This window comes from Streptomyces sp. NPDC006393 (genome assembly GCF_040628575.1).
Taxonomy (GTDB): Bacteria; Actinomycetota; Actinomycetes; order Streptomycetales; family Streptomycetaceae; genus Streptomyces.
Window position 1 is genome coordinate 75170 of the sequence record NZ_JBEXZD010000001.1, and the last position, 57671, is coordinate 132840.

A 57671-nucleotide genomic window follows, 5' to 3' on the forward strand; every position below is an offset into this window, starting at 1 on the left:
CAGGGGTCGGGCCCCGGGCAGTGGCTCGGTCAGGGGTCGGACGCCGGTCAGGGGTCGGGTGCTGGTCAGGGGTTGGGGTCCCGGTCAGGGGTCGGGCCCCGGGCAGTGGCTCGGTCAGGGGTCGGACGCCGGTCAGGGGTCGGGTGCTGGTCAGGGGTTGGGGTCCCGGTCAGGGGTCGGACGCTGGTCGGGGGTCGGGCTCCGGTCAGGGGGCGGGCGTCGGGGGTTGGGCGGGCGCCGCGGAGGTGGTCGACTTCAACGGTCGGGGGCCCCGCCGAACCGGCGGACATGAGGGAGATCGGCTGCGTGCGGTAGGCAGACCTCAGGCGGGGAAGCGGTGGGCGACCCACTTCCACAGGAGCTCGAGGACGGCCGCCGCCGCCACGGCGGTGCCCACCGCGAGCCAGGGCATCGCCGTCCCCACCAGCCGCAGCGCGAAGAAGTGCTGGAGCGCGGGCACGGCCAGCACGCACACGAACGCCCCGCCCATCGCCGCCACCAGCGCGATCCGCCACCAGGTGTAGGGGCGGGCGATGATCGCCAGCACCCACATCGAGACCAGGAAGAGCGTGAGCGTGGCCGCGCTGGTCTCCGCGTCGAGCGCCTTCGGCCCGGTGTAGTGGTGGCGGGCGATCAGGTACGTCACGAACGTCGCCACGGCCGCCACCAGCCCGCCGGGCACCGCGTAGCGCATGACCCGCCGTACGAAGTGGGGCCGGGCGCGTTCCGTGTTCGGGGCGAGCGCCAGGAAGAAGGCGGGGACGCCGATGGTGAGCGTGGACAGCAGGGTCAGGTGCCGGGGCAGGAACGGGTAGTCCACCTGCGAGCACACCACCAGCACGGCCAGCAGCACCGAGTAGACCGTCTTGACCAGGAACAGGGTCGCCACCCGGGTGATGTTGCCGATCACCCGCCGCCCCTCCGCGACCACCGACGGCAGCACGGCGAAGCTGTTGTCCAGCAGCACGATCTGGGCGACCGCCCGGGTGGCCTCCGAACCCGAGCCCATCGACACGCCTATGTCGGCGTCCTTCAGGGCGAGGACGTCGTTCACGCCGTCACCGGTCATCGCGACCGTGTGGCCGCGCGACTGGAGCGCGCCCACCATGTCCCGCTTCTGCTGCGGGGTGACCCGCCCGAACACGGCCCCCTCGTCGAGCTCCCGCGCCATCGCCTCACGCCCGGCGGACAGCCGGCGGGCGTCGACGGCGGCGCCGGCGAGACCGGCCTTGGCGGCCACCGCGCCCACGGAGACCGCGTTGTCGCCGGAGATGACCTTGGCGCGGACGTTCTGCTCGGCGAAGTAGCGCAGGGTGTCGGCGGCGTCGGGCCGCAGCCGCTGCTCCAGGACGACGAGCGCGGCGGGCACGGCGTCGCGGGCGACCTCGGGGTCGTCCAGCTCGCGGGCGGCGCGGGCGAGCAGCAGGACGCGCAGGCCCCGCTCGTTCAGCTGCCCGGTCTGGGCGAGGGCGGGGGCGCCGGCGGGCAGCAGGACGTCCGGGGCGCCCAGCAGCCACGTACTGGACTCGCCGTTGCCCTCGAAGCTGGCCCCGCTGTACTTGCGGGCGGAGGAGAAGGGCAGCGACTCCACGCACCGCCACTCCTCGCTGTCCGGGCAGGCGTCGATGATCGCCCGAAGGGAGGCGTTCGGGCGCGGGTCGGACTCGCCGAGGGCGCCGAGGACCTGGCGTACGTACGACTCGTCGTGGCCGTTCAGCGTCCTCAGCTCGGTGACGTCCATGCCGCCCTCGGTGAGCGTGCCGGTCTTGTCCAGACAGACGGTGTCGACACGGGCCAGGCCCTCGATGGCGGGCAGCTCCTGGACGAGGCACTGCTTGCGGCCCAGCCGGATCACACCGATGGCGAAGGCGACGGAGGTGAGCAGGACCAGCCCCTCGGGGACCATGGGCACGATGCCGCCGACGGTGCGGGCCAGGGATTCCCTCAGGTCGGTGTCCTTGACCACGAGCTGGCTGATGACGAGGCCGACGGCGGTCGGGACCATCATCCACGTCACGTACTTGAGGATGGTCGAGATGCCGGTGCGCAGCTCGGAGTGGACCAGGGTGAAGCGGGAGGCCTCCTCGGCGAGCCGGGCGGCGTAGGCCTCGCGGCCGACCCGGGTGGCCTGGAAGGCGCCGCCGCCGGCGACGACGAAGCTGCCGGACATGACGTGGTCGCCGGGCCGCTTGGCGACGGGGTCGGCCTCGCCGGTGAGCAGCGACTCGTCGATCTCCAGCCCGTCGGCCTCGACGCAGGCGCCGTCGACGGCGACCTTGTCCCCCGGTCCGACCTCGATCACGTCGTCGAGGACGATCCCGGAGGTGGGGATCGCGACGGCGGTGCCGTCGCGGCGGACCGTCGGGCGGGCCTCGCCGATGACGGCGAGCGAGTCGAGGGTCTGCTTCGCCCGCCACTCCTGGAGGATCCCGATGCCGGTGTTGGCGAGGATCACGAAGCCGAAGAGGCTGTCCTGGATCGGGGCGACGCACAGCATGATCAGCCAGAGGACGCCGATGATCGCGTTGAAGCGGGTGAGGACGTTCGCGCGGACGATGTCGGCGAGCGAGCGGCTGCTGCGCACCGGTACGTCGTTGACCTCGCCGCGGGCGAGACGTTCGGCGACCTCGGCGCGGGTCAGACCCTCCGGCCGCGTCGCCCGCGTCGGTGGGACGGGAAAGGGCACGGGGACGGGGTGCACGGGGTCGAGTTCCGCGCCCGCGTCGGTGTGGGCCATGCAATCGACGGTACGTGCGGACGCGCGCCTTCACTCGTTGACCTTCGCCCGTCCGCCGCCTCTCTCGGCGGGGACCGGGGGTGGCCGTTCGACGGGGACGGGGGCGGCATCCCCGGGCTCCGCCCAGGTCCCGGCGGGGGACTACTCCGCCGACGCCGGGCGCTGCGTGCGCGGGGTCTCGGGCGCGGAGGCCGCTCGCTTGATCGCCGCGTCGCGCTTGCGGACGTACCAGATGCCGATCAGGCCGAGGCCCGCGCCGGCCAGGCAGGTCCAGAGCCACCAGGCGTGGCCGTGGTCGGCGAACCATCCGTAGAAGGGGAGCTGGACCAGGAAGAGGACGAACCAGACGATCGTGCCGCCGGTGATGGTGGCGACCACGGGGCCCTCCAGGGGCTCCGGCGCCTCGTGCTTGGGGGTCCACTTCGCCATGGGCTCAGCTTACGGCCCGCCACCGGCCCGCGAGGCCCGGCCCCGGGCCCTGGCCAAACGTGGTCTACGCGCGGAGATTAGCCTTTTCCGCTTCATATGTTCATACTGAAACGGTCTGAGTCTGGCCGCTTCTCTTCGTATGAAACCCCAACAGAAACGTGGGGGAGACCTGTTGGTGATCGAAGACGGCGAGACTCGATCACGTTTGAACCCGTTCCACCTCCGGTACCCCCCGTACTTCCCGCATCCCTGAGGTCACCTGCATGTCCACCTCGGCCACCGCCAAGGTCCCCGCCCCCGAGAAGCCGGGAACGCCGCCCGCGTACGGCGCCCTCGACCGCTACTTCAAGATCTCCGAGCGAGGCAGCTCCCTGCCCCGTGAGATCCGAGGCGGCTTCGCCACCTTCTTCGCGATGGCCTACATCGTCGTGCTGAACCCGATCATCCTCGGCAGCGCGAAGGACATGTACGGGCACCAGCTCGACAACGGCCAGCTCGTCACCGCCACCGCTCTGACCGCCGCCTTCACCACCCTCCTCATGGGTGTCATCGGCAACGTGCCGATCGCGCTCGCGGCCGGCCTCGGCGTCAACACCGTGGTCGCGTTGCAGCTCGCGCCCCGTATGACCTGGCCCGACGCCATGGGCATGGTCGTCCTGGCCGGCTTCGTCGTGATGCTGCTCGTCGCCTCCGGGCTGCGCGAGCGCGTCATGAACGCCGTGCCGCTCGGCCTGCGCAAGGGCATCTCCATCGGCATCGGCCTGTTCATCATGCTGATCGGCCTCGTCGACTCCGGCTTCGTCTCCCGGATCCCGGACGCCGCCCACACCACCGTCCCGCTCCAGCTGGGCGCCGACGGTCACCTCAACGGCTGGCCGGTCCTCGTCTTCGTCCTGGGCGTGCTGCTCACGCTCGCCCTGATCGTGCGCAAGGTGCCCGGCGCGATCCTGATCTCGATCGTCGCGATGACCGTCGTGGCCGTCGTGATCAACGCCGTCGCCCACATCCCGTCCTGGGGCCTGACCACCCCGAAGTGGCCCGGCAACCCCGTGTCCACCCCCGACTTCGGCCTGATCGGCAAGGTCAGCCTGTTCGGCGGCTTCGACCGGGTCGGCGTGCTGACCGGCGTGCTGTTCGTCTTCACCGTGCTGCTGTCCTGCTTCTTCGACGCCATGGGCACGATCATGGGCGTCGGCGACGAGGCCAAGCTGACCGACGCCCAGGGGCAGATGCCGGGCATCGGCAAGGTCCTCTTCGTCGACGGCATCGCCGTCGCCGCCGGTGGCGCCAGCTCCTCCTCGGCCACCACCTGCTTCGTGGAGTCGACGGCGGGCGTCGGCGAGGGAGCGCGCACCGGCTTCGCCAACGTCGTCACCGGCGCGCTGTTCGCCGTGGCGCTCTTCCTCACCCCGATCGCCACGATGGTCCCGTCCCAGGCGGCCACCCCGGCCCTGGTCGCGGTCGGCTTCCTGATCATGTCCGGCGCGGTCAAGGAGATCGACTGGGCGGACTACACGATCGCCGTCCCGGCCTTCGTGACGATGCTGATGATGCCGTTCACCTACTCGATCACCAACGGCATCGGCATGGGCTTCATCACCTTCGTGGTGCTGCGCCTGTCCGCCGGCCGCGGCCGCGAGGTCCCGGTGGCGATGTACGTGGTGGCGGCGGTGTTCGCCTTCTACTACCTGATGCCGGCCTTCGGCCTGACCTGATCCCGGTGACCGGGGAGGGTCACGGAACCCCGTAGAACCGCTCGGTCTCCTCGACGGCGGCCTGGAACCGCTCGTCGAAGTCATTGCGAATGAGCGTCCGGACGACATAGTCCTGGACGCTCATTCCTCTTTTCGCGGCATGGCACCGGAGCCGTTCGAGCAGCTCGCGGTCCATGCGCAGGCTCAGCACATCGGTTCCCATGCAGTCGAGGGTCGCGGCACACTTCCACGCGGTGTGTCACGTTCCGCGCGTGGATCACCCATATGAGTGACATTTGTGACCGGTAGTGGTCAGAGTCACCGCACACGTGCGTGTCTCCGGTGGTCTTTAGCGAGAGTAATGAGTTACTCTAAAGAACATGCCGGACCTTAGCCATGGCGACGACGCCGCCGCCGTGAACTCCCTGCGATCCGCCGTGATGCGGTTGTCCCGTCGGCTCAAGCACCAGCGCGTCGACGAGTCGCTCAGCCCCACCGAGATGTCGGTGCTGGGCACCCTCTCCAGATGCGGCAGCGCCACGCCGGGCGAGCTCGCCCGCAAGGAGCACGTGCAGCCGCCGTCGATGACCCGCATCGTGGCGCTGCTGGAGGGCAAGGGACTGGTCCGGCTGGAGCCGCACCCCGAGGACCGGCGCCAGAAGGTCGTCACCAGGACCGAGCAGGCCGAGGCCATGCTCGAGGAGAGCCGTCGCAAGCGGAACGCCTTCCTGGCCGGCCTGGTCGAGGGCCTCGACGAGGACGAGTGGGCGAAACTGCGCGCGGCCGCCCCCGTGCTGGAAAAGCTCGCGCATCTGTGAAGCACGTCGGCCGGCGAGTGAGCCGCGGGGGCGATGGACCACGCCCCCGAAGGCGCACAAGCGGCCAGAAGGAGGCGAACCCCTTTGAGTACGGGACCCGGAGCAGCTTCCGCCCCCGCACCTAACACCTACGACTCCTCGCACACCCACGACTCCCCGGGCGCCCCGGACACTCCCCGCGCCCCCCGCAAGACCTCGATGTTCAGCTCGCTGAAGATCAGGAACTACCGCCTGTTCTTCCTGGGCCAGGTCGTCTCCAACACGGGCACCTGGATGCAGCGCATCGCCCAGGACTGGCTGGTGCTCTCCCTCACCGGCTCCTCGGCCGCCGTCGGCATCACCACGGCCCTTCAGTTCCTGCCGATGCTGCTCTTCGGCCTCTACGGCGGCGTCCTCGTCGACCGCCTGCCCAAGCGGCCCGCGCTGCTGGTCACCCAGTCCGCGATGGCCGTCACCGGCCTGGTGCTCGCCGCGCTCACGCTCACCGGCCACGTCCAGGTCTGGCACGTCTACCTCGCCGCCTTCGCCGTCGGCCTCGCCACCGTCGTCGACAACCCGGCCCGCCAGTCCTTCGTCTCGGAGATGGTCGGCCCGAAGCAGTTGCAGAACGCGGTCAGCCTGAACTCGGCGAACTTCCAGTCCGCCCGCCTGGTCGGCCCCGCCGTCGCGGGCCTGATGATCACCGGCGTCGGCACCGGCTGGGCGTTCCTCGCCAACGGCCTGTCCTTCGTCGCCCCGATCGCCGGCCTGTTGCTGATGCGCGCCCGCGAGCTGCACGTGGTCGAGCGCGCTCCGCGCGGCAAGGGCCAGCTCCGTGAGGGCCTGCGCTACGTCGCCGGACGCCCCGACCTGATCTGGCCGATCGTCCTGGTCGGCTTCATCGGCACCTTCGGCTTCAACTTCCCGGTGTGGCTGTCGGCGTACGCCGACGACATCTTCCACGCCGGAGCCGGCGGCTACAGCCTCTTCAACACCCTGATGGCGGTCGGCTCCCTGATCGGCGCCCTGCTCGCGGCCCGCCGCGGCACCGCCCGGATGCGCGTGCTGATCGCGGCGGCCGCCGCCTTCGGCACCCTGGAGGTCGTGGCCGCGCTGGCCCCGTCGTACTGGCTGTTCGCGCTGCTGATGGCCCCCATCGGCGTCTTCGGCCTGACGGTCAACGTCACGGCGAACACCGCGGTCCAGATGGCCACCGACCCCGCCATGCGCGGCCGTGTGATGGCCCTGTTCATGATGGTCTTCGTGGGTGGCACACCGCTGGGCGCCCCCGTGGTCGGCTGGGTCACCGACGCCTACGGCGCCCGGACCGGCTTCGCCCTCGGCGGCGCCATCTCGCTCATCGCCGCGGTCACCATCGGCCTGGCCCTGGCCCGCGTGGGCGGCCTGCGCCTGGCCGTCGGCTGGCACCACGGCCATCCGCGGGTGCGGTTCGTCCCCAGGGAGGAGCTGGCCCCGGCGGCGTGAGGCCGGGGCCGGGAGGTCAGTCGCGGGGGAACTCGTCGTCGAGGGTGAGCCCATCTCCCACGTCGGCCACCGCGCCGCTCCTCCCGCTGCCGCCAGGTCACCTGCGCGACCATGCGGGAGAACGACACCCACGGTGACCAGGACGCGCCCGGGCCTTCCGGGCGCCCGGCGGGGACACTGACCCCATGAGACTCTTCGCCGCCGTACTGCCCCCCGAGGACGTCCTCGGCGCGCTCGCGCAGGAGATCGCCGCCCTGAAGAAGCTGCCCGGTGCCGAGCGGCTGCGCTGGACCGGGCGCCCGGGGTGGCACTTCACGCTCGCGTTCTACGGCGAGGTCGGCGAGGAGCTTCTGCCGGAGCTGTCGGAGCGGCTGGGCAGGGCCGCGCACCGTACGGAGCCCTTCGCGCTCGCGTTGCGCGGCGGCGGCCAGTTCGGCCGCGGGAAGGTGCTGTGGGCCGGCGCCGACGGCGACCTGCGCACCATGGGGTTCCTCGCCGAGCGCGCGGAGGCCGCGGCGCGCAGGGCGGGCGTGGACATGGGGGAGCACCGCCGCTACAAGGCCCACCTGACGGTGGCGCGCGGCCGGGACGTCGTGGACGTACGGCCGCACGTCCAGGTGCTCACGGGATTCACCAGCCGCACCTGGACGGTGGACGAGCTGCTCCTCGTCCGCAGCAACCTGCCGAAGTCGGGCGTGGCGGGCGAGCGGCCCCGCTACGAGCCGGTCGCCCGCTGGGCACTCGGCGGGGCCGGTTAGTCTCGATACGTGGACCCGAAAACCCGAAACCGGATCATGGCCGTCGCGCTTGTGCTGATGTTCGCCGTCGTCGCCCTGGCGGCCGCGCTCGGCAGGTGACGCCGAGCACAGCGCGCACCTCGAGCACGGCCGCCGGGGTCGATCGGAGACCGGCCGGTCTCACCAGGCGAAGGCCTCCGGGGACGGTCCGGGGCCCGGGAAGATCTCGTCCAGCCCGGCCAGCAGCTCCGTGCCCAGCTCCAGCTCGACGGCCCGCAGCGCGGACGCCAGCTGCTCGGCGGTGCGCGGGCCGACGATCGGTCCGGTCACACCCGGCCGGGTGAGCAGCCAGGCCAGCGCGACCTCGCCGGGCTCCAGTCCGTGCTTGTCGAGCAGGTCCTCGTAGGACTGGATCTGCGCGCGGGCGACGGGGTCGGCCAGCGTGGTGGCGGCCCGCCCGGAGGCGCGGCGCCCGCCCTGGACCTCCTTCTTGATGACCCCGCCCAGCAGCCCGCCGTGCAGCGGAGACCAGGGGATGACCCCGAGGCCGTAGTCCTGGGCCGCCGGGATGACCTCCATCTCGGCGCGGCGCTCCGCGAGGTTGTACAGGCACTGCTCGCTGACGAGGCCGATCGTGCCGCCGCGCCGCTCGGCGGTCTCGTTGGCCTGGGCGATCTTGTAGCCGGGGAAGTTGGAGGAGCCGACGTAGAGGATCTTGCCCTGCTGGACCAGGACGTCTACGGCCTGCCAGATCTCCTCGAAGGGCGTGTTCCGGTCGATGTGGTGGAACTGGTAGACGTCGATGTGGTCGGTCCGCAGCCGCTTCAGGCTGGCGTCGACCGCGCGCCGGATGTTGAGGGCCGAGAGCTTGTCGTGGTTGGGCCAGGCCTCGCCGTCGGCACCCATGTTGCCGTAGACCTTGGTGGCGAGGACGACCTTGTCGCGCCGGTCGCCGCCCTTCGCGAACCAGTTGCCGATGATGGACTCGGTACGGCCCTTGTTCTCGCCCCACCCGTACACGTTGGCGGTGTCGAAGAAGTTGATCCCGGCGTCCAGCGCCGCGTCCATGATCGTGTGACTGTCGGCCTCGTCGGTCTGCGGCCCGAAGTTCATCGTCCCGAGGACGAGTCGGCTGACCTTGAGTCCCGTGCGTCCGAGCTGTGTGTACTTCATGGTCTCCAAGCCAACGGCGTGGAGTGCGCTCTAGGCAAGGGGGATCGAGGCTGGTGCGCCGTCAGTCGCGGGGGAAGCGGTCGGTCTTGAGGACCAGGTCGATCACTGTCCCCGTGAGGTCGATGTCGGTGCCGAAGTCCACCTTCCGCGGCTCGGCGTAGTCGCCGTCCTTGGGGTCGGTGTAGACGTGGCACCGGCCCAGGTAGGGGTCGGCGATGAGGTAGACGGGGACCTCGGCCCGCGAGTAGGCGATCCTTTTGGGGCCGTAGTCGTTGGCGGCCGTGCCTTCGGAGATGACCTCGGCGACGAACACGACGTCCTGGTAGCGCCAGTGGCCCGTCTCGTCCTTCTTCGCCGAGTCCTTGAGCAGGGCGACGTCGGGGCAGAAGCCGTTCTGGCGGCCCGGGAAGTCGATCCGGACATCCGAGAGCACCTTGGCTTCCCTCCCCAACCTGTCCTCGAGAGCCCTGAGGACCCCAAAGGTGATCAGCCAATGAGTGTCCCGCTGCGGCGTGATGTAGACGCAGCCCCCGACGATCTCGACCCTGTGTCCCTCGGGGACCGGCATACGCTCAAGACGCTCGAACCACTCGTCCAGGCGCTTGGTGTTCGCGTCGGCGATCTCGGCTCTGTTCGCAAAGGCGGTCACGAGCAGTACAACGATGCGCACAGCGACCCGAGATGCCGGAATCCGGTCAGCCTGTTCCGGCCGCGTACGGCTGTCCGACCCCCCACGCCTCCCACATCGCCCCCGCGAAGGCCCCCGCGATCCGGTGCTCGCCGCTCGCGTTGGGGTGCGTGCCGTCGTAGGTGTCGGTGTGGATGTCGTACGGCTCCGGAGGTGAGGCGAGCAGGAGGGGCGAGCGGGGCTCGTCCAGGTCGGCGGCCACCTTGGCGAGCAGGGCGTTGAAGAGGTCCACCTGGGCGGCGAAGAGCGCGTCCGCCGCCGCCCGGATGTTCGGGATCACCGGCAGCAGCACCATGCGGACGCGCGGGTTGGCCTCCCGCGCGCCCGCGACGAACGCCCGTACGTTCTCCGCCGTCTGCTCGGCGTTGGTGTAGAAGCCGAGGTCTATGAGGCCCAGCGAGACCAGCAGCACATCCGCGCGACACTCCCGCACCGCCCCGCCGATCAGCGGAGCCATGTGCAGCCAGCCCTCGCCCCAGCCGGCCAGATGGGCGCGGGGGAAGCCGGGGTCGGCGTAGGCGTACGAGGTCGGCGCGTCGGCCGCCTTGTCGTACAGCGTCTCGCGCGGCCCGACGAAGGTGAACGGGCCGCCGTACGTCGCGCACAGGTGCTGCCACAGCCGGTGACGCCACGTGTGTTCGCCCGCGCTGCCGATCGTCATGGAGTCGCCGACGGGCATGAACCTGAGCATCCGCTCATGATGGACGATCGGCGCGGCGGGTGCGATGTGAGGCCCGCCACCTCCCGTGAACGGCCCCGTGTGATGGCAGGCTTGGGGGATGCGCCGACCGTTCGCCCTCCTCGCCGGAGCCCTCCTCGTGGGCGCCTTCGCCCTGCCCGCCGCCGTGCCCGCCTCCGCCGCCGACGGGGACGGCGGCTTCACGATCAAGGACCCCCGGATCAAGGAGTCCAGCGGGCTGGCCGCCTCGCGTCTGCACCCGGGCGTCTACTGGACGCACAACGACAGCGAGGACGGCCCCTACCTCTACGCCGTGGACTCCAGGACCGGCAGGACCGTCGCCACCGTCACGCTCAGCGGCATCGGCCGGCCCCGCGACGTCGAGGCCATCTCCATCGGCCCCGGCAACCAGATCTACGTCGGCGACATCGGCGACAACCGCGACGGCACCTGGCCGTACGTGTGGATCTACAAGCTGCCCGAGCCCAAGGTGCTCAAGAACCAGACGATCCGGGCCACGCAGTACGTGGTGAAGTACGCGGACGGCCCCCGCAACGCCGAGTCGCTCGTCGTGCACCCGAAGACCGGGCGGGTGTACATCATCGACAAGAAGGAGGATGGCGGTCACCTGTTCGAGGGTCCGGCCCGCCTGTCGCCCACCGGGACCAACGTCTTCAAGCCCATCGCGCCCGTCGACCTGTGGGCCACCGACGCCGCCTTCTCCCCGGACGGCACCCAGCTGGCCGTACGCGGCTACTTCGGCGGGATCTACTACGACTGGAACGGCGGGAGGATCAAGCGCGAGGGCAGGCTGGAGGTGCCGTTGCAGGGGCAGGGCGAGTCGGTCACGTACAGCACCGACGGCACCAAGCTGATGTACGGCAGCGAGGGCGAGGACAGCCCCGTGCAGGCTGAGCCCGCGCCCGGCGGCGGAGGGGGCGGGGCCTCGAAGCCGTCGTCGGGCGGCGGCGCCTCGGGCGCGCAGGCGTCCGGCGGGAACGGCGGGGGCATCTCCGGCGAGCTCAAGACGGGCGGCGTCGTGGTCCTCGTGGCGGCGGTCGCCGTGTTCGGGCTGGGGCGGATGTTCCGTCGACGGTCTTGACGGGCCTCCGACAATTCGCGTTCCATGGGTGACGCGGGATTTGGGAGCGCTCCCATTCTGTTCCGGGCCCGCGCCTCCGAGAGGACAGCAGCGACATGTTCCGCAGTTTGCGAAGAGCGCTGTGCACGGCCGCCGCGGCGCTCCTGATACCGCTGGGGGTGGGTGCGGGTCTCGCCGCGCCGGCGGCCGCCCACGCCGCCGACGCCACCACCGCGGCGGCGGGCGCCGGCTACTGGCACACCAGCGGACGCCAGATCCTGGACGCGGCCGGGAACCCCGTCCGCATCGCCGGCATCAACTGGTTCGGCTTCGAGACCGGCAACCATGTGGCCCACGGCCTGTGGTCCCGGGACTACAAGAGCATGATCGACCAGATGAAGTCGCTGGGCTACAACACCATCCGGCTGCCCTACAGCGACGACATCTTCAAGGCCGGCACGACCGCCGACAGCATCAACTTCAACGGCATGAACACCGATCTCCAGGGGCTGACCCCCCTTCAGATCATGGACAAGATCGTGGCGTACGCGGGCCACGACGGCCTGAAGGTCATCCTCGACCGCCACCGGCCGGACTCCGGCGGCCAGTCGGCCCTCTGGTACACCTCAGCCGTCCCCGAGTCGACCTGGATCGCCGACCTGAAGGTGCTGGCGACCCGCTACAAGGGCCAGGACACCGTCATCGGCATCGACCTGCACAACGAGCCCCACGACCCGGCCTGCTGGGGCTGCGGCGACCAGTCGAACGACTGGCGCCTGGCCGCCGAGCGCGCCGGGAACGCCGTCCTGTCCGTCAACCCCGACCTGCTGATCTTCGTCGAGGGCATCCAGACCTTCGACGGCGTCTCCGGCTGGTGGGGCGGCAACCTGATGGGCGCCGGGCAGTACCCGGTACGCCTCGACGTCGCCGACCGCCTCGTGTACTCCGCCCACGACTACGCCACCAGCGTCGCCCAGCAGAGCTGGTTCAGCGACCCGTCCTTCCCCGCCAACATGCCCGGCATCTGGGACAAGTACTGGGGATACCTCTTCAAGCAGAACATCGCCCCCGTGTGGGTGGGCGAGTTCGGTACGACGCTTCAGTCGACGGTGGACCAGAAGTGGCTGTCCGCGCTGGTGAGTTACCTGCGCCCGACGTCGACGTACGGAGCCGACAGCTTCCAGTGGACCTTCTGGTCCTGGAACCCCGACTCCGGCGACACCGGCGGCATCCTCAAGGACGACTGGCAGACCGTGGACACCGTCAAGGACGGCTACCTGGCGAGCATCAAGGCGCCCGGGTTCCCGGCGGGCGGCGGTGACGACGGCGGCGGCGGTGACGACGGCGGCGGCAGCGGATCCACCCCCGCCTGCACCGCGGTGTACACCGTCAGCAGCGACTGGGGCAGCGGATTCAACGCGGACGTGACCGTGAAGAACACCGGGACGACCGCCCTGTCGTCCTGGAAGGTGACCTGGACCTGGAGCGGCTCCCAGAAGGTCACCAACATGTGGAACGCCACGTACACGCAGAGCGGCTCGACGGTGACGGTGACGAACGCCGCCCACAACGGGTCGATTCCGGCGGGCGGTTCGGCCGGCTTCGGCTTCGGGGGAGCACCGGGGGGCGGCAGCGCGCCGAGTCTGAGCTGCACGGCTGGATGACGAAGGGGCCCTGAGGGGACCTGACGGCGCGAAGGACGCCCGGCGCGGTTGCTCCGCGCCGGGTTCCGTCCGCCGGAGCATCAAGGCCCGAGGACGTAGGGCCGCACCACGTCGTCGGTGGCTTCCCAGCGAGGTGGCGGTCGTACACCCGTTGGTGAGTGTTGACACACACCGGGAACAACTGGACGCGATCCTCACCGCGATGAAGAGGAAGAACGTCACCGTGCAGGTCCTCCCGCTCAGTGCGGGGGTGCTGGTGGGTTCGATCCCCGCGTTCTCGTCCTTCAGCTTCGACTCCGAACCCGCTGTGGAGGCCGTGGCGATGGAGAACCTGCGGGGTACGTCCGTGCTGGAAGCGCCCGAAGACCTGGCGGCTTACGGCAATGCGTTCGACCTACTACGATCGGCAGCACTGGCCCCGGAGGCGAGCGCGCGGCTCGTCCGGGATGTACTGCGGAGCATGAAGGACGAATGATCGTGACCGAGGTTGTGGGCACCTTTCGCAAGTCGTCGTATTCCGCACAGCAGGGCGACTGCGTAGAGGTGGCTCCGACAACCCGCAACGGCCGAGCCGTCCGCGACAGCAAGCAGCAGGACGGCCCCCTGCTCACCGTCTCCCGCGACAGCTGGCAGGCATTCGTGCAGCAGTTCGCGTAGGCAGCACGCGCAACGGAGGGCGCCCCGGCGGATACCGCCGGGGCGCCCTTCACCGTTCTCGTCGTCGTACCCGAGAGGTCAGAGCCTCTCGATCACGTAGTCGACGCACTTCGTCAGGGCCTCGATGTCCGCCGGGTCGATCGCGGGGAACATCGCGACGCGGAGCTGGTTGCGGCCCAGCTTGCGGTAGGGCTCGGTGTCGACGATGCCGTTGGCGCGCAGGACCTTGGCGACGGCGGCGGCGTCGACCTCGTCGGAGAAGTCGATCGTGCCGATGACCTGGGAGCGCTTGGCCGGGTCGGTCACGAACGGGGTCGCGAACTTCACGTCCTCCGCCCAGCCGTACAGCGTGCGCGCGGACGTGGCCGTGCGGCGGACCGACCAGTCGAGGCCGCCCTGGCCGTTGAGCCACTCCAGCTGCTGGTTCAGCAGGAAGAGGGTGGCGAGCGCCGGGGTGTTGTACGTCTGGTTCTTGCGGGAGTTGTCGATCGCCGTGGGGAGCGAGAAGAACTCCGGGACGTGGCGGCCGGAGGCGTGGATCCGCTCGGCGCGCTCGATGGCGGCCGGGGAGAACACGCCGATCCACAGGCCGCCGTCGGAGGCGAAGGACTTCTGCGGGGCGAAGTAGTAGACGTCGGTCTCGGCGACGTCGACCGGGAGGCCGCCGGCGCCGGAGGTGGCGTCCACCAGCACCAGGGCGCCCTCGTCGGCGCCCTCGACCCGCTTGATGGGCATGGCGACGCCGGTCGAGGTCTCGTTGTGGGTGAAGGCGTAGACGTCCACGCCCGCCTCGGCCTGCGGCTCGGGGTGGGTGCCCGGGTCGGTGGCGACGATCGTGGGCTCGGCCAGCCAGGGGGCGAGCTTGGCCGCCTTGGCGAACTTCGAGGAGAACTCGCCGAAGCTCAGGTGCTGGGACTTGTTATCGATCAGGCCGTGGGTGGCGATGTCCCAGAAGGCGGTGGAGCCGCCGTTGCCGAGGACCACCTCGTAGCCGTCGGGGAGCGAGAAGAGCTGGGCGATGCCCTCGCGCACCTTGCCGACCAGGTTCTTGACGGGGGCCTGGCGGTGGGAGGTGCCCATGAGGGACGTGCCGGTGGCGGCGAGGGCGTCCAGCGCCTCGGTCCGCACCTTGGAGGGGCCAGCGCCGAAGCGTCCGTCGGCGGGCTTGATGTCAGCGGGGATCTGGATGTCGGCCACGAGTCGGAGAGTATCGCGCTGGGCGAAACCGGACGGAACCGTGTCCGTCCGATGAGACGAGTCCACCGGGCTCTCGGCTTTGTGAACTCGTACGACGATATGTGCGTGGCTGTGGAGAACGTGCGGTGACTGTCCGTGAGCGGATGCATCCTGGACGCATGACGGATCTCTCGGGTCTTCAGGCGGAGCTGCGCGGGGTCGTCCGGGGTGAGGTCGCCTTCGACACCACCGCCCGGGCGCTGGTCACCATGGACGCGTCCAACTACCGGCGCGTCCCGCTGGGTGTGGTGGCTCCGCGGGACGCCGACGACGTGGCCGCGGTGCTCGGGGTGTGCCGGGCGCGCGAGGTGCCGGTGGTGGCGCGGGGCGGCGGGACGTCGATCGCGGGGCAGGCGACGGGGACGGGCGTGGTGCTGGACTTCACCCGGTACATGAACCGGGTGCTGGACCTGGACCCCGGGACGCGGACGGCCGTCGTCCAGCCGGGGCTGGTCCTGGACCGGCTCCAGGAGGCCGCCGCGCCGCACGGGCTGCGCTTCGGCCCCGACCCGTCCACGCACAGCCGGTGCACGCTCGGCGGGATGATCGGCAACAACTCCTGCGGCTCGCACTCGGTGGCGTGGGGGACCACCGCGGACAGCGTGCGGGAGCTGTCGGTGATCACCGCGCGGGGCGAGCGGCTGCGGCTCGGCCAGGGGTGGGCCGGGGCGCCGGACGGGCTGCGGGAGCTGGTGGACGGCGGGCTCGCACGGCTGCGCACGGGCTTTCCCGAGCTGCCCCGGCGCATCTCCGGGTACGCGCTGGACGCCCTGCTGCCGGAGAAGGGCGCGGACGTCGCCCGCTCCTTCTGCGGTTCGGAGGGCACGCTCGGTGTGCTGACCGAGGCGGTCGTACGGCTGGTCGAGGCGCCCCGCGCGCGTGCGCTCGCCGTACTGGCGTACGCCGACGAGGGCGCGGCCGCGGAGGCGGCGGCGGGCCTGCTGCCGCACGGGCCGCTGACCGTGGAGGGCATGGCGGCCGACCTCGTGCGGTCGGCGGCCGGGCTGCCGAAGGGCGGCGCCTGGCTGTTCGTGGAGACCGGAGGCGAGACGGCGGAGGAGGCACGCGCGCGTGCGGAGGCGATCGTGCGGGCGGCGGACGTCGTCGACGCCCTGGTCGTGACCGATCCGGCCGGGCAGCGGGCGCTGTGGCGGATCCGGGAGGACGCGAGCGGTACGGCGACGAGGATGCCGGACGGCTCGGAGGCCTGGCCCGGCTGGGAGGACTGCGCGGTGCCGCCCGCCCGGCTCGGCGCGTATCTCCGCGACTTCCGGGGGCTGATGTCGGCCCACGGCCTGCGCGGCACGCCGTACGGGCACTTCGGGGACGGCTGCATCCACGTCCGGATCGACTTCGACCTGCTGACCCCGGCCGGTGTCGGCCGCTTCCGGCGCTTCTCCGAGGAGCTGGCCGAGCTGGTCGTCTCCCACGGCGGCTCGCTGTCGGGGGAGCACGGCGACGGGCAGGCGCGGGCCGAGCTGCTGCCGAAGATGTACGGCGAGGAGATGGTGGCCCTGTTCGAGCGGGCCAAGCGCGTCTGGGACCCGGACGACCTGCTCAACCCCGGGATGCTGGTCCGCCCGGACCCCCTGGACGCGAACCTCCGCTTCTCCGTCCTGCCGCGCGAGCCCGTGGACGTCGCCTTCGGCTACCCGGCCGACGGCGGCGACTTCTCGGCGGCCGTCCGCCGCTGCGTGGGGGTCGCCAAGTGCCGTACGACGCAGACGTCCGGACCGGCGGTGATGTGCCCGTCCTTCCGGGCGACAGGGCAGGAACAGCACTCCACGCGCGGGCGTGCCCGGCTGCTGCACGAGATGCTCGCCGGCGAGCTGGTGACCGACGGCTGGCGGTCCACGGAGGTCCGCGACGCGCTCGATCTGTGCCTGTCGTGCAAGGGCTGCCGCACGGACTGCCCGGTCGGCGTCGACATGGCCACCTACAAGGCGGAGTTCCTGCACCACCACTACGCGGGCCGGCGCCGCCCCGCCGCCCACTACTCCATGGGGTGGCTGCCGGTGTGGCTGCGCTGGGCGGCCCGCACGCGCACGGCACGGGTGGCCAACGCGCTCGTCTCGGTACGCCCTCTGGCGTGGGCGGCGAAACGGCTGGGCGGAATCGCACCCGAACGGAGGATCCCGCGGCTGGCGACGGAGCCGTTCACCCGGTGGTGGGAGCGGCGACGGGGCAGGAGGAGTGCCGCGGGCGGCGGCGATGTGGTCGTCCTGTGGCCGGACACCTTCACCGAGCATCTCTCGCCCTCTGTGGGCCGGGCGGCCGTACGGGTACTTCAGGCTGCGGGCCTGCGGGTGGCGCTGCCGCCGACGGTCCACCTCGAGCGGCCACCGGTCGGCGACGGGCGCACGGTCGCCCTCGACCCCGTCGGCCTGCTGCGTGGCCGGGGCCGGGTCTGCTGCGGGCTGACGTACGTCTCCACGGGCCAGCTCGACCGCGCCCGCACGGTCATGCGCCGCACCCTCGACCTGATGGAACCGGTCCTGGAGACGGCCGCCCCGGTCGTCGTCCTGGAGCCGAGCTGCGCCGCCGCCCTGCGCACCGACCTGCCGGAGCTGCTCCCCGACGACCCGCGCGCCCGCCGGCTGGCCGACCGGGTGCTGACCTTCGCCCAGGCCCTGGAACGACACGCCCCCGGCTGGACGCCGCCCCGCGTCGACCGCCCGGTCACCGGTCAGACCCACTGCCACCAGCACGCGGTCCTCGGTGACGCCGCCGACCGCCGCCTGCGCGAGGCGACCGGGCTCACCGGCGAGCTGACCGGCGGCTGCTGCGGACTCGCGGGCAACTTCGGTTTCGAGGCGGGGCACTTCGAGGTGTCGCGGGCCTGCGCGGAGGACCAGCTGCTGCCCGCGGTGCGCCGGGCCCCGGACGACGCCGTGGTCCTGGCGGACGGGTTCTCCTGCCGGACGCAGCTGGAGCAGCTGGCCGGGGTGCGGGGCAGGCACCTTGCGGAGGTGCTCGCTCAGGCGCTGGCACAGGAGGTGGGGGAGCAGGACGGCTGAGGCGGGCCGAGCGCTGCTCGGCCCGCCTCGCGGGGGCGGGGACCGTCCCCCGCGCCGGTGACCTTCGGGCTTCGTCAGGCCATGTGGCCGTTCGTCAGGCCATGTGGTCGAACGGGTAGGGGTTGCCGACGTCGTCCGGGGACACCGAGGGAAGGCGGGACAAGAACGGAGCCCGCCAGTCGCCAGTGCCGCGGTAGAAGTACGTCGAGTTCGTGCGCTTGTCGTACGCGAAGAGATCGGGGCGGCCGTCGCGGTTGCCGTCACCGATGCCGACCAGATCGCTGTAGGTGTTCCAGCCGCCGCCGATCCGGGTGCGCGGGGCGAAGGTGCCGTTGCCGTAGCCGAGGTAGAGCCACAGCACGCCGCTGCCGTCACGGGTGAGGGTGTCCCTCGTGTCGGATGAAGCCGGGTGACGTCACGGGTCATCAGGGGACATCAGGTGACGTCAGATGTAGAGGTCGTAGGACCGGATCTCGTAGAAGGGCGCGGTGACCGCGACCCGGTCGGCGAACGGCCCCTGCCACAGACCCGTGCTCGGGTAGAAGTACGGGTCCTCGCTGCCGTACCGCACCCCCATCCCGTACAGGTCGGCGCGGCCGTCGAAGTCGGCGTCGCCGAAGCCGAGGAGGTGCTTGTAGGTGTTCCAGCCGCCGCCGATCCGGGTGCGCGGGGCGAAGGTGCCGTTGCCGTAGCCGAGGTAGAGCCAGAGCACGCCGTCGCGGTCGCGGGCGACGAGGTCGCCGGCCCGGGCGCCGGCGATGTCGCCGGTGGCGGTGATCTGGTTGTACGTGCCCCAGCCGCCGGTGCCGATCTTCACCCGGGAGGCGAACGGGGCCTTGTAGTTCCCGGTGCCCTTGTAGAGCCACAGGGCGCCGGCCTTGTCGGTGGCGACGAGGTCGGCGCGGCCGTCGCCGTTCAGGTCGCTGCCGCCAGTGAGCTGGGTGTAGGTGTTCCAGCCGCCGCCGATTCGGACGCGGGTGGCCAGCGGGGACTTGGCGTCGCCCGTGCCCAGGTAGAGCCAGAGCACGCCGTCGCGGTCGCGGGCGACCACGTCGCTCACGGCGGCGCCGCCGAGGTTGCCGGACGCCTCGATCCGGTCGTAGACGTTCCAGCCGGCGCCGACGAGCGTCTCGGGGCTCTGCTGGAAGGTGGCGTCGTAGCGCGCGTCGTACACGTCCTTGAGCCACAGCCGGCCCGAGGTGTCCCGCGCGAGGACGTCCGGGGACCCGTCGGCGTCGTAGTCGTGCAGACCGGGCTTGCGGGCGACCGTGAACGATCCCGAGGCGATCAGGTGCGGGCCGATCCCGTTGAGCGGTGCGGCATCGATCGTCCAGGTGTACGGGCCGCTCGGCGCGGCCGTGTACTGGTCCCGGACACCGTTCCACAGGACTTCGCCGTGCCAGTCGAGGTAGGCGCGGTGCGGGTCGTCGTGGGTGACGGACAGCGGGTAGACGTTCTGCCGCCAGGTCTCCCCGGTGCGGGTGTTGCGCAGGGTGACGGCCATCTCCACGTTGATGCGGGACAGCTGCCATTCCAGCTTGAACCGGCCGCCGTTCTCGTCGAGGTCGACGACGTCGGGGATCTTGTCGCCGAGCAGCGTCACCTTCGTCGGCTCGCCGCTGCTCGCCACCCGGGTGGCGGCCGGCGCCCCGTCGGCCCCGGCAGCGATCCGGTACAGGCCCTCGCCGCCGGCCACGGTGCCGCCGCTCGCGTACAGCGTGCCGTCGGGCGCCGTGGCCGTCCGGGTCGTGGTGTCGAGGACCTTACGGGTGGCGCCGGTGGTGAGGTTGCGTGCCGTCAGGGCGTAGAGCGGGTTCGGCTCGTGCGCCGTCAGGCCGCCCTGCATGCCGTACGTCACCCAGTCGCCCGTCAGGCCGACCGCCACCTGCCCGTCGGTCGCACCGAGGCGTATGGCCTGGACCGCGAAGGTGTCGCGGCGGCTGACGTACACCGAGCTTTCCCCCGGGGCATCCGACTGGACCCAGGCGACGTACTTCCCGGAGACGGCGACGGAGCTGGGCGGGAGCTTGGCGTCGAAGCGATGGACGGCGGTGGCGGCGGACAGGTCGACCAGCGCCCACGACCCCCCGCGCGGTGTCTTGTAGACCAGCACGGCGTAACCGGGAGTGCCCGCCTGGAGGGTGATGTCCGTCGCGTCCGCCGGCAGACGGGTCACCGTGCGCGTCGACACCTCGCCGCCCACCGTGCCGACCAGGTGGACGTCCTGGCCCCCGGTGGTGTTCGAGGTCCGCACGAGGACCGTGTCGCCGACCGCGCCGACGACCTGGCCCGTCGGGTCGATGTCACGCGGTTCGACGGTCATCAGGCGGGTGTGCGTGCTCATGTCGGTGACGTCGACGCCGCCGTCTGCCAGGCGGGTCAGCACCACGTCCGACCCCTTGGAGCCCATGACGGGTCCCCAGGTGTCCGGCAGGGCGGTGGACGAACCGTCGGCGAAGCTGGTCCAAAGGCCCTTGGAGGTGTCGGTCCACGTCAGGAACCCGGTCGCGCCGACGCTCACGAGCTGGGTCCGGCCCGCCGGATACGGCACCGCCGCCCGCACGCCCGCCCCGGTGGCGGCCGTCGCCGCCGCCGGCGCGGTCATGGGGGCCGCCACGGCCACGGTCTGGCCGCCTACCAGCGCCGCCGCGAGAACCACGCCTGTGGCGGCGGTGAGGCGCAGCCGGGAAACACGAGCACGACTACGGTGCAATCCGATCCCTCCCCTGGGAAGACCACGGGCGCGCCGGACGCGCGGCCGGGTCGCGTGCGGAGGCGGCCGGAGCGGGATCCCCCCCAGAACCGGAACGTTGCCTCACGCAATGATCCGCTGGAGGATACACCGCCCAACGGCACAGGTCACCAGGGTTGTGTCGGACCGGTGTTCGAACGTCATCGCGGCCCCCATAAAGTCCATTGCCGTAGACTGGGCAGTGCAGCATGATGAACGAGTCCGCACGCTGAACCCCGAGCCGAGTACCTGGACCGCCCGTGACCGCCCCCGACGCCGCCCCCCTCACCCCCACGAAGGCCACCACCCCCTCGAAGGCCGCTCCTTCGGGCGCCCCCGCGCCGACGCGCGCGCCGCGCCGCTTCGGCTCCTTCGGCCCGGTCGGGCTGGTGCTCGCCGGCGGCGTCTCGGTGCAGTTCGGCGGCGCGCTGGCGGTGACGCTGATGCCCCGGGCGGGCGCGCTCGGCGTGGTGAGCCTGCGGCTGCTGGTGGCCGCGATCGTGCTGCTGCTGGTCTGCCGGCCCCGGCTGCGCGGGCACTCGCGCGCCGACTGGGGCACGGTCGTCGTCTTCGGTGTCGCGATGGCCGCGATGAACGGCCTGTTCTACCAGGCCGTCGACCGCATCCCGCTCGGACCCGCGGTCACCCTCGAGGTCCTCGGCCCGCTCGCCCTGTCGGTCCTCGCCTCCCGCCGTGCGGTCAACGTGGTCTGGGCGGCACTCGCCCTGGCCGGTGTGTTCCTGCTCGGCGGCGGAGACTTCGGCAGCCTCGACCCCGCCGGGGTGGCCTTCGCGCTCGGCGCGGGCGCGATGTGGGCGGCGTACATCGTCTTCAGCGCCCGCACCGGCCGGCGCTTCCCGCAGGCCGACGGCCTGGCCCTGGCGATGACGGTCGGCGCGGTGCTGTTCCTGCCGCTGGGGATCGCCGAGTCGGGTGCGAAGCTGGCCGACCCGACGACGTTCGGGCTGGGCGCGGCGGTGGCGCTGCTCTCCTCCGTCCTGCCCTACACCCTCGAACTGCTGGCCCTGCGCCGCCTGCCCGCCTCCACCTTCGCCGTCCTCATGAGCCTGGAACCGGCCCTCGCCGCCACCGCCGGCTTCCTCGTCCTGGGTCAGTCCCTCACCCCCGCCCAGGGCCTCGCCATCACCCTGGTCATCGCGGCGAGCATGGGTGCGATACGCACCCAGGTGGGACGGGGGAAGGGCACTTCCTGAACCGTCGCCGGGCGGGGCGGCGTCGTGGGGGACCACGTGCGCCTTTGGTCACGACGCCGCTACCGGGGACCGGCTTCGGGGAGGAAGGCGTCGCTGAATCCACTTGCCATGGCTCAGCGTTGGGCGGCGAAAATCATGCAAGCATGCTTGATTGTTTTCAGGGCCGGTGCCATGCTCCCCCTCATGGCCGACCCGACGCCCGTCATCGACGACCTGTGTGCCGAGAGCGACGAACTCGACCGCCTGGTGGCCGAGTTGCGGCCGGAGCGCTGGACGCTCCCGACCCCCGCGCCCCGGTGGACCATCGCTCACCAGATCGCCCACCTCGCGTGGACCGACCGCTCGGCGCTGCTGGCCGTCACCGACGCGGACGCCTTCCAGGTGCTGGTCGACAAGGCCCTCGCCGCCCCCGGCACCTTCGTCGACGAGGGTGCCGAGGAGGGCGTGCGGCTGCCGCCCGCCGAGCTGCTGGCCCGTTGGCGGGAGGGCCGTACGGCGCTCGGCCGGGCGCTGCGCGAGGCCCCGCCCGGCGCCCGCTTCCCCTGGTACGGCCCGCCCATGTCCACGGCCTCCATGGCCACCGCCCGTCTGATGGAGACCTGGGCGCACGGCCTGGACATCGCCGAAGCGCTCGGCAAGGCCCGTCCCCCCACCGACCGCCTCCGGCACATCGCCCGCCTCGGCGTGCGCACCCGCGACTTCGCGTTCGGCGTGCACGGACTGACCCCGCCCGCCGCCGAGTTCCGCGTCGAACTCACCTCGCCCGCAGGTGACACGTGGGCCTACGGCCCGCCCGACGCCCCGCAGCGCGTCACCGGCCCCGCCCTGGACTTCTGCCTGCTGGTCACCCAGCGCGCCCATCGCGCCAACCTCGCCCTGACCGCCGTGGGCCCGGACGCGGACCGCTGGCTGGACATCGCCCAGGCCTTCGCCGGCCCGCCCGGCACAGGACGCCCGCCGACGGGGGAACCGGCATGACCGTTCTGCGCGTCGGCAACTTCTCCGGTTTCTACGGCGACCGCTTCGACGCCCTGCGCGAGATGCTCACCGGCGGCGAACTCGACGTCCTCACCGGCGACTACCTCGCCGAGCTGACCATGCTCATCCTGGGCCGGGACCGGCTCAAGGACCCGGCCGCCGGGTACGCCCGCACCTTCCTGAGACAACTGGAGGAAAGCCTCGGGCTCGCCCACGAGCGCGGCGTGAGGATCGTGACGAACGCCGGCGGGCTCAACCCCGCCGGACTCGCCGCACGTATCCGGGAGCTGGCCGACCGGCTCGGCATCCCCGTCCGGGTCGCCCACGTCGAGGGCGACGACCTCGCCGCCTCCTTCCCCGGCGGTCTCACCGCCCACGCCTACCTCGGCGGCTTCGGGATCGCCGCCTGCCTGCGCGCGGGCGCCGACATCGTCGTCACCGGGCGGGTCACCGACGCGGCCCTGGTCACCGGGCCCGCCGCCGCCCACTTCGGCTGGCAGCCGGGGGAGTACGACCGGCTCGCGGGCGCCGTCGTCGCCGGGCATGTGCTGGAGTGCGGCGCCCAGGCAACCGGCGGCAACTACGCCTTCTTCACCGATCACGGCCTGGAGCGGCTGCGCCGGCCCGGCTTCCCGCTCGCCGAGATCCACGACGACGGCACCTGCGTCATCACCAAGCACCCCGGGACCGGCGGTGTCGTCGACACCGGCACGGTCACCGCCCAGCTGCTGTACGAGACGGGCGGCGCCCGGTACGCCGGGCCGGATGTCACCACGCGGCTGGACACCGTACGGCTGCGCCAGGACGGACCCGACCGGGTGCGCGTCGAGGGCGTGCGCGGCGAGGCCCCGCCGCCGACCCTCAAGGTCGGACGGGGCCGCCTCGGCGGCTTCCGCAACGAGGTCACCTTCGTCCTGACCGGGCTCGACATCGAGCACAAGGCCGAGCTGGTGCGCCGGCAGATGGAGGACGCCGTCGGGGCCGCCAAGTCCCGCCCGGCCGAGGTCCGCTGGGACCTGGTGCGCACCGACCGGGCCGACGCCGACTCCGAGGAGACCGCCAGCGCGCTGCTCCGCCTCGTCGTGCGCGACCGGGATCCGGAAGCCGTGGGACGGGCGTTCAGCGGGGCCGCCGTGGAGCTGGCACTGGCCGGATACCCCGGCTTCCACATGCTCGCACCGCCCGGAAAGGGCGCCCCCTACGGCGTCTTCGAGGCCGCCCACGTCCCCCAGGACGCGGTGGAGCATCTGGCCGTCCTCCACGACGGCCGCCGTATCGCCGTGCCGCCGCCCCAGGACACCCGCGCGCTCCACGACGTACCCGGGCCGCCGCTGCCGGAGCCCCTGCCCGGCGGGCCCGCACGGCGTGCCCCGCTCGGGCTCGTCGCCGGGGCCCGCAGCGGCGACAAGGGCGGGGACGCCAACGTCGGTGTATGGGCGCGGTCGGAGGACGGCTGGCGGTGGCTCGCCCACGAGCTGACCGCCGACCGGTTCCGGCAGCTGATCCCCGAGAGCCGCACGCTGCCCGTCACCCGGCACGTCCTGCCCCGTCTGCGCGCCCTCAACTTCGTCGTCGAGGGGCTCCTCGGCGAGGGCGTCGCCGCCCGGCACCGCTTCGACCCGCAGGCCAAGGCTCTCGGCGAATGGCTGCGCTCCCGCCACCTGGACATCCCGGAGGCCCTGCTGTGACGGTCCTGTCCTCCTCCCTGGACGCCCGCTCTCCCGCGTACCGGGAGAACCGCGAGGCCATGCTCGCCAGGCTCGCCGATCTCGAGGCCGAGCACGCCAAGGCGCTCGCGGGCGGCGGCGCCAAGTACGTCGAACGGCACCGGCGGCGCGGCAAACTGCTCGCCCGGGAACGCATCGAGCTGCTCCTCGACCCCGACACGCCGTTCCTGGAGCTGTCCCCGCTCGCCGCCTGGGGCAGCGACCACACCGTCGGCGCCTCGCTGGTCACCGGGATCGGGGTCGTCGAGGGCGTCGAATGCCTGATCACCGCCAACGACCCCACCGTGCGCGGCGGCGCCAGCAACCCGTGGAGCCTGAAGAAGGCCCTGCGCGCCAACGACATCGCCCTCGCCAACCGGCTGCCCTGCGTCAGCCTGGTGGAGTCGGGCGGCGCGGACCTGCCGTCCCAGAAGGAGATCTTCATCCCCGGCGGCGCCATCTTCCGGGACCTGACCCGGCTGTCGGCGGCCGGCATCCCCACCGTCGCCGTCGTCTTCGGCAACTCCACCGCCGGCGGCGCCTACATCCCCGGCATGTCCGACCACGTGATCATGGTCAAGGAGCGGGCCAAGGTGTTCCTCGGCGGGCCGCCGCTGGTGAAGATGGCCACCGGCGAGGAGAGCGACGACGAGTCGCTGGGCGGCGCCGAGATGCACGCGCGCGTGTCCGGACTCGCCGACCACTTCGCCGTCGACGAGCAGGACGCCCTCGGACAGGCACGCCGCGTCGTCGCCCGCCTCAACCACCGCAAGGCCCACCCCGATCCCCCCTTCGCGGAGCCCCCGAAACACGACGACGAGGAACTCCTCGGCATCGTTCCCGGCGACCTGAAGACCCCCTTCGACCCGCGCGAGGTGATCGCCCGCATCGTCGACGCCTCCGACTTCGACGAGTTCAAACCGCTGTACGGAACCAGCCTGGTCACCGGCTGGGCGAGCCTCCACGGCTACCCCGTCGGCATCCTCGCCAACGCCCAGGGCGTGCTGTTCAGCGAGGAGTCCCAGAAGGCCGCCCAGTTCATCCAGCTCGCCAACCAGCGCGACATCCCGCTGCTCTTCCTGCACAACACCACCGGCTACATGGTCGGCCGCGCCTACGAACAGGGCGGCATCATCAAGCACGGCGCCATGATGATCAACGCCGTCTCCAACTCCCGCGTCCCCCACCTCTCCGTCCTCATGGGCGCCTCCTACGGCGCCGGCCACTACGGCATGTGCGGACGCGCCTACGACCCCCGTTTCCTGTTCGCCTGGCCCAGCGCCAAGTCCGCCGTCATGGGCCCGCAGCAGCTCGCCGGCGTGCTGTCGATCGTCGCCCGGCAGTCCGCGGCGGCCAAGGGACAGCCGTACGACGACGAGGCGGACGCGGCGCTGCGCGCCATGGTCGAGCAGCAGATCGAGTCCGAGTCACTGCCGATGTTCCTCTCCGGCCGGCTGTACGACGACGGCGTCATCGACCCGCGCGACACCCGCACCGTCCTCGGCATCTGTCTCTCGGCCATCCACACCGCCCCCTACGAGGGCGCGCGCGGCGGCTTCGGCGTCTTCCGGATGTGAGGTCCATGATCCAGACACTGCTGGTCGCCAACCGGGGCGAGATCGCCTGCCGGGTCTTCCGCACCTGCCGCGAGGCGGGCATCCGCACCGTCGCCGTCCACTCGGACGCCGACGCGAACGCCCTCCACACGCGCGTGGCCGACGCCGCCGTACGCCTGCCGGGCGCCACGCCCGCCGAGACGTATCTGCGCGGCGACCTGATCGTGAAGGCGGCGCTCGCGGCCGGCGCCGACGCCGTGCACCCCGGCTACGGCTTCCTGTCCGAGAACGCCGGCTTCGCGCGCGCCGTCCTCGACGCCGGCCTCACCTGGATCGGCCCGCCGCCCGACGCCATCGAGGCGATGGCTTCCAAGACCCGCGCCAAGGCCCTGATGGGCCTCGCACCCCTCGACGAGGCCGCCATCACCGCGGCCGACCTGCCGGTGCTCGTGAAGGCCGCCGCCGGCGGCGGAGGGCGCGGGATGCGGATCGTGCGCCGCCTGAAGGAGCTGCCGGCCGCGCTGGAGAGCGCGCGCGCCGAGGCCGCGAGCGCCTTCGGCGACGGCGAGGTGTTCATCGAGCCCTACGTCGAGGGCGGCCGCCATGTCGAGGTGCAGATCCTCGCCGACGCCCACGGCGCCGTCTGGCCGCTCGGCACCCGCGACTGCTCCCTCCAGCGCCGCCACCAGAAGGTCATCGAGGAGGCCCCCGCACCCGGACTCTCCGACCGGCTCACCCAAGAGCTGTACACGCTGGCCGTACGCGCCGCGCGCGCCGTCTCCTACGTCGGCGCCGGCACCGTCGAGTTCCTGGTCGAGGGCGACCGCGCGCACTTCCTGGAGATGAACACCCGCCTCCAGGTCGAACACCCCGTCACCGAGGCCGTGTTCGGCATCGACCTGGTGGCCGAACAGATCCGCGTCGCCGAGGGCCACGCACTCGGCGAGGAACCACCACGCGCGCGCGGCCACGCGATCGAGGCCCGCCTGTACGCCGAGGACCCGGCCCACGACTGGGCCCCGCAGACCGGCACCCTGCACCGCCTCGCCCTGCCGCCCGGCGTCCGCCTCGACACCGGCTACGGCGACGGCGACACCATCGGCGTCCACTACGACCCGATGCTCGCCAAGGCCGTCGCCCACGCCCCCACGCGCGCGGAGGCGATCCGCAGACTCGCGGGCGCGCTCGACACCGCAGTGATCCACGGCCCCGTCACCAACCGCGACCTGCTGGTGCGCTCCCTGCGCCACGAGGAGTTCACCCGGGCCCGCATGGACACCGGCTTCTACGACCGTCACCTCGCCGGCCTCACCGCACCGGCCCCCGACCCGTACGCCCCTCTCGCCGCCGCCCTCGCCGACGCCCACGGCCGCTCCCGCTTCGGCGGCTGGCGCAACGTCCCCTCCCAGCCGCAGACCAGGCGCTACCTGATCGCGGGGGAGGAGCACGAGGTCCACTACCGGCACACCCGCCAGGGACTCGCCGCCGACGGGGTACGGGTCGTACACGCCGACGCGCACCGGGTCGTCCTCGAAGCGGACGGCGTACGGCGCCGCTTCGACATCGCCCGGTACGGCGACCAGGTGTACGTCGACACCACCCGCCTCACCGCCCTGCCCCGCTTCCCCGACCCGACCGCCCAGCTCGCCCCCGGCTCCCTGCTCGCCCCCATGCCGGGCACGGTCGTACGCGTCGCCGAGGGCCTGGCGGAAGGGGCCTCCGTCCGGGCCGGACAGCCCCTGATCTGGCTGGAGGCCATGAAGATGCAGCACCAGATCTCGGCACCGGCCACCGGGACGCTCAGCGCCCTGCACGTCAAGCCCGGCCAGCAGGTGGAACCCGGCACGGTGCTCGCCGTAGTGCGGGAAAGCCCTTCTCGACAAGCCTCTTCCTAGGAGCCCCATGACCGCCGTCATCGAATCCGAAGAGCACAAGGCCCTCCGAGCCGCCGTCGCCGCTCTCGGCAAGCGCTACGGCCGCGACTACCTCACCCGCACCGTCGCGGACGGCAAACCCCCCACCGAACTCTGGAGCGAGGCAGGCAGACTCGGCTACCTCGGCGTCAACCTCCCGGAGGAGCACGGAGGCGGAGGCGGCGGCATCTACGAACTCTCCATAGTCCTCGAAGAGCTGGGCGCCTCGGGCTCCCCCCTCCTCATGCTCATCGTCTCGCCCGCCATCTGCGGCACCGTGATCTCCCGCTTCGGCACCGAGGCCCAGAAGCGGCAGTGGCTCCCCGGACTCGCCGACGGCACCCGCCTCATGGCCTTCGGCATCACCGAACCCGACGCCGGCTCCAACTCCCACCGCATCACCACCACCGCCCGCCGCGACGGCGCCGACTGGCTGCTCACCGGCCGCAAGGTGTTCATCTCCGGCGTGGACATCGCCGACGCCGTACTGATCGTCGGCCGCACCGAGGACGCCCGCACCGGCCGCCTCAAGCCCTGCCTGTTCATCGTCCCGACCGACGCCGACGGCTTTCAGAAGCGGCCCATCGACATGGAACTCAACGCCGCCGAAAAACAGTTCGAACTGACCCTGGACGACGTACGGCTCCCCGCGGACGCGCTCGTCGGTGGGGGCACCTCCCACGCGTTCAGCAGTGGGGGAGAGGACGCCGGCCTCCTCCAGCTGTTCGCCGGGCTCAACCCCGAGCGGATCATGACCGCCGCCTTCGCGATCGGCATGGGCCGCCACGCACTCGCCAAGGCCGTCGAGTACGCCCGCGACCGCACCGTCTGGAAGACCCCCATCGGCGCCCACCAGGCCATCGCCCACCCCCTCGCCCAGGCCCACATCGACCTCGAACTCGCCCGGCTGATGATGCAGAAAGCGGCCCACCTCTACGACACCGGCGACGACATCGGCGCCGGCGAGGCCGCCAACATGGCCAAGTACGCGGCCGGAGAGGCCTGCGTGAAGGCCGTCGACCAGGCCGTGCACACCCTCGGCGGCAACGGGCTCACCCGCGAGTTCGGGCTCGCCTCACTGATAACGGCCGCACGCGTGTCTCGTATCGCCCCGGTGAGCCGGGAGATGATTCTCAACTACGTCTCCCACCAGACCCTCGGTCTGCCCAAGTCGTACTGAGCCGCAGCCGCTTGGAGGAACCGTGTTCCGCAGCGAGTACGCAGACGTCACCCCCGTCGAACTCCCCATCCACGACGCCGTCCTGGGCCGGGCCGCCGAGTTCGGCGACCAGCCCGCTCTGATCGACGGCACCGACGGCACCACCCTCACGTACGAGCAGCTGGACCGGTTCCACCGGCGCCTGGCCGCCGCGCTGGCCGACACCGGCGTCCGCAAGGGCGACGTCCTCGCCCTGCACAGCCCCAACACCATCGCCTTCCCGACCGCCTTCTACGCGGCCACCCGGGCGGGCGCCTCCGTCACCACCGTGCACCCGCTCGCCACCCCCGAGGAGTTCGCGGGGCAACTGCGCGACAGCGCGGCCCGCTGGATCATCACCGTCTCCCCGCTGCTGGACTGCGCCCGCCGCGCCGCCGAACTCGCCGGCGGCGTACGGGAGATCCTCGTCTGCGACAGCGCGCCCGGGCACCGGTCGCTCATCGACATGCTCGGCTCCACCGCACCCGAACCGCACATCGGCCTCGACCCCGCCGAGGACGTCGCCGCCCTGCCGTACTCCTCCGGCACCACCGGCACCCCCAAGGGCGTCATGCTGACCCACCGGCAGATCGCCACCAACCTCGCCCAGCTCGAACCCGCCATCACCACCGGCCCCGGCGACCGCATCCTCGCCGTCCTGCCGTTCTTCCACATCTACGGCCTCACCGCCCTGATGAACGCCCCCCTGCGCAAGGGCGCCACCGTCGTCGTCCTGCCCCGCTTCGACCTGGAGACCTTCCTCGCCGCCATCGAGACCCACCGCATCACCGGCCTCTACGTCGCCCCGCCGATCGTCCTCGCCCTCGCCAAACACCCCGCGGTCGCCCGCTACGACCTGTCCTCCCTCACCTACGTCATCAGCGCCGCCGCCCCGCTCGACGCGGCACTCGCGCGCGCCTGCTCCGAGCGCCTCGGCCTGCCCCCCATCGGCCAGGCCTACGGCATGACCGAACTGTCCCCGGGCACCCACGTCGTCCCCCTCGACCGGCTGCACGACGCCCCCGCCGGCACCGTCGGCAGGCTCATCGCCGGCACCGAGATGCGCATCGTCTCCCTCGACGACCCCGGCAAGGACCTCGGCACCGGCGAGTCCGGCGAGATCCTGATCCGCGGCCCCCAGATCATGAAGGGCTACCTAGGCCGCCCCGACGCCACCGCCCAGCTGATCGACACCGACGGCTGGCTGCACACCGGAGACGTCGGACACGTCGACGAGGACGGCTGGCTCTTCGTCGTCGACCGCGTCAAGGAACTCATCAAGTACAAAGGCTTCCAGGTGGCCCCCGCCGAACTGGAAGCCCAGCTGCTCACCCACCCCGGCATCGCCGACGCCGCCGTCATCGGCGCCCACGACGAGAACGGCAACGAGATCCCTCACGCCTTCGTCGTCCGCCGGCCCGGCGCCGACGGCCGGCCCACCGCCGACGGACGACCCACCGCCGACGGCCTGAACGAGAACGAGATCATGCTGTACGTCGCCGAACGCGTCGCCCCCTACAAACGCATACGCCGGGTCACCTTCATCGACACCGTCCCCCGCGCCGCCTCCGGCAAGATCCTGCGCCGCGAACTCAGGGAGCTGCCGTGACCCGGACACCGCGCCGGAAGACCAGGAGGCAGCCGTGACCCTGATCGGCCGTACGCGCGCGCGTGCCGTCGAAACCCTCAGCCTCGACGCCACCGACACCCGCAACGCCCTCTCCGCCGCCCTGGTCTCCGACCTCGCCGGCGCCCTCACCGACTGCGGCAAGGACCCCGACGTACGCGCCGTCGTCCTCACCCACACCGGTACCACCTTCAGCGCCGGAGCCGACCTGCGCGACCCACCCCACCCCGACGCGCTGGTGGGACTCCTGCGGCAGATCGTCGAACTGCCCAAGCCCGTGATCGCCCGCGTCACCGGACACGTCCGCGCCGGCGGCCTCGGCCTCCTCGCCGCCTGCGACATCGCCGCCGCATCCACCACGGCCACCTTCGCCTTCACCGAAGTACGCATCGGCGTCGCACCGGCCGTGATCTCCCTGCCCGTCCTCCCCCGCACCGACCCCCGCGCCCTGGCCCGCTACTACCTCACCGGCGAACGCTTCGACCCCGCCGAAGCCGTGCGCCTCGGCCTGCTCACCACCACCGCGGACGACGTCGACGAGGCCCTCGCCCCCCTTCTCGACGGCCTGCGCCGCTCCTCCCCCCACGCCCTGACCGAGACGAAACGGCTGCTCACGGCTAGGGTGCTGGAGACGTTCGACCGGGACGCGGCCGACCTGACCGCGCTCTCGGCCCGGCTGTTCACCTCCCCCCAGGCCCGGGAGGGGATGACGGCCTTCCTGGAAAGACGGGATGCGGCATGGGTGGTGTGAGTACGGCGGAACGCGACCGCGTGCCCAAGCAGGACCGCAGCAGGGCCACCCGGCAGCGACTCCTCCAGGCCGCCGTCGCCTGCCTCGCCGAACACGGCTGGGCGGGCTCGACGGTGTCCGCCGTCGCCGAACGCGCGGGCGTCTCCCGCGGCGCCGCACAACACCACTTCCCCACCCGCGAGGACCTCTTCACCGCCGCCGTCGAGTACGTCGCCGAGGAACGCTCCACCGCCACGCGCGCCCTCTTCCCCGAGGGCGCCTTTGGCGACCGGCACGCCGTCGTCCGCGCCCTCGTCGACCTCTACACCGGCCCCCTCTTCCGCGCCGCCCTCCACCTGTGGGTCGCCGCCTCCAACGAGGACCAGCTCCGCGCCCGCGTCACCGAACTGGAAGCCCGCGTCGGCCGCGAGACCCACCGCATCGCCGTGGAGCTGCTCGGCGCCGACGAATCCCGCCCCGGCGCCCGCGAAACCGTCCAGGGCTTCCTCGACATGGCCCGCGGCCTTGGCCTCGCCAACCTCCTCACCGACGACACCGCCCGCCGCGAACGCGTCGTCACCCAGTGGGCGGCACTACTGGAGCAGGCCCTGGCCTGACCAGCGGGGACGCACGCGAGGACGGCGCACCCGAGGACGGTGCACGCGAGGACGGCGCACGGGACGGGCCCGCACGCCGCCGGAGCCTCCGCACGCGGACCCGTCAGCACACGCCCCCGTCAGTGGGCGATCTCGTCGTACCCCGCGATCTCGCGCGGGCTGCGCGGACCCGGACCGATGTAGCGGGCCGAAGGACGCACCAGACGGCCGGTGCGCTTCTGCTCCAGAATGTGCGCCGACCAGCCCGCCGTACGCGCACAGGTGAACATCGACGTGAACATGTGTGCCGGGACCTCGGCGAAGTCCAGCATGATCGCCGCCCAGAACTCCACGTTCGTGGCCAGCACCCGGTCCGGACGACGATTGTGCAGCTCCTCCAGAGCCGCCTTCTCCAGCGCCTCGGCCACCTCGAACCGCGGAGCACCCAGCTCCCGGGCCGTACGACGCAGCACCCGCGCGCGCGGGTCCTCAGCCCGGTACACCCGGTGACCGAAGCCCATCAGCCGCTCACCACGGTCCAGCGCCTGCCGCACATACCCCTCGGCATCCCCCGTCCGCTCGATCTCCTCGATCATGCCGAGCACCCGGGACGGCGCACCACCGTGCAACGGACCGGACATCGCGCCCACCGCACCCGACAGGGCGGCCGCCACGTCCGCACCCGTGGAAGCGATCACCCGGGCGGTGAACGTGGACGCGTTCATGCCGTGCTCGGCGGCGGACGACCAGTACGCGTCCACGGCCGCCACATGCTTGGGGTCCGGCTCACCCCGCCAGCGGATCATGAACCGCTCGGTGATGGTGCTCGCCTTGTCGATCTCCCGCTGCGGCACCATCGGCAGACCCTGCCCGCGCGCCGACTGGGCGACGTACGACAACGCCATCACCGCCGCCCGCGCCAGATCCTCCCGGGCCTGCCCCGCATCGATGTCCAGCAGCGGCTTCAGCCCCCACACCGGGGCGAGCATCGCCAGCGCCGACTGCACGTCCACACGGATGTCACCCGAGTGCACCGGGATCGGGAACGGCTCGGCCGGCGGCAGCCCCGGGTTGAACGCGCCGTCGACCAGCAGCCCCCACACGTTGCCGAAGGAGACATGACCGACGAGATCCTCGATGTCGACGCCCCGGTACCGGAGGGCGCCGCCCTCCTTGTCCGGTTCGGCGATCTCCGTCTCGAACGCGACGACTCCCTCGAGCCCGGGTACGAAGTCGGACATCAGGCGGCTCCTCGTGGTCTGTGCGACAGATGGTGCGACGGGGGAACGACGACCAGGTGTCGGATGTCGGAGATGTCAGCAGCAGGCGATTTTCGGAAGGGGCAGGCTCCTCGGGCATTGCCGCCCGTACGGATCCGCGGTCGTGTCCACCGACTCGCGGTCCGGGACGGTACCCCTGTCATGCCCCGTCCGGTCGCGGCTCACCCAACCGGCACGGCATCAGCACGATAACCCCGGGTGCCACGGATGGGGAGAGTGTCCGGCACTCAGTGCCACGCAGTGACGAAGGACACCCCCGCCGGACGGACGCCACCGATACGGCAAGATGACCGCGTGACCGACCAAGAAGCCGGAGAAACCGCGCCCTTCGACCTCGCCGCGATGCGCATGCACTACCGGGCCGAAGGCCTGTACGAGGCCGACCTGGCCGACACACCGGTGGAACAGTTCGCCCACTGGTTCCAGCAGGCCGCCGCCGAGGCCCACCTGTTCGAACCCAACGCCATGGTCGTCTCCACCGCCGACGCCCAGGGCCGCCCCAGCTCCCGCACGGTCCTGCTGAAGGCCTTCGACGAGCAGGGCTTCGTCTTCTACACCAACTACGGCTCCCGCAAGGCCCGCGACCTCGCCGAGAACCCCCACGTCTCGCTGCTCTTCCCCTGGCACCCCATGGCCCGCCAGGTCATCGTCCAGGGCACCGCCCACCGCACCGGCCGCGACGAGACCGCCGCCTACTTCCGCACCCGCCCCCACGGCTCCCAGCTCGGCGCCTGGGCCAGCGCCCAGTCCACGGTGATCGCCACCCGCGACATCGTCGACACGCAGTACGCCGAACTCGCCGCCCGCTACCCCGAGGGCGAACAGGTCCCCGTCCCACCCCACTGGGGCGGCTTCCGCGTCGTCCCCCACACGGTCGAGTTCTGGCAGGGCCGCGAGAACCGCCTCCACGACCGCCTCCGCTACACCACCCGACCGGACGGCACCTGGCACGTGGAACGCCTGAGCCCCTGAGGGGGTCTCCGAGAGGCCCGCAAACGCAGACGACCCGCGAGCTGGGTCCCCCCGCCTGACGGCGGGGAAGCCGGCCGGACGTACCGGCAGCTCGCGGGTCGGGTGACTGCTTGGGATTGGGCCGGCTGCACGCGTCTCTCACGCGCTGGTCCGGCACCGCACTGGGTGGGGTGACGGACCGCTAGCCCGCAGCCACCTCACGCGTCCGGTATTCATACATCTGCCGAACCACCTCCCTTCTCGTGTACCTCACACCTTAGGAAGCGATCGGGGGCCGATCAACCTGTTTTTTCGTGATGTCGCTCGGTGCTCATCCGGTCAGGACCGCGTCCAGGAACGGCGTGATCGCCGCGCGCCAGGCGTCCGGCTGGTCGTAGTGGACGAGGTGGCCGGCGTCGGCGACTTCCGCGTACTGGCCGTGGGGGAGGACGCGCACCATCTCCTGGGCCTCGGCGCGGCCGAGTTCACCGTCGAGGCCGCGTACGACGAGGGCGGGGCACTGGACCTGGGCCAGTTCCTCCCAGTGGGCGTCGTAGACCCAGGTCTCGCGGGAGGTGAGCATCTGGGCGGGTTCGAAGGCGGGGCGCCAGCCGTCGGGGCACTCGTGCATGACCTCGGCGTAGAACTCGCCGCGGGCCGGGTTCGGGCGCTCCACCCAGGGGTCGTCCTCGCCGAACCATTTGCGGACGTCGGCGAGGGTGGCGAAGGGTAGGGGCCAGGACTTGAACCAGTCCTCCCACTCGCGCTGTGAGGCCGCGCCGAGGGCGGAGGCACGCATGTCGCAGATGATCAGTCCGCGCACGAGGTCGGGGCGTTTGGCGGCGAGCTGCCAGGCGGTCAGGGCGCCCATGGCGTGTCCGATGAGGACGGCCGGGCCGAGGCCGAGCTGCTTCAGGGCGGCCTCGGCGTCCTCGACGTAGGCGTCGCGGGTGTAGGCCGCCTGCGGGGGTTTCTCGCTCTGGCCGTGGCCGCGCTGGTCCAGGGCGACGGCCCGGTGCCGCTCGGAGAGCCAGCGGGCGGTGGCGGCCCAGTGGGAGGCGCGGCCCATCAGCCCGTGGAGTAAGAGCACGCCGTTGGGCGGGCGGAGTTCGGCCTCGTGGCCGGTGTGCGGTCCGTGGGGCTGGTGGGGTTCGTACGGTTCCGCCTGGGACGGTACGAAGGTGCGAGGTGCGGTGCTGTCCGGTGCGGTGCTGTCCGGTGCCGAGCTGCCTGGTGTTGTCTTCCGGGGTTCCGCGAACTCCCAGGCGGCGAGCCGTACGCCGCCCGCCCCGGTCACGTCGATGCGCCGCGCCATTGGCCCTGGCACCCCCCTAGCTCGCTGCCCATTCCCGTAGCGCGGGCCCCTGCGGCCCATCACCCACAGGCTATCGAATGCCCATTCGAAAACACGGTTCCCGCTGTCAACACCCCTCGTTCGAGTGACCCCCCGCAACGCATGATCGCCGCCACCAGGGGGAGATCTTCAACGGGAGGCGGACCACTCGGGGAAAAGGGGTCCGCGGGGGACGACCCTGAGAGCTCGGGGCTCCGGGTCGCTACAGGGGAGGACAGGCCCCGGCGCCACCACACGGCGCCGGGGCCCACCCCACATCTTCGGCACATCCTCCCCCACCCCCACGAGTCATATGCCTCTCGCGACAGCCTCGCACGCCGGGCGTCCGCGCGCTGCGCTTCGACGCGCTGGAATCCGCGACCGAGAGGAGCACGGCGGACGGGGCAGAAGGAACCAGTGGTCAGCGCTTGGCGACGAAGACGTGGGAGGCGACCTCCGCCTCCAGCTCGGCGGCCTCGCCGCCGCTGCCGACCAGCACACCGCCCGCCGACTCCGTCACGCTCACCACCGAGCCGGGCTGCACGCCCGCGCGGCGCAGCGTGTACATCAGCTGCGCGTCCGTCTGGATGGGCTCGCCGATCCGGCGGACGACGACCGTCTTGCCGTCGGAGCCCGGGTCGAGGTCGGCCAGCGACACCATACCCTCGTCCAGGAACGGGTCGGCGTGGTCCTTCTCGCCCAGCTCCTCCAGGCCCGGGATGGGGTTGCCGTACGGCGACTCGGTCGGATGCCGCAGCAGCTCCAGCACCCGGCGCTCGACGGCCTCGCTCATCACGTGCTCCCAGCGGCACGCCTCGGCATGCACCTGTTCCCACTCCAGGCCGATCACGTCGACCAGCAGACACTCCGCGAGCCGGTGCTTGCGCATCACGCGCGTGGCCAGCCGGCGGCCCTCGTCCGTGAGCTCCAGGTGCCGGTCCGGAGCCACCGAGACCAGGCCGTCGCGCTCCATGCGCGCGACCGTCTGGCTCACCGTCGGCCCGCTCTGGTCCAGCCGCTCGGCGATCCGGGCGCGCATCGGGACGACGCCTTCCTCCTCCAGCTCGAGGATGGTGCGGAGATACATCTCCGTGGTGTCGATCAGTCCGGACATACGTGCCCCTCGATTACCTCTGCCGGAAGCCCGGCGGCTCCCAGGCGCGTGCGCTGGCCCTGAACTCAATTCTGACGCATACCACTGACAACCGGGGCGCGCCGACGGAACCCCGCGTCGCCGACGGCGGTCCCGGACGGCCGCGGCGGCCGGGGACACGCCCGGCGGCGTCCTCGGCCGTATTGACAGGACTCTGGTTTAGACCTCACCGTGATCCGCGGCACACGGGCACGCGCGGACGCCCCCGCAGACATCCGCACAGCCACCCATGGCACCCATGACATCCATGGCACCCACGGCATTCACAGCATCCACAGGCACACAGGTACACAGGTACACAGGCATCCGGAGGGACCCCGCATGAGCGACCGCACGTTGGCCGGCCAGTTCTTCGACGCGGCCATCGGCCTGCTCCAGCGGGTCCGCGACGAGGAGGCCGAGTCCGTCACGGCCGCCGGCACCCTGCTCGCCGACACCGTGGCCGACGGCGGCCGCCTGTTCGCCTTCGGCGCCGGACACTCCTCCCTCGCCGCCCAGGACGTCGTCTACCGGGCCGGCGGCCTCGCCCTGATGAACCTCCTCGCCGTCCCCGGCGCCGTCGGCGTCGACGTCATGCCCGCCACCCTGGGCTCCGCCCTCGAACGCGTCGACGGCCTCGCCACCGCCGTCCTGGAGAGCTCACCCATCCGCTCCGGCGACGCGCTGGTGATCGTCTCCCTGTCCGGCCGCAACGCCCTCCCCGTCGAGATGGCCATGACCGCCCGCGCCCGGGGGGTGAAGGTCATCGGGGTGACGTCGGTGGCGTACGCCACCCAGACCACGTCCCGGCACGCCTCGGGGACGTATCTCAAGGACCACTGCGACCTCGTCCTGGACTCCAGGATCGCCGTGGGCGACGCGGAGCTCACCCTCGACACCGTCCCCGCGCCCTTCGCCCCGGCCTCCACCGTCGTCACCTCGGCCCTTCTCCAGGCGGTCATGGCCACCACGGCCGGCGTGCTGGCCGACCGCGGCATCGAGCCCCCGCTGCTGCGCTCCGGCAACGTCGACGGCGGCCACGAGTGGAACGGCAAGGTCTTCGAGCAGTACGCGGACCGGATCTTCTACCGGCGCTGACGCGGCCGGCCACGCGCGCGTGAGGCCCCGGGCCGCTCACTCCGCGCGCGGGAAAGCGGTTGACCCCTTCCGGGACGTACGGTTCGCTGCCCGCCATGTCCGATCTCACGTCTGACCTCACGTCTGACCTCACGCCTGCTCTTCGTATCGAACCCGTCGCGGGCGAGGCCATGCTCCGCGACTGGCGGCATGTGCACAACGTGATCGTGCCGCCCGCCGCGATGACCCTCGACGAGGTGCGCGAGCGCAGCGGCCGCAACCGGCTGGAGAACGCCTACCTCGGCGACGTCCTCGTCGGCTGCTCCACTGTCCGCCCGCCCGAGGGCGAGGACGCGGTCGCCACGGTCATCGCGCGCGTGCTCCCCGGGCACCGGGGCGCCGGCATCGGTACGGCGCTGTACGACAAGGGCCTGGCACACGCGCGCGTGCTCGGCGCGCGGGCGATCGAGACCGTCGTCCTGGCCGCCAACGAGGACGGTGTGCGGTTCGCCGAACGGCTCGGCTTCACCGAGACCGAGCGGTACGTACTGCCGGACGAGACCGACCTCTGGCTGACGCTGCGACTGACCGTGTCCGGCGCGTAGCCCCCGTCTTCGTCTCGGGTTCGCTCCAGGTCCACGGGGATTTTCCGCGTACAACGATTCCTTCAATCTTGCGGGAACTCGATGTGCGCTGCGTCACGTTCAAGTTGAATGAAGGCCAGTGAACGAAGGCCAGTGAGTGAACCGACGCGCCGTGCGTGCGGACGCAGCCTGCAGGGGGTCCAGGTGAGTGCTTCCCGGCGTAGTGGGACCACCGACGAGCTGGGGCCGGACGAGCCCGAGCCGGAGCGGAGCGGTCCGGGGGCTCTCGACACCCCCGAAGACCCCGATGGCACCGGTGGCCCTGGCGGCCCCGACGGCTCCGACCTGCTCGCCGCCCTGCTCGACGGCATGGACGCCGCCCTCTGCGCCTTCGACGCGGGCGGCGTCGTCACCCACTGGAACCGCGAGGCCGAACGCATCCTCGGCTGGACGGCCGCCGAGGCGGTCGGCCGGCACGGCTTCGCCGGATGGGCCGTGCGCAGCGCGGACGCCGAGGAGGTCGAACGGCGGCTGATGTCCGCCATGCACGCACGCGGACGCCAGGTCCACGAGTTCGCCCTTCTCACCAAGGACGGCGGCCGCGTCCTCGTCCGCACCCAGTCCGCCGCCGTACGCGGACCCGACGGCAGACCGGCCGGCCTGTACTGCGCCTTCAGCGAGGTGCACGCACAGATCGACCTGGAGCGGTCCATCGCCCTCAGCGAAGCGCTGTTCGAGGACGCGTCCTGGGGTGTCGTCCTCGTCGACGCCGACCTGCGGCCCGCCGTCGTCAACGCCCACGCCGCCCGGGCCCTCGGCACCGGCCGTACCGCCGCGCTCGGACGCCCCCTCGGCGAACTCCTCTCCCAGGGCGTGGAAGAACTCGAGAGCGCGCTCACCCACGTCCTGGCGGAAGGAGCGCCGCCCGCACCCGCCGAGATCTGGGTGAGCGTGCGCGCGCCGGAGGGCGACCGGCGGCGCTGCTGGCGCAGCGGATTCGTCCGCCTCGCCTCACCACTGGCCGAGGAACCCGTGCCACTCGGCGTCGCCTGGCTCTTCGTCGACGTCACCGACGCCAAGCACGGCGAGCAGGAGGCCGCCCTGCTGCGGTTCCGCGGCAACCAGCTGCACCGGGCCGCCCGCGCCGCCGCCGAGTGCGAGGACCCCGCGGAGGCCGCGACCGTCCACCTCGACTTCGCCCTCGCCGGGTTCGCCGACCACGCCCTCGTCGACCGGGTGGCCGGCGGCACCGCCCCCGAGGACGGCGAGCCCACGACTCCGCTACGGCTGGTACGGGTCGCCGCCACGCCCTCCGACGGCCCCGGCCCCAGCCTGCTCACCGGCCGGGCCGGACTGCCCGTCCGCTACGGCGAGGGACACCCCGCCCTTCAGTGCATCGAACGGACCGGCGCCGTCCGCGCCACCGTCGGCACGGTCCCGGCCGACCAGGCACGCGCCTGGGCCCAGGCCCGCCAGTGGCCCGCCGACACCGTGCACGCGCTGTGCGCCGTGCTGCGCAGCCGAGGCCGCACCCTGGGCGTCGTCACGTTCCTGCGCTGCTCCGGCCGCAGCCCCTTCGAACGCTCCGACGCGGCCTACGCCGAGGACGTGGCCGTACGCATCGCGACGGCCCTGGACCTGGCGGGGCTGCTGGAGAAGGAGTGACCATGACAGGCCGGAGCGGGCGGCCTTGGGCGCGGAAGAGGCGTCCGTACCAGGTCAGGCGGTCCGCCGCCGCGCGTACACCTCTGTCTCGATCTTCATTTGCGGGTCCGCTCCACCTCCTCATCCCCTGCCGACCCGACTCACTTCTTGCCTCTGGCTCACCGGCTCACCCCTCGCCTCCGGCTCACCCCTTGCTCACCGAGGTCAGGATCTCCGGTAGCCGGGCCGCCGTGCGGGGGGCCGCGAGGCGGAGGCCCGCGTAGGTGATCGCGGCGCCGTAGGCCGCGCCCGCCGGGAGCAGGAGCCGGCTCCAGGTGTCGCCGGTCGCACTGACGTTGGCCCAGATGGCCAGGGCGATGACGGGGGAGGACAGCAGGGCCGCCGAGACCATGCCGCCGGCGATGGCGATCCAGGCGAGGCCGGCCTGGCCGGGGGCCACGTTCTTGTGGCCCTCCTGCGGAATGGAGTACGGGAAGCGCGCCGAGGTCCACGCGCCGGTCGCCAGCATCGCGCCGAGCAGGGAGAAGGACAGGCCGAGCACCTCGGGCAGCCGTGGCCAGTCGCCGAGCAGCGCCGTGGTCACCACGGTGACCAGGGTGGCGTAGGGGAGGGTCACCACCAGCAGTGCCAGCGCCCGTCCGCGCAGCTCCAGGTAGGCGTCGCGCGGGGTGGAGATCGTCAGCGCGACCATCCAGAACGCGGAGGTGTCCTGCCCGAACTGGTTGTACATCTGGATGCCGAGCATCCCGGCGGCGAAGCAGGCGAAGTAGAGCGATCCGGTGCCCTGGAGGGCGTTGAACACCGGCACGATCAGGCCGATGGCCAGCGAGGTCACCCAGGCCGCCTTGGTCTTCGGATCGCGCCAGATGTAGCGCAGGCTGCGTTCCATGACGGTGCCGGTGCGGCCGGAGGGCAGCAGCCGGGTCAGTCCGCCGGTGCGGGACCGGTCGCGGGCGGCGGTGTCGGCGGGCTGGAGGGTGGAGGCGTCGGGGGAGGTCATCAGGCGGGTCAGGGTGCGCGCCCACGAGGTCAGGAGGGCGGCGAGGGCGGCCGCGGTCAGCCCGAGCTGGGCCACCGCGACGCCGTACGAGCCGTCGCTCACCGAGTCCACCGCGCCCACCGCCGACGCGGGCGGCACCCAGCGGACCACGTCCGCCACCGGGTCGAGCCGGCCGAGCCCCGACGAACCCAGCTGCTGCATGCCGAAGTTGACCAGTTGCGCGCCGATCGCGATGACCAGTCCGCTGAGCACCGCGAGGTCCCGGCCCTTGCGGCTGGTCAGCAGCCGGGTGTTGGCGGCGGCCACGGCCCGGGCGAGGGCCACGCACACCAGCAGGGCGAGCAGCAGGGCGACGACAGCGACGGCGTACGCCGCCGCCCCGTGCGCCACCGCGACCACACAGCCCGCCAGGAGCAGCACCGTGAACAGCGGTCCGATGCCGACCAGGGAAGCGGCCAGCAGTGCCCGGACGAGCGGCTGCGGGCGCAGCGGCAGCATCACCAGGCGGGTGGGGTCCAGGGTCTCGTCGCCGCTGGGGAAGAACAGGGGCATCACCGCCCAGCCCAGGGCCAGTACGGCCGTGCCCAGCACGGCCACGGAGGCGATGTGCGCGTGCCCGCGCAGCAGGATCATGCCGGTCAGCTGGGACACGGCGAACAGCAGCGCGACGACGGCCGACGCGATGTAGGCGGCGCGCCGGCCGCCGGACCGCCGCAGCCCGCCGCGCAGCAGCGACAGCTTCAGCCGTACGACGACGGGGGTGATCGAGCCGCCGGGGGCGCTCGGCGGGGCGGTGTTCGCGGCGGGGCTCATCGGGTGCCTCCGCCCAGCCAGTCGAGGTCGGAACCGGCTTCCCGGCCCTGCGCTCCGACGAGTTCGAGGAACGCCCGCTGGAGGCTGGGGGCCTGGCCGCGCACCTCGGCGAGGGTGCCGTGGGCGCGGATGCGGCCCGCGGCCATGACGGCCACCCAGTCGCAGAGGGACTCGACCAGTTCCATGACGTGCGAGGAGAACACGACGGTCGCGCCGGAGGCGGTGTACCGCTCCAGGACGCCCCGGATGGTCTGCGCGGACACCGGGTCGACGCCCTCGAACGGCTCGTCGAGGAAGAGGACTTCGGGGTTGTGGAGAAGCGCGCAGGCGAGCCCGATCTTCTTGCGCATGCCGGTCGAGTAGTCGACCACGAGTTTGTGCTGCGCGCCGGACAGGTCGAGCACGTCGAGCAGTTGGGTGGCCCGGCGGTTCACCTCGGCTCCGGGCAGTCCGCGCAGCCGCCCGGAGTACGACAGCAGTTCCCGCCCCGACAGCCGCTCGAAGAGCCGGAGTCCCTCGGGCAGCACCCCGATCCGTGCCTTCACCGCCACCGGGTCCCGCCACACGTCGTGCCCGACGACCTCGACGGTTCCCTGGTCGGGCCTGAGCAGCCCGGTCACCATGGACAGCGTGGTGGTCTTGCCGGCCCCGTTGGGCCCCACCAGGCCGATGAACTTCCCGGCGGGCAGCTCGAGATCGATCCCGGCGACGGCGACCTGCTGCCCGAACCGCTTCCAGAGACCTTGGACACGTACGGCACTGTTACTCACCACTGCTGCTCCCTCCGTCAGGTGAACCCTACGAGGGAGCCCGGTGCGGCTACGGCCCCCAGGGCATCACGGCACCCGGCGCGCCCAGCATCCTCCGCTTGCCCGCCGTCCTCGGCTTGCCCACCGCTCCCCGTTTGCCCACCGTCCTCCGCGTGCCCACCGCCATCACCGTCCCATCGTCCCCGCGCGCGCGGCCGGTGGCCTACCGGTCCCTGCCGCACGCGTAGGCCAGCGCCGAGATCAGCTCCTCCGCGTCCGGCAGCCACCGGTTCGCCGGCGTCGGCCGGCAGGCCCACTGCACGGCACCCCGCGAGCCGTACCGCGTGGGCGGCGCGGCCACGTACGCCCCCTCGCCCAGCGCGAGCAGGTCCAGGACCCCCGGTGCCCAGCCCAGTTTGCGCAGCAGGTCCGGCAGTTTCGCGCAGGCCCCTGGCAGCACGAAGAACTGCATCCGCCGCTCCGGGGTCAGTGTCACCGGCCCGAGGGTCAGTTCCATCCGTTCCATACGGGCCAGCGCGAGGAACCCGGCCGTCTCCGGGACACAGATCGCGTCGAAGGTCCGGCCCGTGGGGAGCAGGATCGAGGCGGTCGGCTGCTTCTGCCACATCCGGCGGGCGACGGTGGCGCTGCCGGTCGCCTGGGTCGTCCAGTCCTCGCGCGCCGGGTGCGCGCCGGGCGCGGCGCACGCCGGGTCGCCGCAGGAGCAGCGCTGCACCCCGTCCACGGCCTCCAGCCAGGTGCCGGGGAACACGTCCCAGTGGCGCTCCTCGGCGTAGCGAACGGCGGTCTCCAGCAGCGAGTCCCCGCGCTGCTTGGGGATCTGACCGGCAATCTGTGCGGCGTGCGTGCCCGGGATCGTCTCTTCCACGCCCCACTCAACTCCCGCACCCACCTGGAGTTACGGGTGGTGCGGGAGTCTCGCGGCAGGGTCCGCGCGCGGGAGGGGAGCATCGATTCCGCGCCCGGGGCGCATGGATGCATGTGTGGGGGCGCGCGGGAGGATCGTCGGCAGACGCTGGGTAATCCTCTGTGCGGGGTATCCGCCTTTACCCCGGCAATCTTCGCATGTCCCGCATTTTCGTTATGTCGGCGGGGCATTGATCTTCACGGCCGGACCCTCCGCCGGGACGCGGACGGGTCCGGCCGTGCGGAACACGTCAACGTCGGTGCACGGGCAGGGCACCGGAGCCACACGGCGAGTGAGCCGAAGGGGCGAGCCGCCACGAAGGCAGGGGGTTAACGCCATGGCCGCAAGGCCTCTCGTCGCGCGGCAGCCGAACGAACGGCTGCAGGCGCTCATCCAGGAAGCGGGCTGCTCGAACGCCGGACTGGCCCGCCGGGTCAACATGTGCGGCGCCGAGCACGGCCTCGACCTGCGCTACGACAAGACGTCCGTGGCGCGCTGGCTGCGCGGGCAGCAGCCGCGCGGGCGGGCCCCGGCGATCATCGCGGAGGCGCTGGGCCGCAAGCTCGGCCGTACGGTCACGATCGACGAGATCGGCATGGCCAACGGCAAGAACCTCGCCTCGGGCGTGGGTCTCCAGTTCTCGCCGACGGTACTGGGGGCCATCGAGCAGGTCTGCGAGCTGTGGCGCAGCGACGTGGGCCGGCGGGACTTCCTGTCCGGCTCCTCCGTCGCGGCCTCCGCGCTGGTCGAGCCGAGCCGCGACTGGCTGATCACCGCACCGGACGGGCAGGTCGCGCGCTCGGCCGGGCCCCGGGTGGGCCAGTCCGACGTGGCGGCCGTACGGGCCATGACGCAGGCCCTGGTCGACCTGGACCACACCTACGGCAGCGGGCATGTGCGCCCGGTGGTCGTGCACTACCTCAACAGTGTGGTCTCGGGGCTGCTGGCGGGGTCGTACCGGGAAGCGGTGGGCCGCGATCTGTTCGCCGCCGTGTCGCGGTTGACGGAACTCGCCGGCTACATGGCCGTGGACACCGGTCAACCCGGCCTGGCCCAGCGGTACTACATCCAGGCGCTGCGGCTCGCCCAGGCGGCCGGGGACCGCGGTTACGGCGGCTATGTGCTGGCCGCCTCCATGAGCCACCTGGCCGCACAGCTCGGAAACCCGCGTGAGATCGCGCAGTTGGCGCGGGCGGCGCAGGAGGGGGCGCGGGGTCGTGTGACACCGCGCGCGGAGGCGATGTTCCACGCGGCGGAGGCGCGCGGGCACGCGCTGATGGGCGATGCGCGGGCGGCCGAGCTGTGCGCGGGCCGGGCGGTGAGCGCGCTGGAGTCCGCCGGAACGGACTCCGGGGACGACCCGGCGTGGATCGCGCACTTCGACGAGGCCTACCTCGCCGACGAGTTGGCGCACTGCTACCGGGACCTGGGCCGGCCGGAGGCGGCGGCGCGGCAGGCGGAGACGGCGCTGGCCGGGCATCCCGCCTCGCGGGCCCGGCGCCGGGCGATCGGCTATGTGCTGCTCGCCACGGCGCAGGTGCAGCAACGGGAGGTCGAACAGGCCTGCACCACCGGCCTGAAGGCCGTGGAGCTGCTCCAGACCCTGCGGTCCGACCGGGGCGTGGAGTACCTGGGGGACTTCCAGCAGCGTCTCGACCCGTACCGGGAGGAGTCGGTGGTGAGGGAGTTCGGGGCGCGGCTGGAGGTGCGTGCGGCGGCCTGAGCGGGCCACATACAGCGCCGTACGCGCGGGTTTTGTTACTGCTGTCACAGGGAAGGAGTGCGCGCCCGGTGCTGCGTGGCACCGGGCTCAGGGGACCCGGTAGCGTGAGCCGACGATTCCGAAGGTCCCCCAATCGTAGGAGTCCCGGTGACGCAGAGTGGACAGGGCGAGGAGCCCTCGGCGCGACCCGCGCGCGAAGGCATCGTGCTGCCCTCCGACGGTGGGCAGCCCCTGCTGCCGGGCATGACGGGCGGTGCGGGCGGCCCGGTCGGTACCGGTGGGCCCGGCGGCCTGCCGCCCGCCCAGCCGGCCGGTCAGGGCGCGGCCCCGGCCGGCGGACAGGCCTGGGGTCAGCCGTGGGGACCCGACGGCGGGCAGGCGGTGGCGCCGCAGGCCGGCCAGGGCTGGCAGTCTCCGCCCGACCGGTCCGCCCAGCCTTTCCCGTCCGCCCAGCCCGCCCCTTCCTGGGGCCCGGGCTCCCCGGAGGCGTACCCGCAGAACCCGCAGAACCAGAACCCGCAGAACCCGCAGGCCCCGTGGGGCGCCCACGGTCAGGCCGCCGGCCCGCTGCCCCCCGAGGGCGCCCCGGCCCACGGCGCCCAGGCCGGCGCCCCGCTGCCTCCGGCCACGGACCCGTACGCCGCCCAGAGCGCCCAGCCGAACCCGTACACCACCGGCGCGCAGGGTTCGCACGGGGCGCACGGCGCCGCGCTGCCGCCGGCCGCGGTCTCGGAGCCCTACGGCGCCCCGGCCGGACAGCAGGCCGCGTACGGCGCGCACGGCGCATCCGCCTACGGTGCGCCCGGCGGCGACGAGGGCGCCACCCAGTACCTGCCGCCGGTCGGTGCGGCTCCCGTGAACGAGGGGGCCACGCAGTACCTGCCGTCCGTGACCGGCGCACCGGCGGACGAGGGCGCGACACAGTACATACCGCCGGTGGCGCCGGGGGCGATGCCGCCCGAGGCGCCCGGCGGCGACTCTTCGACCCGGTTCCTCGGCCGCGTACCGCAGGGCGGCGCGGGCCCGCTGCCGGGTGGCGACCCGGACGCCCAGGCCACCCAGTTCATCGCACCCGTGGACGCCCAGGCCGCCGGGGCGCCGGCAGCCCCGTACGGCGTCGGACCGGGCGCGGCCGGCGGGCGGCAGACGCCCGCCGAGTTCGACAACCTGTTCCGCAGCGACGCCGGGGGCGGCGCACCGGCCACCCAGCAGCTGCCCCGCTTCCAGTCCCACGACGTTCCGCCCGGCCGGGCGGGCGCACCCGGTCCGGGCGGGCCGTCCCCCTTCGCGGGGCAGGCCGGCGACGGTGACGGCGACCCCGGCCGCGGAGGCAGACGGACCGGCTCGCGCGTGCCGCTGATCGCGGCCGTCGGCATCGGCATCGTCGTGCTCGGCGTCGGCGCGGGCGCCATGCTCAGCGGGGGCGGCGGAAGCGACGGCGACAGCACCGACAAGAACACGAACGTCTCCGCCACGGCTCCCGCCACCGACTCCTCCGCCTCGCCGTCCACCGACCCGGCCCGTGCGCAGGCGGTCGAGCTGGACAAGCTGCTGGCGGACAGCGGCAGCAGCCGCACCTCCGTGATCAACGCGGTCGCCGACGTTCGCAAGTGCGACAACCTGGACAAGGCGGCCACCGACCTGCGCGACGCGGCCAAGCAGCGCAACGGCCTGGTGACCCGGCTGGGACAGCTCTCCGTCGACAAGCTCCCCGGCAACGCCGAACTCTCCAGCGCGCTCACCAGCGCCTGGAAGGCATCGGCGTCGGCCGACCAGCACTACGCGGCCTGGGCGGACCAGGTCAAGGGCAAGAAGGGCTGCAAGAAGGGCCACGCCCGCACCACCGCCGAGGCCCAGCAGGGCAACCGCCAGAGCGGTGTCGCGAGCGCCCAGAAGGTCAAGGCCGCGCAGCTGTGGAACACGATCGCGAAGAAGTACGGCCTCACCCAGCGGCAGCCGACCCAGCTCTGAGCGCCCGGCCCCGGCTCCGGGCCCCGGCTCCGAGCGGTGGCTCCCAGCCGGTGGCTCCCAGCCGGTGGCTCCCGGCTGGTGGCTCCGGCCTGTGGCTCCGGGCAGCGGATCACTCCACGTCCGCGTCCTGGAGCGTCTTCGTCACGTCGACGAATCCCTTCGTGGCCGACACCAGCCGCCCCTGGCGCACCACTTGGAGGGTGACGTCGGCGTTGACCAGGCGGGCGAAGCCGGCGCCGGAGAACGGCCCCGACAGCTCCCAGCGCAGCGGCGGGGTCAGCCCGCCGGTGTCGACCCGCAGCCCGTCGTCGAGGGTGCGCCGTACGGTGTCGGCGCTCACCTCGCCGGAGCCGATCTTCTCCAGGACGGCCCGGAGCACGGTGTAGGCGATCCAGGTGGTCTGCACCCCGGCGTCCGCGGGGTCGATCCGGTTGTCGCCGAAGGCCTCCTCGTTGATCACCTTCTTCATCGGGTCCCAGCGCGGATCGCCCGAGACCGGGTACCAGCCGGTGACGTACGACCCCTCGTACGGCCCCGACTGCCCGCCGCCGGCGTCGATCACGGTCTGGTCGACGCTGCCGAGCACGGCGTCGGTGCGCACCGCCGGATAGTTCTCCCGGCCGCGGCGGAAGGAGTCCATGAAGATGTTGGTGCGCTCGCCCAGGGCCGGTATCACGCAGCCCTTCCTGCCCCGGTCGGCGGTCGCCTGCCGCAGCGCCCGGTCCGCCTCGGCGGAGTACTCGGTGGCGTCCTCGGGGGCCATCTGGTCGTGGGCGGGGGCGTGCCCGCCGGCCTTCAGGCCCGCGTCGAGGAGATCGGGCAGTTCGTCGCCCGCGATGCTGTCGGGGCGGACGAGCGTGACGGGGCCGCAGTCGGCGGCCAGCTCCCGGCCGAGGCCGACCAGCAGGGTGGGCTGTCCGCCGTTGACGGGGTAGGACAGCGCGCGGGTGAACTCGGTGCTGGTCACGCCGTAGCCGCCGATGTACGGGATGCCCGCGCCTTCCAGCGGGGGGAAGAAGGAGTCGCTGAACTGGCTGTAGGAGCCGACGACGGCGACCACGTTCTCCTGGACGGCGCGCCGGGCGCACTTGCCGGCCTGCACGCTGTCGTTGCCCTCGTTGCAGGTGAGGACGTTCAGCTTGTGGCCCGCGATGCCGCCGTGGGCGTTGACCCAGCGGGCGTAGGCCCGGGCCATGGCGGGCATGCCGGGCTTGTTGGTCGCCTTGGTCCTGTCCGGGGCCCAGGTCATCACGGTGACGGTGCCGTCCCCGGAGCCCCCCGTGGCACCGGGCACGACACCGCATCCCGCGGCGAGCGACGCGCACGCCGCCAGCGCGCCCGCGGACAGAAGGGCTCTGCGCCTTCCGGCGGGGCGGTTCGGGGCGGGGAGGTTCGTGCTGCGCGTACGTCGCCTGCCGGTCATGCACACGCACGATTCCGGCACATCCCTAACCGGGGAGTGACCCATGTTCAACAACGGGTGACGCGCAGGTGAATTACAGGGGCCGGTGAGCGTGCCGGAAGGGAGAACGTACGATCGATGACCGTGCAAGGTTCGGAGAACTCTTCCCGTCGCGGCCGTCGCTCATCCACCATGGGCGGCATGCCACTCAACGACATGCCGTGGTGGCGCTGGCGCAGCAATGTGCGCTCCGCGCTGCACATGCTCTCCGACCCGGTGTTCCAGCGGGACGTCTGGCTGGCGGGAATCGAAGGCTACGGCGACGTCACCGACGCCGTCTACCGCCTGGTCGAGGACACCTGGCTGGACAACTGGTCCGCCGAGAAGTACGTCGGCACGATCTTCCGGGACTCCCAGGAGGCGGCCCTCGTCGACACCGCCGTGCTGCGGGTGCTGCGGATCATGCACCAGGTCGGTCCGGACGCGCCGGTGGCCGCCTACCTCGAAGACCACGACTGGCCGGAGGCGGTCCGGGCGGCGCGGGACGCGCACGTGCGGATGGCGGTGAGCGACGGGGAGGACCCCGACGCCCCGCCCCGCAGCCTCGAGGTGCTGCGCATCCTCACCCGCGCCGCGTAGGCGGCGGCCGCCGGGGCCGGCGTCCCGTCCTGCGGGACGACCGCCCACGGCGGGCGGGGCGTGTGGGACCCTGTGCTGCATGAGTGAGCAGTCCCGCCGAGCCGCGGCGGCCCACCCGGCCGACCAGTACGTCCTGACTCTTTCCTGCCCGGACAAGCAGGGCATCGTGCACGCCGTGTCGAGCTACCTGTTCATGACCGGCTGCAACATCGTGGACAGCCAGCAGTTCGGCGACCAGGACACGGGACTGTTCTTCATGCGGGTCCACTTCTCCGCCGAGGCCCCCGTGACCGTGGACAAGCTGCGCGCCAGCTTCGCGGCGGTCGGCGACTCCTTCGCCATGGACTGGCAGATCCACCGGGCCGACGAGAAGATGCGGGTCGTGCTGATGGTCAGCAGGTTCGGGCACTGCCTGAACGACCTGCTCTTCCGCGCCCGGATCGGCGCCCTGCCGGTGGAGATCGCGGCGGTGGTGTCCAACCACACCGACTTCGCTGAGCTGGTGGGGTCGTACGACATTCCCTTCCATCACATCCCAGTGACCCGCGACACCAAGGCCGAGGCCGAGGCGCGGCTGCTGGAGCTCGTGCGCGAGGAGAACGTCGAACTGGTCGTCCTCGCCCGCTACATGCAGGTCCTCTCGGACGACCTGTGCAAGGAGCTCAGCGGCCGGATCATCAACATCCACCACTCCTTCCTGCCGAGCTTCAAGGGCGCCAAGCCGTACCACCAGGCGCACGCCCGGGGCGTGAAGCTGATCGGCGCCACCGCCCACTACGTGACCGCGGACCTCGACGAGGGCCCGATCATCGAGCAGGAGGTCGAACGGGTCGGCCACGACGCCGACCCGGACCAGCTGGTCGCCGTCGGCCGGGACGTGGAGTGCCAGGCGCTGGCCCGCGCCGTGAAGTGGCACGCGGAGCGCCGCATCCTGCTCAACGGCCGCCGCACGGTGGTGTTCGCGTAGGGGCACCCGCCCGGCCCCCGGGGACGGGGGCACCCGCCCGGCGGCCCGAAATGGGGGCACCTACCTGGCGCCCCGAAATGGGGGCACCCGCCCGGCGGCCCGGGACGGGGCACCTACCCGGTGCCCCGGGACGGAGGCAGCCGCTCGGTGTGCCCGGGGGCGGGGTGCGTCACATCCGGCTCAGTGACGCCGCCGCGTACAGCACGTCCCTGATCGCCTCCCGGTCGCCGACCTGGCCCACCGCCGCCTCGCGCGGTGCGATGTGCCCCGCCGCGAGCCGGCAGAACTCCACGCCGTCCAGCGCGACATGGGCCACCTCGTGCTCCGCGGAGCCCACCGCTCCCGGCGAGTCGAGCGGGATCAGCCACTCGCCGCCGGCCAGCCCCTCGATCTCCAGCCGCAGGCTGCGCCCGGGCCGTCCGGCGGCCACGAGATGCCGGGTGCGGGCGGGGGAGGCGAGGCCGGCCCGGCGCCGTACGGCCAGCATGCCCGGCAGCATCCGGGCGGCGAGGTCGATCATCCCGCGCAGATGGCGTGGCGCGGGCGGCTCGTAGGGGTAGTCGACCGCCTCGGCGATGTCCTCCGCGTGGACCCAGCACTCGAAGGCCCGGTCGAGCAGCGCGTCCCGCAGCGGCAGCTCGAAGTCGCCGTACGGCACGGCCGGGGGCGCGCCGGCGGTGTCCTCGGTCCCGCCGGTGCCGGTTTTGCCGGATTCCGTCCCGCCGGTGTCGGTCCCACCCGCCGCACCGGCCCCACCGGCGACGGACACCGTCCGTACCAGCGCGTGCGTCTGCTCCCTCCACGGCACCCGTACGGAACCGGCCGGGGGAAGGTGTGCGGACCGCCAGTACGCCTCGGTGCGCGCCTCGGGGGTCGCCGCCGTACCGCCGCCGGGGCCGTCGGCGGTGTCCCCCAGTGGGTCGTCGAGGCCGAGGGCGACCGCGACCAGCCCGTCGACGCTCGTCAGATGCGCGATCACCCCGGCGACGGTGGTACGGCGGCTCGCCGTCTCCTCGCCGTCGAACCAGCGCAGCCGTACCGGCGCGTCCCACTCGGAGTCCCCGATGTCCTGGAGCAGCGCGTCCAGACGCGCGGTCTCCGCGTCGTAGGGCGCCGCCCAGTCGGGCACCGGGAAGCGCGGCGGCCGGCGTTCCAGGCAGCTCGCCAGGACGCGGGTGCGCAGACCCGGGTCGAGGTCGAGGCTCTCGGGCCGGTGCAGCAGGCCGACCGCGTCCCGCAGCCGCAGCGCCTCCTCCGCGCAGTCGCCGCACTCGCCGAGGTGTTCCTCGACGGCCGCGGTCTCCTCCGCCGAACAGGCGGCCAGCGCCCACGCCCCGAGGAGCGACTTCAGGACGTGATGCTCCAGCACGGTGCGGGCCTTCGGCTCGGCGGAGGCCGACGGCTCCGTGGACTGTGTGGTTTCCGGCGGTATGTCCGGTGAATCCGGTGTGTCCGGTGTATCCGGCGTGTTCGGCGTGTTCGGTGTGGGCAGTGGCAGCCCGTTGTCCTCGACGGAGACGCGGGGCATGGGTATGCGCGGCGACCGTCCGGAGCCACCGGGCTCTGCGCCTCCGCTCTTCCCGTTGCCTCCGCCGTCCCTCTTCTCGCGCCCGCCGCCTTCCTCGAAGTACCCGTCGCCCTCTTCGTGCGGTCCCGCTCCGCTCATGCCGCACCCCCGTGTTCGGGCGGCACACCGAGGACGGCGGCGTCGTGCGCGGTGGACAGGAGCTGGAGGCCGAGACGGAGCCGGCGGCGGGCCTCGTCCTCGGTGACGCCGAGGCGGACGGCGGTCCGGCGGTAGTCGTGGCGCTGGAAGTAGGCCAGTTCCAGGGCGGCGCGCAGCGGGGCCGGCATGGAGTGGACGATGTAGTCGGCGCGGGCGGCGGCGGAGGCGCGGCGCACCTTGCCCTCCAGCTCCTCGGGGGAGCCCCCGCCGCCGCGGGCCAGGGCGGCGGTCTCGGTGGTGCGCAGCCGCTGCACGGCGAGGCGGTGGGTGAGCGCGGCCACCCAGGAACGCAGGGGACCCTGGCGGGGGTCGTAGGCGTGGGGGTGCTGCCAGACGTGGGTGAAGACCTCGCCGGTGACGCTGTCGGCGGCCTTCTCGTCGCCGAGCACGCGATGCGCGAGTCCGTGCACGAGGGAGCCGAACCGGTCGTAGAGCTCCCCCAGGGCGGCCGCCTCTCCGCGGGCGAGCCGCTGTTGCATTCCGCGGTCCCAGCGGGGCGGTGCGTCCTTGTCCGCCATGCGTCCCCCTTCACGCCCGGCTCTGCTGCCCTTGCCGTGTTGCTGTCTGCGGTCCCGTTGTCTTGCTTCTGTCCCGGTCCGTCCCGGTCCAGCCTGTCTGTCTGGTCACATCGAATGTAGTCGGCACGCCCTACGGCGCACGCCCCTTTGTTGCATTGCGCGCCCCCGGGTGGCCACAGGTGGTAAAGGCCGTGGTGAACGCCGGTGGCCGGGGCCGGTGATGGAGGCCGCACGAGTCGGCCTTCCCCGTGCCGTCGGATCAAGTCTGATCGAACACGATTGAATATGACTGAAACAAGCCCCTTGATGAACGGCGTCGGTTTGTCGTCCGGCGTTTGGGGGAACGGCCGCTGGGCAGCCGCGCGGACAGAAGTGTAGGTACTGCTTCCGTTTCCGAGCGGTTGCGGGGAATTCCGGCGAGCGGAGGGCAGCCGTGGCCTTCAAGGTGACCGGCGACGGGCAGGGCGAGTGGAGCGTGCTCCGGGTCGCGGGCGAACTGGACCTGGTGACCTCGCCGGTGCTGCGCCAACGGATCCACGACGTGGTGGCCGAGGGCCGGCACGATCTCGTACTGGACCTCTCGGACGTCTTCTTCTGCGACTCCAGCGGCGTCGGCGTCCTCATCGCGGCCCGCCGTCTGATCCGCTCCTGCCAGGGCCGGCTGCGCCTGATCCTCCCGGCCGGCGGGGCGGTCGACGGCTCCCACGTCAACCGGGTCCTCGGCGCGCTCGGCGTGCGCCGCCTGTTCGACGTCTACCCGGACCTCGCGGCTGCGGTGGACGAGGAACCCCTGTCCGCGTGACGGTGCGCGAGAACCCGTAGGGGGCACAACCCGTGGGTTTCCCACCTGCGCACACCCTGGGCGTCGTACGCTCCCTGCCAGACGCAACCCACACGTGAGGCAGCCGGAGAAGAGATGGTCAGCAGCGAGTACGAGCGCAGGATCGCGGCCCGGTTCGCCATCTTCGACCAGGACGGCAACGGCTGGATCGACCGCGAGGACTTCAGCGCGGCGGCCAAGTCGCTGCTCGCGGAATTCGGCACCACCGCCCGCTCGGACAAGGGGCAGGCCCTGTACGCCGGTGCGGAGGCGTTCTGGCAGGGCATGGCCGGGATCGCCGACCGCGACGGCGACCAGCGCATCACGCGCGAGGAGTTCGTGACCGGCGCGGTCAAGCGGCTGCGCGACAACCCCGAGCGCTTCGCCGAGATCGCCCGCCCCTTCCTGCACGCCGCCCTGGCCGTCGCGGACACCGACGGCGACGGGGACGCCACCGTCGCCGACACCGCGCGCATGCTCAAGGTGCTCGGTGTGGCGGAGGGCATCGCGGGCGCCACCGCGGCCGCGCTCGACACCGACTCCGACGGCAGGGTGGGCGAACAGGACATCGTCCCCGCCTTCGCCCGCTACTTCACCGTCCCGGAACAGCACTGAACCCCGCCCGTCGGACCGGGCCGGACGCGGATGTCGATGATCGTGGCAATCGGGGGTAGCGGAGCGTAGTTGCCGGGTCGTTTCGTCGACCGGGCTCGTCACGTCCCGGAGTCGCCGCCCCGCTCCGGTACCTTGTGGGAGATGCGAGAGGTTCGGAGCGCCGGCCGTCCCGGTGCTGCCCCTGGGGCGGCTCCGGATCCGGCGGTGCGCGCCGCGGCTCGCGAGGTCGGGCGGCCTTCGTCGCCCATCTGTTCGACTCCCCGTGACGAGCGTCGCACAGTATGCCGCACGGGTACTCCTTCGCGCGGGAATATGCCCGAAGCGCTTGTAGCGGTGACGGTACGTCAACCATGCTGTCTGGCAAGGGAGTCACGATCCGTGACCCTTGCTCTGGCCGTTGTTCTGGCCATGCAGAAAATGGCTACGATCGTGGCCCTCGTGTGGCGCGAGGCTATGTGTCCGCCGGTTCGGATGGTGTGAGCGGTGCAGGTGCTTCAAGTGCAGCTGGAGATCCGGCCCGACCCCGCGGAAGTGGGGCGAGCCCGCAGGTGGGCCCGCTCGCGGCTCGCCGGGTCGGGGATAGCGTCCGACGAGCCGCTCGCCGAGACGCTGGTCCTGCTCGTCTCCGAGCTCGTCACCAACGCCGTTCTGCACACCGGCTCTCCGGCCGTGCTCAGACTGTCCCTGCCCGGCGCGGCGGCGGAAGCGGCCACCGTGCGCCTGGAGGTGGCGGACGCCAGCACCCGGGCTCCGGTGCCGCGCTGCGCGGGCGACGACGCCACGAACGGCCGCGGCCTGGCCCTCGTCGACGGCCTCGCGGACCGCTGGGGCTGGAGCGCCGAGGGCGCGGGCAAGCGCATCTGGTGCGAACTGGACCGCTGCGCACCGCCCCCGCCCCCCGCGGCGACCCCGACGACCCGCGGCACCCGAACGCCGGCGACGGTTGGCGGCGCGGCGGCGTCGTGCGCGGCACCGGCCTGCACCACCCCGGTGGGTGCCACCGCCTACGGGCAAGCCACCCGCACCGGCCCGGCGTTCGACGGGCTGGCGTACGAGGCGGTGTAGCGCGCCGGGCCGGCGTGTGAGGCGGTGTAGCTCGCCGGGCCGGCGTGCGAGGCGGTGTGGCTCGCCGGGCCGGCGTGCGAGGCGGTGTGGCTCGCCGGGCCGGCGTGCGAGGGGTTGGACGCCCGGTGCTCCCCATGGCCGGGTGGTGGAGTGGGTGTGCGCCGGGGGTGCTTCCGTGCGCGGCCGTCGTGATACCGGCATAACGGGTAAATCGCTGAGCGCCTGTTGACGGTTCGTGTCCGTTTGATCACGCTTGTGGCAGCGATTCGCCGTGAGGGGACGACGAGGGCCCCGCTGCCGGAAGCCCTCGACGAGTGTGAGTCGTCAGGTCGGCGTCGGCCGGTCCCTTCAGGGCCGAGGGGGGTGGGACCGGAGCGCCGGAGCCGGATGGCGGCGCGCGGTGCCGTGCTCGGGGCGGGCATGGGCGCGCCGTCACCCGGACTCGCCGTGACCGGAGCGGCGGGACTTCACGTGACTGTTGTCCACAGGCTGTGGACAACAGTCACGTGTCGGACGGGGGCCTCGGGGACGCGGCGGCCGTCGTGGTGCGGAACGTGCGCCGGTACGCCGTCGGCGTCACCCCGAGCGCCGCCTGGAGGTGCTGCCGCATCGACTGTGCCGTACCGAACCCCGCGTCCCGCGCCACCTGGTCGACCGACAGGTCGGTGGACTCCAGCAGATGGCGGGCCCGTTCGACGCGCTGCTGGGTGAGCCACTGCCCCGGGCTGACCCCGGCCTCCTCGCGGAAGCGCCGGGTGAACGTCCGTACGGACATGGCCTCCTGCTCGGCCATGTCGCGCAGCTGGATCGGCTCGTGCAACCGCCCCAGCGCCCATGCCCGCGCGGTGGTCGTGGTGGCCAGCTGCGGATCGGGAACGGGCCGGTGGATGTACTGCGCCTGCCCGCCGTCGCGGTGCGGCGGTACGACGGTGCGGCGGGCCACGTCGTTGGCGACCGCGGTGCCGTGGTCGCGGCGCACCATGTGCAGGCACAGGTCGATGCCGGCCGCGACCCCCGCCGACGTCAGCACGTCGCCGTCGTCGATGAACAGCACGTCCGCGTCGACGTCGATCCGCGGGAAGAGCCGCTGGAAGTGCTCGGCGTCGGCCCAGTGGGTGGTGGCGGGGCGGCCGTCCAGGTAACCGGCGGCGGCCAGTACGTACACCCCCGTGCAGATCGAGGCGAGCCGCGTGCCGGGCCGGATGCGGGCGAGGGCGGCGGCCAGCTCGTCGGTCAGCCGGCCCTCCTCGAACACCGGTCCCAGCTCGTACGACGCCGGGACGATCACGGTGTCGGCGGTGGCCAGGGCCTCCGGACCGTGCGCTACCTCGATCGTGAAGTCGGCGTCCGTCTGCACCGGCCCCGGCGGCCGGACCGAGCAGGTGACGACCTCGTACAGACGGCGCCCCGCGTCGTCCTTGGGCCGTCCGAAGATCCGGTGCGGGATGCCCAGCTCGAAGGGGAGCAGCCCGTCCAGGGCGAGGACGACGACGCGGTGCGGCCGGAACTCCTGCGCAGAACTCATGCCCCGATCCTAGTGGCCCGATCCTTTCGAATGCTGTCCTTCGGGCCACTCGATGCGCGCGGCCCGGCACCGCAAGCTGGTGACGTGACCCAGACAACCGACTCCGCCGCCCCGGCCACAGCCGCGCAGGGCACACCTTCCGGCAGGAAGGGCACCCACCGCGTCCACCGCGCCTGGTTCGTCGCCGCCGTCACCTTCGTGACGATCATCGGCGCCGCCGCCTTCCGCTCCCTGCCCGGACTGCTCATCGACCCGCTGAACCACGACTTCGGCTGGTCGCGCGGCACGATCGGTGCGGCGGTCTCCATCAACCTCGCGCTGTACGGGCTGACGGCCCCCTTCGCGGCCGCGCTGATGGACCGCTTCGGCATCCGGCGGGTCGTCGCGGCGGCCCTGACGGTGATCGCGCTCGGCTCGGGACTGACGGTCTGGATGACGGCCGCCTGGCAGTTGCTGCTGTGCTGGGGCCTGCTGGTCGGCCTCGGCACCGGCTCGATGGCGCTGGCCTTCGCCGCGACGGTCACCAACCGGTGGTTCACCGAGCGGCGCGGCCTGGTCACCGGCATCCTCACCGCGGCCTCCGCCTCCGGCCAGCTGATCTTCCTGCCCCTGCTGTCCTGGATCGTCGAGAAGCACGGCTGGCGCCCGGCGTCCGTCACGGTCTCCCTCGCCGCCCTCGCGGTCGTCCCCTTCGTCTGGCTGCTGCTGCGCGACCACCCGGCCGACGTGGGCGTACGGCCGTACGGCGCGGCGGAGTTCGTGCCGAAGCCCGAGCCGGTGCCCGGAGCCGCGCGCCGGGCCGTGACCGTCCTGTTCTCCGCGGTGCGCACCGGCCCCTTCTGGCTGCTGGCCGGCACGTTCGCGA

At 72.4% G+C, this 57671-nt stretch carries 48 protein-coding genes and 1 pseudogene (1 of these 49 cut by a window edge); 30 read left to right on the forward strand and 19 right to left on the reverse strand.

The features are described 5' to 3' along the window. Window positions 1-322: 322 nt before the first annotated feature. Together ABZ484_RS00350 and ABZ484_RS00355 are read right to left on the reverse strand one after the other, a co-directional pair. Entirely contained in the window at window positions 323-2737 is a 2415-nt protein-coding gene (locus ABZ484_RS00350; protein ID WP_358863638.1) for an HAD-IC family P-type ATPase, read from the reverse strand. A gap of 141 nt (window positions 2738-2878) precedes the next feature. Further along, the gene (locus ABZ484_RS00355) at window positions 2879-3166 is read right to left on the reverse strand and encodes a DUF2530 domain-containing protein (RefSeq protein ID WP_358863639.1); all 288 of its coding nucleotides are present in this window, start codon (window positions 3164-3166) and stop codon (window positions 2879-2881) included. A 263-nt stretch (window positions 3167-3429) separates the two neighbouring features. Between ABZ484_RS00355 and ABZ484_RS00360 the strand changes: the two genes are divergently transcribed. Beyond that, window positions 3430-4881: an NCS2 family permease gene (locus ABZ484_RS00360; protein ID WP_358863640.1), complete on the forward strand. Its 1452-nt coding sequence runs from the start codon at window positions 3430-3432 to the stop codon at window positions 4879-4881. A gap of 19 nt (window positions 4882-4900) precedes the next feature. Here the strand turns inward: ABZ484_RS00360 and ABZ484_RS00365 are convergent, their stop codons facing one another. After that, on the reverse strand, window positions 4901-5083 hold the full coding sequence (locus tag ABZ484_RS00365) for a ribbon-helix-helix protein, CopG family (protein ID WP_358863641.1): 183 nt from the start codon (window positions 5081-5083) through the stop codon (window positions 4901-4903). Window positions 5084-5240: 157 nt separating this feature from the next. Here ABZ484_RS00365 and ABZ484_RS00370 point away from each other — a divergent pair, with 157 nt between their 5' ends. From ABZ484_RS00370 to thpR, 3 genes are all read left to right on the forward strand, one after another. Continuing rightward, window positions 5241-5678 (forward strand): MarR family transcriptional regulator, encoded by a 438-nt coding sequence (locus tag ABZ484_RS00370; protein WP_358863642.1) that lies wholly within the window; start codon window positions 5241-5243, stop codon window positions 5676-5678. 84 nt (window positions 5679-5762) lie between these two features. Continuing rightward, window positions 5763-7142, forward strand: a complete 1380-nt coding sequence (locus ABZ484_RS00375; RefSeq protein ID WP_358863643.1) for an MFS transporter — start codon at window positions 5763-5765, stop codon at window positions 7140-7142. 185 nt (window positions 7143-7327) lie between these two features. Beyond that, entirely contained in the window at window positions 7328-7900 is a 573-nt protein-coding gene (gene thpR / locus ABZ484_RS00380; protein ID WP_358863644.1) for an RNA 2',3'-cyclic phosphodiesterase, read from the forward strand. 159 nt (window positions 7901-8059) lie between these two features. On the opposite strand, the gene ABZ484_RS00385 is transcribed toward thpR, so the two are convergent. From ABZ484_RS00385 to ABZ484_RS00395, 3 genes are all read right to left on the reverse strand, one after another. Continuing rightward, window positions 8060-9052 (reverse strand): aldo/keto reductase, encoded by a 993-nt coding sequence (locus ABZ484_RS00385; protein ID WP_358863645.1) that lies wholly within the window; start codon window positions 9050-9052, stop codon window positions 8060-8062. Window positions 9053-9113: 61 nt separating this feature from the next. Beyond that, window positions 9114-9701, reverse strand: coding sequence for a Uma2 family endonuclease (locus ABZ484_RS00390; protein ID WP_358863646.1), 588 nt, complete (start codon window positions 9699-9701; stop codon window positions 9114-9116). Between the two features lie 46 nt (window positions 9702-9747). After that, window positions 9748-10431: a GDSL-type esterase/lipase family protein gene (locus tag ABZ484_RS00395; protein WP_358863647.1), complete on the reverse strand. Its 684-nt coding sequence runs from the start codon at window positions 10429-10431 to the stop codon at window positions 9748-9750. Window positions 10432-10519: 88 nt separating this feature from the next. Between ABZ484_RS00395 and ABZ484_RS00400 the strand changes: the two genes are divergently transcribed. From ABZ484_RS00400 to ABZ484_RS00415, 4 genes are all read left to right on the forward strand, one after another. Then, window positions 10520-11521: a WD40 repeat domain-containing protein gene (locus ABZ484_RS00400; RefSeq protein WP_358863648.1), complete on the forward strand. Its 1002-nt coding sequence runs from the start codon at window positions 10520-10522 to the stop codon at window positions 11519-11521. Window positions 11522-11616: 95 nt separating this feature from the next. Continuing rightward, window positions 11617-13164, forward strand: coding sequence for a cellulase family glycosylhydrolase (locus tag ABZ484_RS00405; RefSeq protein ID WP_358863649.1), 1548 nt, complete (start codon window positions 11617-11619; stop codon window positions 13162-13164). Window positions 13165-13243: 79 nt separating this feature from the next. Beyond that, the gene (locus ABZ484_RS00410) at window positions 13244-13639 is read left to right on the forward strand and encodes a Scr1 family TA system antitoxin-like transcriptional regulator (RefSeq protein WP_358863762.1); all 396 of its coding nucleotides are present in this window, start codon (window positions 13244-13246) and stop codon (window positions 13637-13639) included. A gap of 2 nt (window positions 13640-13641) precedes the next feature. Further along, window positions 13642-13821 (forward strand): DUF397 domain-containing protein, encoded by a 180-nt coding sequence (locus tag ABZ484_RS00415; RefSeq protein ID WP_358863650.1) that lies wholly within the window; start codon window positions 13642-13644, stop codon window positions 13819-13821. 78 nt (window positions 13822-13899) lie between these two features. Here the strand turns inward: ABZ484_RS00415 and serC are convergent, their stop codons facing one another. After that, the gene (gene serC, locus ABZ484_RS00420; RefSeq protein ID WP_358863651.1) at window positions 13900-15018 is read right to left on the reverse strand and encodes a phosphoserine transaminase; all 1119 of its coding nucleotides are present in this window, start codon (window positions 15016-15018) and stop codon (window positions 13900-13902) included. Window positions 15019-15176: 158 nt separating this feature from the next. On the opposite strand from serC, the gene ABZ484_RS00425 reads away from it, so the two are divergent. Continuing rightward, window positions 15177-18074 (forward strand): FAD-binding and (Fe-S)-binding domain-containing protein, encoded by a 2898-nt coding sequence (locus ABZ484_RS00425; RefSeq protein ID WP_358863652.1) that lies wholly within the window; start codon window positions 15177-15179, stop codon window positions 18072-18074. Window positions 18075-18168: 94 nt separating this feature from the next. Here the strand turns inward: ABZ484_RS00425 and ABZ484_RS00430 are convergent. Together ABZ484_RS00430 and ABZ484_RS00435 are read right to left on the reverse strand one after the other, a co-directional pair. Next, a pseudogene (locus ABZ484_RS00430) lies at window positions 18169-18444 on the reverse strand (VCBS repeat-containing protein); the annotation flags it as partial. 75 nt (window positions 18445-18519) lie between these two features. Next, window positions 18520-20679, reverse strand: a complete 2160-nt coding sequence (locus tag ABZ484_RS00435; protein WP_358863653.1) for a VCBS repeat-containing protein — start codon at window positions 20677-20679, stop codon at window positions 18520-18522. A 386-nt stretch (window positions 20680-21065) separates the two neighbouring features. On the opposite strand from ABZ484_RS00435, the gene ABZ484_RS00440 reads away from it, so the two are divergent. The 9 genes from ABZ484_RS00440 (at window position 21066) to ABZ484_RS00480 (ending at window position 32344) form a co-directional block, all read left to right on the forward strand. Further along, on the forward strand, window positions 21066-22019 hold the full coding sequence (locus ABZ484_RS00440; RefSeq protein ID WP_358863654.1) for an EamA family transporter: 954 nt from the start codon (window positions 21066-21068) through the stop codon (window positions 22017-22019). A gap of 183 nt (window positions 22020-22202) precedes the next feature. Next, the gene (locus ABZ484_RS00445; RefSeq protein ID WP_358863655.1) at window positions 22203-22997 is read left to right on the forward strand and encodes a TIGR03084 family metal-binding protein; all 795 of its coding nucleotides are present in this window, start codon (window positions 22203-22205) and stop codon (window positions 22995-22997) included. Next, window positions 22994-24685, forward strand: coding sequence for an acyclic terpene utilization AtuA family protein (locus tag ABZ484_RS00450; RefSeq protein WP_358863656.1), 1692 nt, complete (start codon window positions 22994-22996; stop codon window positions 24683-24685). Before ABZ484_RS00445 ends, ABZ484_RS00450 begins: the two co-directional genes overlap by 4 nt. Next, window positions 24682-26280: a carboxyl transferase domain-containing protein gene (locus tag ABZ484_RS00455; protein WP_358863657.1), complete on the forward strand. Its 1599-nt coding sequence runs from the start codon at window positions 24682-24684 to the stop codon at window positions 26278-26280. Before ABZ484_RS00450 ends, ABZ484_RS00455 begins: the two co-directional genes overlap by 4 nt. A gap of 5 nt (window positions 26281-26285) precedes the next feature. Further along, complete coding sequence (locus ABZ484_RS00460) at window positions 26286-28154, forward strand: biotin carboxylase N-terminal domain-containing protein (RefSeq protein ID WP_358863658.1); 1869 nt, start codon at window positions 26286-26288, stop codon at window positions 28152-28154. A 7-nt stretch (window positions 28155-28161) separates the two neighbouring features. Further along, window positions 28162-29352 (forward strand): acyl-CoA dehydrogenase family protein, encoded by a 1191-nt coding sequence (locus ABZ484_RS00465; RefSeq protein ID WP_358863659.1) that lies wholly within the window; start codon window positions 28162-28164, stop codon window positions 29350-29352. 22 nt (window positions 29353-29374) lie between these two features. Then, window positions 29375-30979 (forward strand): 4-coumarate--CoA ligase family protein, encoded by a 1605-nt coding sequence (locus tag ABZ484_RS00470; RefSeq protein ID WP_358863660.1) that lies wholly within the window; start codon window positions 29375-29377, stop codon window positions 30977-30979. 34 nt (window positions 30980-31013) lie between these two features. Then, a complete protein-coding gene (locus tag ABZ484_RS00475; RefSeq protein ID WP_358863661.1) occupies window positions 31014-31748 on the forward strand; it encodes an enoyl-CoA hydratase family protein in 735 nt (244 codons plus the stop codon). Beyond that, complete coding sequence (locus ABZ484_RS00480; RefSeq protein ID WP_358863662.1) at window positions 31736-32344, forward strand: TetR/AcrR family transcriptional regulator; 609 nt, start codon at window positions 31736-31738, stop codon at window positions 32342-32344. The genes ABZ484_RS00475 and ABZ484_RS00480 overlap by 13 nt, the downstream gene beginning before the upstream one ends. A 119-nt stretch (window positions 32345-32463) precedes the next feature. Here the strand turns inward: ABZ484_RS00480 and ABZ484_RS00485 are convergent, their stop codons facing one another. Next, window positions 32464-33564 carry a citrate synthase 2 gene (locus ABZ484_RS00485; protein ID WP_358863663.1) on the reverse strand — a complete coding sequence of 367 codons (1101 nt, stop codon included), beginning with the start codon at window positions 33562-33564 and terminating at the stop codon, window positions 32464-32466. A gap of 333 nt (window positions 33565-33897) precedes the next feature. Between ABZ484_RS00485 and pdxH the strand changes: the two genes are divergently transcribed. Continuing rightward, entirely contained in the window at window positions 33898-34575 is a 678-nt protein-coding gene (pdxH, locus tag ABZ484_RS00490; protein ID WP_358863664.1) for a pyridoxamine 5'-phosphate oxidase, read from the forward strand. A 310-nt stretch (window positions 34576-34885) separates the two neighbouring features. Here the strand turns inward: pdxH and ABZ484_RS00495 are convergent, their stop codons facing one another. Further along, entirely contained in the window at window positions 34886-35869 is a 984-nt protein-coding gene (locus ABZ484_RS00495) for an alpha/beta hydrolase (protein WP_358863665.1), read from the reverse strand. A gap of 439 nt (window positions 35870-36308) precedes the next feature. Continuing rightward, window positions 36309-37001, reverse strand: coding sequence for a metal-dependent transcriptional regulator (locus ABZ484_RS00500; RefSeq protein ID WP_030165121.1), 693 nt, complete (start codon window positions 36999-37001; stop codon window positions 36309-36311). 360 nt (window positions 37002-37361) lie between these two features. Between ABZ484_RS00500 and ABZ484_RS00505 the strand changes: the two genes are divergently transcribed. The 3 genes from ABZ484_RS00505 to ABZ484_RS00515 all read left to right on the forward strand — a co-directional run bounded on the left by ABZ484_RS00505 (window position 37362) and on the right by ABZ484_RS00515 (window position 40345). Then, window positions 37362-38117, forward strand: a complete 756-nt coding sequence (locus ABZ484_RS00505) for an SIS domain-containing protein (protein ID WP_358863666.1) — start codon at window positions 37362-37364, stop codon at window positions 38115-38117. Window positions 38118-38212: 95 nt separating this feature from the next. Further along, on the forward strand, window positions 38213-38701 hold the full coding sequence (locus ABZ484_RS00510; protein WP_358863667.1) for a GNAT family N-acetyltransferase: 489 nt from the start codon (window positions 38213-38215) through the stop codon (window positions 38699-38701). Between the two features lie 183 nt (window positions 38702-38884). After that, window positions 38885-40345, forward strand: coding sequence for a PAS domain-containing protein (locus tag ABZ484_RS00515; protein WP_358863668.1), 1461 nt, complete (start codon window positions 38885-38887; stop codon window positions 40343-40345). Window positions 40346-40529: 184 nt separating this feature from the next. On the opposite strand, the gene ABZ484_RS00520 is transcribed toward ABZ484_RS00515, so the two are convergent. The 3 genes from ABZ484_RS00520 to ABZ484_RS00530 form a co-directional block, all read right to left on the reverse strand. After that, window positions 40530-42158 carry a transporter gene (locus tag ABZ484_RS00520; protein WP_358863669.1) on the reverse strand — a complete coding sequence of 543 codons (1629 nt, stop codon included), beginning with the start codon at window positions 42156-42158 and terminating at the stop codon, window positions 40530-40532. After that, entirely contained in the window at window positions 42155-42949 is a 795-nt protein-coding gene (locus ABZ484_RS00525) for an ABC transporter ATP-binding protein (protein ID WP_358863763.1), read from the reverse strand. Before ABZ484_RS00525 ends, ABZ484_RS00520 begins: the two co-directional genes overlap by 4 nt. Before the next feature lie 181 nt (window positions 42950-43130). Then, entirely contained in the window at window positions 43131-43796 is a 666-nt protein-coding gene (locus ABZ484_RS00530) for a bifunctional DNA primase/polymerase (protein WP_358863670.1), read from the reverse strand. A gap of 376 nt (window positions 43797-44172) precedes the next feature. Here ABZ484_RS00530 and ABZ484_RS00535 point away from each other — a divergent pair, with 376 nt between their 5' ends. Together ABZ484_RS00535 and ABZ484_RS00540 are read left to right on the forward strand one after the other, a co-directional pair. After that, window positions 44173-45558, forward strand: coding sequence for a transcriptional regulator (locus ABZ484_RS00535; RefSeq protein WP_358863671.1), 1386 nt, complete (start codon window positions 44173-44175; stop codon window positions 45556-45558). Between the two features lie 147 nt (window positions 45559-45705). Beyond that, a complete protein-coding gene (locus tag ABZ484_RS00540) occupies window positions 45706-47529 on the forward strand; it encodes a hypothetical protein (protein WP_358863672.1) in 1824 nt (607 codons plus the stop codon). Window positions 47530-47638: 109 nt separating this feature from the next. Here the strand turns inward: ABZ484_RS00540 and ABZ484_RS00545 are convergent, their stop codons facing one another. Further along, a complete protein-coding gene (locus ABZ484_RS00545) occupies window positions 47639-48952 on the reverse strand; it encodes an ABC transporter substrate-binding protein (RefSeq protein ID WP_358863673.1) in 1314 nt (437 codons plus the stop codon). 117 nt (window positions 48953-49069) lie between these two features. On the opposite strand from ABZ484_RS00545, the gene ABZ484_RS00550 reads away from it, so the two are divergent. Beyond that, window positions 49070-49570, forward strand: coding sequence for a hypothetical protein (locus ABZ484_RS00550; protein WP_358863674.1), 501 nt, complete (start codon window positions 49070-49072; stop codon window positions 49568-49570). Window positions 49571-49649: 79 nt separating this feature from the next. Further along, window positions 49650-50537: a formyltetrahydrofolate deformylase gene (purU, locus tag ABZ484_RS00555; RefSeq protein ID WP_358863675.1), complete on the forward strand. Its 888-nt coding sequence runs from the start codon at window positions 49650-49652 to the stop codon at window positions 50535-50537. Between the two features lie 169 nt (window positions 50538-50706). Here the strand turns inward: purU and ABZ484_RS00560 are convergent, their stop codons facing one another. Both ABZ484_RS00560 and ABZ484_RS00565 read right to left on the reverse strand, forming a co-directional pair. Then, complete coding sequence (locus ABZ484_RS00560; RefSeq protein WP_358863676.1) at window positions 50707-52203, reverse strand: zf-HC2 domain-containing protein; 1497 nt, start codon at window positions 52201-52203, stop codon at window positions 50707-50709. Beyond that, the gene (locus ABZ484_RS00565) at window positions 52200-52781 is read right to left on the reverse strand and encodes a sigma factor (RefSeq protein WP_358863677.1); all 582 of its coding nucleotides are present in this window, start codon (window positions 52779-52781) and stop codon (window positions 52200-52202) included. Before ABZ484_RS00565 ends, ABZ484_RS00560 begins: the two co-directional genes overlap by 4 nt. A gap of 433 nt (window positions 52782-53214) precedes the next feature. Between ABZ484_RS00565 and ABZ484_RS00570 the strand changes: the two genes are divergently transcribed. From ABZ484_RS00570 to ABZ484_RS00580, 3 genes are all read left to right on the forward strand, one after another. Beyond that, window positions 53215-53583: an STAS domain-containing protein gene (locus ABZ484_RS00570; protein ID WP_358863678.1), complete on the forward strand. Its 369-nt coding sequence runs from the start codon at window positions 53215-53217 to the stop codon at window positions 53581-53583. 114 nt (window positions 53584-53697) lie between these two features. Beyond that, window positions 53698-54216: an EF-hand domain-containing protein gene (locus ABZ484_RS00575; RefSeq protein WP_358863679.1), complete on the forward strand. Its 519-nt coding sequence runs from the start codon at window positions 53698-53700 to the stop codon at window positions 54214-54216. A 498-nt stretch (window positions 54217-54714) separates the two neighbouring features. Further along, window positions 54715-55281: an ATP-binding protein gene (locus ABZ484_RS00580; RefSeq protein ID WP_358863764.1), complete on the forward strand. Its 567-nt coding sequence runs from the start codon at window positions 54715-54717 to the stop codon at window positions 55279-55281. A gap of 502 nt (window positions 55282-55783) precedes the next feature. Here ABZ484_RS00580 and ABZ484_RS00585 read toward each other — a convergent pair. Continuing rightward, entirely contained in the window at window positions 55784-56806 is a 1023-nt protein-coding gene (locus tag ABZ484_RS00585) for a helix-turn-helix domain-containing protein (RefSeq protein ID WP_358863680.1), read from the reverse strand. 84 nt (window positions 56807-56890) lie between these two features. Between ABZ484_RS00585 and ABZ484_RS00590 the strand changes: the two genes are divergently transcribed. Next, window positions 56891-57671 carry the 5' portion of an MFS transporter gene (locus ABZ484_RS00590; RefSeq protein WP_358863681.1) on the forward strand. Its footprint extends 548 nt past the window's final position, so the window shows 781 of its 1329 coding nt (coding positions 1-781); its start codon is at window positions 56891-56893; its stop codon lies off the right edge, out of view.

Coding starts and splice junctions, on each gene's coding strand:
- ABZ484_RS00350 (WP_358863638.1), bottom strand. CDS start 2,737: ATGGCCCACACCGACGCGGGCGCGGAACTCGACCCCGTGCACCCCGTC.
- ABZ484_RS00355 (WP_358863639.1), bottom strand. CDS start 3,166: ATGGCGAAGTGGACCCCCAAGCACGAGGCGCCGGAGCCCCTGGAGGGC.
- ABZ484_RS00360 (WP_358863640.1), top strand. CDS start 3,430: ATGTCCACCTCGGCCACCGCCAAGGTCCCCGCCCCCGAGAAGCCGGGA.
- ABZ484_RS00365 (WP_358863641.1), bottom strand. CDS start 5,083: ATGGGAACCGATGTGCTGAGCCTGCGCATGGACCGCGAGCTGCTCGAA.
- ABZ484_RS00370 (WP_358863642.1), top strand. CDS start 5,241: ATGCCGGACCTTAGCCATGGCGACGACGCCGCCGCCGTGAACTCCCTG.
- thpR (WP_358863644.1), top strand. CDS start 7,328: ATGAGACTCTTCGCCGCCGTACTGCCCCCCGAGGACGTCCTCGGCGCG.
- ABZ484_RS00385 (WP_358863645.1), bottom strand. CDS start 9,052: ATGAAGTACACACAGCTCGGACGCACGGGACTCAAGGTCAGCCGACTC.
- ABZ484_RS00395 (WP_358863647.1), bottom strand. CDS start 10,431: ATGCTCAGGTTCATGCCCGTCGGCGACTCCATGACGATCGGCAGCGCG.
- ABZ484_RS00400 (WP_358863648.1), top strand. CDS start 10,520: ATGCGCCGACCGTTCGCCCTCCTCGCCGGAGCCCTCCTCGTGGGCGCC.
- ABZ484_RS00405 (WP_358863649.1), top strand. CDS start 11,617: ATGTTCCGCAGTTTGCGAAGAGCGCTGTGCACGGCCGCCGCGGCGCTC.
- ABZ484_RS00425 (WP_358863652.1), top strand. CDS start 15,177: ATGACGGATCTCTCGGGTCTTCAGGCGGAGCTGCGCGGGGTCGTCCGG.
- ABZ484_RS00435 (WP_358863653.1), bottom strand. CDS start 20,679: ATGACCGCGCCGGCGGCGGCGACGGCCGCCACCGGGGCGGGCGTGCGG.
- ABZ484_RS00445 (WP_358863655.1), top strand. CDS start 22,203: ATGGCCGACCCGACGCCCGTCATCGACGACCTGTGTGCCGAGAGCGAC.
- ABZ484_RS00450 (WP_358863656.1), top strand. CDS start 22,994: ATGACCGTTCTGCGCGTCGGCAACTTCTCCGGTTTCTACGGCGACCGC.
- ABZ484_RS00460 (WP_358863658.1), top strand. CDS start 26,286: ATGATCCAGACACTGCTGGTCGCCAACCGGGGCGAGATCGCCTGCCGG.
- ABZ484_RS00465 (WP_358863659.1), top strand. CDS start 28,162: ATGACCGCCGTCATCGAATCCGAAGAGCACAAGGCCCTCCGAGCCGCC.
- ABZ484_RS00480 (WP_358863662.1), top strand. CDS start 31,736: ATGGGTGGTGTGAGTACGGCGGAACGCGACCGCGTGCCCAAGCAGGAC.
- ABZ484_RS00485 (WP_358863663.1), bottom strand. CDS start 33,564: ATGTCCGACTTCGTACCCGGGCTCGAGGGAGTCGTCGCGTTCGAGACG.
- ABZ484_RS00495 (WP_358863665.1), bottom strand. CDS start 35,869: ATGGCGCGGCGCATCGACGTGACCGGGGCGGGCGGCGTACGGCTCGCC.
- ABZ484_RS00500 (WP_030165121.1), bottom strand. CDS start 37,001: ATGTCCGGACTGATCGACACCACGGAGATGTATCTCCGCACCATCCTC.
- ABZ484_RS00505 (WP_358863666.1), top strand. CDS start 37,362: ATGAGCGACCGCACGTTGGCCGGCCAGTTCTTCGACGCGGCCATCGGC.
- ABZ484_RS00510 (WP_358863667.1), top strand. CDS start 38,213: ATGTCCGATCTCACGTCTGACCTCACGTCTGACCTCACGCCTGCTCTT.
- ABZ484_RS00520 (WP_358863669.1), bottom strand. CDS start 42,158: ATGAGCCCCGCCGCGAACACCGCCCCGCCGAGCGCCCCCGGCGGCTCG.
- ABZ484_RS00535 (WP_358863671.1), top strand. CDS start 44,173: ATGGCCGCAAGGCCTCTCGTCGCGCGGCAGCCGAACGAACGGCTGCAG.
- ABZ484_RS00545 (WP_358863673.1), bottom strand. CDS start 48,952: ATGACCGGCAGGCGACGTACGCGCAGCACGAACCTCCCCGCCCCGAAC.
- ABZ484_RS00550 (WP_358863674.1), top strand. CDS start 49,070: ATGACCGTGCAAGGTTCGGAGAACTCTTCCCGTCGCGGCCGTCGCTCA.
- purU (WP_358863675.1), top strand. CDS start 49,650: ATGAGTGAGCAGTCCCGCCGAGCCGCGGCGGCCCACCCGGCCGACCAG.
- ABZ484_RS00560 (WP_358863676.1), bottom strand. CDS start 52,203: ATGAGCGGAGCGGGACCGCACGAAGAGGGCGACGGGTACTTCGAGGAA.
- ABZ484_RS00565 (WP_358863677.1), bottom strand. CDS start 52,781: ATGGCGGACAAGGACGCACCGCCCCGCTGGGACCGCGGAATGCAACAG.
- ABZ484_RS00575 (WP_358863679.1), top strand. CDS start 53,698: ATGGTCAGCAGCGAGTACGAGCGCAGGATCGCGGCCCGGTTCGCCATC.
- ABZ484_RS00585 (WP_358863680.1), bottom strand. CDS start 56,806: ATGAGTTCTGCGCAGGAGTTCCGGCCGCACCGCGTCGTCGTCCTCGCC.